Below are 57,671 nucleotides of genomic sequence, written 5' to 3' on the forward strand. Positions count from 1 at the left end.
GCGATTGGGAAACGCCCGGTTACATTCCGAACCCGGAAGCTAAGCCTTTCCGCGCCGATGGTACTGCAGGGGGGACCCTGTGGGAGAGTAGGTCGCCGCCGAACAATTTTTAGCCTCAACCCCCGGCATTCTGTGCCAGGGGTTGAGGCTTTTTTGCGTTGCGGGTTGACTGGGCTGTATGGCTGAAGACTTGGTTGCGCTCCGCTGGGAGGAACCCGCGGAGCCAGGAGACGGACCTGTGCTGGTCCTGTTGGATCAGACCCGATTGCCGGCGGAGGAGGTCGAGCTTCTCTGTACGGATGTGCCGTGCCTTGTCCAAGCCATTCAGACGCTTGCCGTGCGTGGTGCCCCCTTGCTGGGGCTGGCCGGCGCCTACGGGATCGCTCTGGCGGCCGCGCGGGGTTTCGACGTACACGAGGCCGCGCGGGATCTGGCCGGTGCCCGGCCCACCGCCGTGAACCTGGCGTGGGGCGTACAGCGGGCCCTGGAGGCGTTCCGGGACGCCGGGCCGGGGCAGGGGGCCCGGGCCGCCCTGGATGAGGCGCGGAGGCTGCACCAGGAGGATGCGCGGGGGTCCCGGGAGATGGGGCGGCTCGGGGTGGAGCTGCTCGGGAAGCTGGTGCCCGGGGGTGGGTACCGGGTGCTGACGCACTGCAATACCGGGGCGCTCGTGTCCGGGGGCGAGGGGACGGCGTTCGCCGTCGTACGGGCCGCGCACCGGGACGGGGAGCTGCGGCGGCTGTGGGTGGACGAGACGCGGCCGCTGCTCCAGGGGGCGCGGCTGACGGCCTACGAGGCGGCGCGGAGCGGGATGCCGTACACGCTGCTGGCCGACAACGCCGCCGGGTCGCTGTTCGCGGCCGGTGAGGTCGACGCCGTACTCGTCGGGGCGGACCGGATAGCCGCGGACGGGTCGGTGGCGAACAAGGTGGGGTCGTATCCCCTCGCCGTGCTCGCGCGGCATCACGGGGTGCCGTTCGTCGTGGTGGCGCCCGTGTCCACCGTGGACCTGGACACCCCGGACGGGGCGTCCATCGAGATCGAGCAGCGGGCCGGGGACGAGGTCACCGGATCGGCGCCGCCGGGGACGCAGGCGTACAACCCGGCGTTCGACGTCACGCCGCCCGGGCTGGTCACCGCGATCGTCACGGAGCGGGGTGTCGTCTCACCTGTGCGTGGGGACGGACTCGCGCGGATGGCGGGTGGGGATTTTCTGCGTGAAACGGATCACTCCGGCGTGGCCTCCGAGTTTCGCGGGGCGATGGGATGATGTCCGTATGAAGGGACGCGTCCTGGTCGTCGATGACGACACCGCGCTGGCGGAGATGCTGGGCATCGTGCTGCGTGGAGAAGGTTTTGAGCCGTCGTTCGTCGCTGACGGCGACAAGGCGCTGGCCGCATTTCGCGAGGCCAAGCCTGACCTGGTGCTGCTGGATCTGATGCTGCCCGGCAGGGACGGCATCGAGGTGTGCCGGCTGATCCGCGCCGAGTCCGGTGTGCCGATCGTCATGCTCACCGCCAAGAGCGACACCGTCGATGTCGTCGTGGGCCTCGAATCGGGTGCCGACGACTACATCGTCAAGCCGTTCAAGCCCAAGGAGCTCGTCGCCCGGATCCGGGCGCGGCTGCGGCGCTCCGAGGAGCCCGTGCCGGAGCAGCTGGCCATCGGCGATCTGGTGATCGACGTGGCGGGGCACTCCGTGAAGCGGGAGGGGCAGCAGATCGCGCTGACTCCGCTGGAGTTCGATCTGCTGGTGGCGCTGGCCCGCAAGCCGTGGCAGGTGTTCACCCGCGAGGTGCTGCTCGAGCAGGTCTGGGGCTATCGGCACGCCGCCGACACCCGGCTGGTGAACGTGCATGTGCAGCGGCTGCGCTCCAAGGTCGAGAAGGACCCGGAGCGGCCGGAGATCGTCGTCACCGTGCGTGGTGTCGGGTACAAGGCAGGGCCCAGCTAGCGTGTCGCGGCTGCTCCAGCCCGGCGCCGCCGGCGGACCGATGCAGCCCATCCTGCGGATGGTGCTGCGCTGGGTCCGCCGGCCGCTGCAGCCTGCCGTGCTGCTGTGGCGGCGCAACATCCAGCTGCGGGTCGTCGCGACGACCCTGCTGATGTCCATGGGTGTCGTGCTGCTGCTCGGGATCGTCGTGATCGGGCAGGTCCGCAACGGGCTGCTCGAGGGCAAGCTGTCCGTGGCGACGAGCCAGGCGCAGGGCGGTTTCGCCAACGCCGAGGACCGGGCCGAGTCCGAGGGGCGGGCCCAGGCGTCCGGGCGGCAGGCCGCGCCCGAGGACTGGCACCGGCTGCTGGTGGAGTCGCTGAACAGCGGCAGCGGCAGCGGTCAGGGCGTCTTCCAGGTCATCGCGCTGCCGTCGGACGAGGGGCCGGGCGGGCTGGGCGGTGAGCCCGACAACGACGCGACGCCGGTGACGGCGCCCATCGGGATCGGCGTCGGGTCGATCGGGTCGGTCGAGCCGGATACCGTGTCGCCCGAGCTGCAGGCGCGGGTCGACGACGGCGACGGGATGTTCCAGGAGTACACCCGGATCCGGTACAAGGGCGGCGAGTCCGTGCCCGGGATCGTCATCGGGCAGCGGCTGCAGGACGTCAACGGGAATCCGTACCAGCTGTACTACCTCTTCCCGTTCACCGAGGAGGAGAAGACCCTCAGCCTGGTCAAGGGCACGCTCGCCACCGCCGGGGTGTTCGTCGTCGTCCTGCTCGGGGCGATCGCCTGGCTGGTGGTACGGCAGGTCGTGACGCCCGTGCGGATGGCCGCCGGGATCGCGGAGCGGCTGGCCGCGGGCCGGCTGCAGGAGCGGATGAAGGTCACCGGCGAGGACGACATCGCGCGGCTCGGCGAGTCGTTCAACAAGATGGCGCAGAATCTGCAGGGCAAGATCCAGCAGCTGGAGGAGCTGTCGCGGATGCAGCGGCGGTTCGTCTCCGACGTGTCGCACGAGCTGCGGACGCCGCTGACGACCGTACGGATGGCAGCGGACGTCATCCACGAGAGCCGTGCGGACTTCGACCCGGTGACGGGGCGGTCGGCGGAGCTGCTGCTGGGGCAGCTGGACCGGTTCGAGTCGCTGCTGTCGGATCTGCTGGAGATCAGCCGCTTCGACGCGGGCGCGGCGGCGCTGGAGGCCGAGCCGATCGACGTGCGCGAGGTCGTACGGCGGGTCGTGGACGGCGCCGAGCCGCTTGCCGAGCGCAAGGGCAGCCGGATCGTGGTGCGCGGGGCCGAGCAGCCGGTGATCGTCGAGGCCGACTCGCGGCGCGTGGAGCGGGTGCTGCGCAATCTGGTCGTGAACGCCGTGGAGCACGGTGAGGGACGGGACGTCGTGGTGCGGCTGGGTGTCGCGCACGGGGCCGTCGCGGTCGCCGTGCGGGACTACGGCGTGGGGCTGAAGCCCGGGGAGGCGACGCGCGTGTTCAACCGCTTCTGGCGGGCGGACCCGGCGCGGGCGCGGACCACGGGCGGTACGGGGCTGGGGCTGTCGATCGCCGTGGAGGACGCGCGGCTGCACGGCGGCTGGCTGCAGGCCTGGGGCGAGCCGGGCGGCGGGTCGCAGTTCCGGCTGACGCTGCCGCGGACGTCCGGGGAGCCGCTGCGCGGTTCTCCGATACCCCTGGAGCCCGAGGACTCGCGGGCGCAGCAGGCGCTGCGGCGGGAGGCCGCGGCCGCCGACACGGGGCTGCTGGCGTCCGTGCCCGCGCAGGGGCGGGGGCCGGTGACCGTACCGTCGGCGGGGGCCGCCCATCCGACGGCCGATCCGACCGCGCTGCCCGGGACGGGGCGGCGGGTCACGGAGTGGGAGAAGCAGTAGTGAACGGCCGTGGGGTACGCCTGGTCCAGGGGATCGTGCTGGCGAGTGTCGGCGTGGTGCTGGCCGGGTGCGTGGGGATGCCCGACAGCGGGGGCGTGAGCGCCGTCGACAAGGCCGACAAGCCCGGCGACCGGTGGGCGCGCACCGTGCCCGTACCGCCGAAGAAGGGCGACGGGGCGTCGCAGATCGTCGCGGGGTATCTGGAGACCCTGCGCAGCGACGACCTGAACTACACCACGACCCGGCAGTATCTGACGGCCGAGGCCCGCGAGGCGTTCGAACCGCCGACGGAGACCACCGTGCTCACGTCGGCGCCGGATACCCGTGAGGCCGACGACGTGCCGCGCGGGGACCATGCGCCGGAGCCCAAGGACAGCGGGGTGATGAAGTTCCGGCTGTCCGGGCACCAGATCGCCACGCTCGACGCCGAGACCGGCGCGTACCGGCCCGGGGTGCAGGAGTACGAGAGCTTCGTCGAGGTCGTGAAGGAGAAGAGCGGCGAGTGGCGGATCTCCCGGGTGCCGGGCGGCGGGCTGGTGCTGAGCACCAAGGAGTTCAAGCGGACCTATCAGGAGCCGGTCAACACGTACTACTTCACCAAACGGGAGCCCGAGGCGCTGGTCGCCTCGCCCGTGTATGTGCGTGACCAGCAGGTCAATCCGGCGGCCGCCACTACCATGGCCGTCGCCGCGCTGGTGCGCGGTCAGGGCGGAATGATGGCCGAGATCGCTCGGTCGGCGTTCCCCGCGAACACGACTCTGGCCGGGCGCGGGGCGGTCGTGCTGGAGGATCAGAAGCTGACCGTACGGCTCAGGCTGAAGACCCCGCCCGACCGGCTGACGTGCCGGAAGATGGCCGCACAGCTCTGGTACACGGTGCAGAACGGCTTCGCGGCGCGGCTCAGCGAGGTGGCCGTGCGGGCCGGCGGGTCGCAGCTGTGCGTGCTGACGGAGGACGCGGCCGGGCAGTACGCGACGGAGAGGCTGACCAGGGCGGACGAGCACCCGCGCTACTACTACATCGACGACGAGCAGCGGCTGATGCGCGTACCGGCGGGGGACGGTGAGGCGGCGGTGGTGTCCGGGCCGTTCCAGGACGGCAAGGCCAAGATCCAGTCGGTCGCCGTGTCGCGGGACGAGGAGCAGGTCGCGGCGGTGGCGGCGGGCGGGGGCGTGCTGTACTCGACGGGGCTGGGCAGCTCGGCGGTGCTGGGCAAGCCGCTGCTGCGGAGCCAGGCCGCGCCGGGCGGGGATCCGGCGGTCAGCGGGCTGACGGCGCCGAGCTGGGACGGGCACGGGGATCTGTGGGTGGCGGACCGGACGGCGGCGGGGTCGGTGCTGTACTGGTCGGACGGCGGGACGGCGGTGCCGCGGGTCGTCGAGGTGCCGGGGCTGGGCGGCGACAGGATCCAGGCGCTGCGGGTCGCGGCGGAGGGGGCGCGGATCGCGCTGGTCGTCGCCGACGCGGACGGCGGGCGGCGGCTGATGCTGGGCGGGATCACGCGCAGCGGGGACAGGCTGCGGGTGCAACCGCTGACGGAGATCGCGCCGCAGCTGGAGGACGTGCAGGCCGTGTCGTGGGCCGGTGACAGCCGGCTCGCGGTCGTGGGGCGCGTCGGGGACGGCGTGGACCAGGTCATGTTCGTGGAGACGGACGGGCGGCTGCCGGAGGACCGGGCGCGGGAGCTGACGGTGACGGGGGTGTCGGCCGTGGCGGCCTCGGAGGACGTGAGCATGCCGCTGGTCGCGATCTCGGAGCAGGCCGGTGTGGTGCGGCTGCCGGTGGGGTCGGACTGGGAGAAGGTCGCCTCGGGCGGGGTGGCGCCGGTCTATCCGGGGTAGTCCGCCCGTTTGCCCCGGTCCCGTCAGCGGATCTCGAGGATCTTCTCGCGCATCGCGTAGACGACGGCCTCCATCCGGGAGTGCAGCTGGAGCTTCTCCAGGATGTTGCGCACGTGGTTCTTCACGGTGTTCTCGCTGATGAACAACTCCTTGGCGATGTCACGGTTGTTCATGCCCGTCGCCACCAGCTTCAGCACCTCCAGCTCGCGGTCCGTCAGCCGGGGGGCCGGGACCAGGCGGCGCTCGTCGGTGCGCTGGATCATCGACTTGAACTCCGTGAGCAGCTTGGACGCCATCGAGGGGCTGATCTGCGACTGGCCGTCGGCCACCGCCCGGATCGCCGCCGACACCTCGTCCGTGGAGATCTCCTTGAGGAGATAGCCCGTCGCCCCGGCCTTGATCGCGTCGTAGAGGTCGGCCTCCTCGTCGCTGATCGTCAGCATGATGATCTTCGCGCTGGGCACCACCTCCTTGATCGAGGTGCAGGCCTCGATGCCGCCGCGGCGCGGCATCCGTACGTCCATCAGCACGATGTCCGGCAGCAGGTCGGCCGCCTTGTCGACGGCCTCGGCCCCGTCGCCCGCCTCGCCGACGACCTGGATGTCCTCCTCCTGGGCCAGGACGATCTCCAGGCCGCGGCGGAAGAGTTCGTGGTCGTCCACGACGAGGACGCGGATCGGTTCCTTGCGGGAGCCGAGCTCCACCTCGGCCGTGGGCTCCAAGCTGTTCGCCATCTCTCCCCCTGGGCCGCCCGTGAGGCGGCGGCTGCCGACTGGCCGTGCAGCGCCATGATTTCATGCCCGGGCGGCGGGGGATGCGCCCCGCCGCCCAGGATGGCGGAATTTCAGCTTCCAGCGAGCGGATACGGGTCCAGGTGGATCACGCCGTAGTCGTAGGCGTGACGGCGGTAGACCACGCTGGGCTGCTTGGTCTCGGAGTCGACGAACAGATAGAAGTCGTGGCCGACCAACTCCATCTCGTAGAGCGCCTGGTCGAGCGCCATGGGCGCGGCGGCGTGGGTCTTCTCCCGGACCACCAGGGGGCCTTCGCCGTCCACCTCCAGCGGACCGGCCTTGTGCGGCGGCGGGTACTCGGCGGGGGACTCCTCCGACTGGCCTGCGGCGATGGGGAGTTCGCCGGTGTCGGTCAGCTGGGCGGCGTTCGCCACCACGTCGCCGACCTCGGCAGCGGAGACGCGTCCCTTGCCGGGGCGGCGGGAGCTGCGCTTGTCGTGCTGCTTGCGCAGCCGTGCCTCGAGCTTGCTCGTGGCCAGGTCGAGTGCCGCGTAGGGGTCCGCGGCCGAAGCCTCGGCACGGACTACGGGACCCCGGGAGTGGACGGTGATCTCCACGCGGTCGGAGCGGTCCGCCAGCCGCGGATTGTGCTCCTTGGACACCTCTACATCGAGGCTGATCACCTTGCCGTCGTACTTCTGGATCTTGTCCAGCTTCAGTTTCTCGGCCACGTGCCGCCGGAATCGCTCCGGCACCTCGGTCTTGTGGCCCTTGACGACGATGTCCACGCAGAACTCCGTTCCGGGTCGCCTCGCGCTGTGGCGGGGCGTCGCCCTCTGTGCGCTGGGCTCCGGTGTACGTCCGGAGCCTCGGGGTTCTTTCAGCCGTCCGCGCTCGACGGGGTGCGGCCGGCTCTCACCTCCTCCTCCCCAGACATCAAGATCGACATCCCCCCTGTTCCGGGGGACACCTCTCTATGAATCGAACATAGCTCTCTTGCGGAGCTACGGCACCCTCTGTCCTCTACTGACCGTTCTACCAGCCGAAACGTTCGTTACGGCGGAGTTTCTTCCCTTCCCGGAAGGCTCTTTCGGACGTCGCCACGACCGCCGCGTCCAGGGGGCACGCCGTGTGCTCCCGCAGCGCCCGGGCGGCCTCCGCGAGGGTGGCCCCCGTCGTCATCACGTCATCAATGATGACCACGCGGGGGCCCGGCGGGCAGGGCCGGGCGGGCGCTCTCGCGGGGGCCGTGCGGCGCGTGGGACGCGGTGGAACGGGGGCCGGACGGGCGGGCAGAAGGAGCCGGGCGGCGGGCGTGGCCTCCAGGGCGTGCGCCAGATTCGCGCGGCGCCCGGCGGCCGTGAGGCCCGCCTGGTCGGCCACCTCCCGCCGGTGCCGCAGCAGGGGCGCCGCGCGGGCCCGGACGCCGCACCGGCGCAGGGCGCCCGCCGTGGCGCGGGCGAGCCGCCGGGTGTGGTCCTGCCCCCGGGCGGCGCGCCCGGCGGCGGAGGAGGGGACGGGGACGAGAATCACCCCGGCGTCGTCCGCGGGAGCCGGAGCCGGAGCCGGAGCCGGAGCCGGAGCCGGAGCCGGGACCGGTGACGCCAGGACGGCGGCGGCGAGCGCGGCGCCCAGCGGCGCCGCGAGGGGGCGGGCGCCGCGCTCCTTGTGGGCCAGGAGCAGCGCACGGACCGCACCGGCGTAAGCCGTCGCCGCGTGCACCGGCGGCAGGCCCCACGGCACCGGCGTCGGCCGCACCCGGCGCGGCGCGAGCCCGGACAGCCCCGCCGCGCAGCCGGCGCACAGGAGGGCAGCTCCCGACGCCCCCGCCCCCGCGCCCCCGCAGCCCGCGCAGACCACCGGGATCAGCAGCCCCACCAGCTCACCCCACAGCGCCCGGCCCGCCCCGGACCGTGGACCGCCCGGTCCCGTCATTTCGTACAACACGCGCATCGCCCCCCTCACACACCACGATGCCCGCCCCCCAACCCATCCGCGACCCCCTGTGGATAACCTCAGCCCGCGACCGCCGCCTCCATCGCCGGCCGCAGCTCGGCCGGGGTCACCCGCTCCACCCGCACCTCCGACGCCCCCACCCACCCGGCCGCCTCCCGCAGCGCCGCCGCCGTCGGCGCGACCGCCCGCGCCGGCGTCACACCCCCCGGCAGATCCGTGCCCAGCGACACCTGCCGCGCCACCAGCGTCCCGCCCTCGCGCGCCGGGTCCACGCGCGCGACCAGCAGCCCCCCGGCCAGCACCGGCATCGCGAAGTAGCCGTGGATCCGCTTGGGCTTGGGGACGTACGCCTCCAGCCGGTGCGTCATCCCGAAGATCCGCTCTGTCCGCGCCCGGTCCCACACCAGCGAGTCGAACGGCGACAGCAGCGTCGTCCGGTGCCGCCCCCGGGGCGCCTCCGCCAGGGCCTCCGGATCCGCCCACGCCGGCTTCCCCCAGCCCGCGACCTCCACCGGCACCAGCGGGGTGTCCGCCAGCACGGCGTCCACCTGGGCGGCGCGCAGCCGGTGGTAGTCGGCGAGGTCGGCGCGCGTCGCCACGCCCAGTGCCCGGCCGGCCTGGGTGACCAGGCGCCGTATGCACTCCGTGTCGTCCAGGTCGTCGTGGAACAGGTCGCCGGGGACGGCCCGTTCGGCCAGGTCGTACACCCGCTTCCAGCCACGCCGCTCCGTACACACCACCACGCCGGTGTCGAGCCCCCACTCCACGGCGATCTTCGTGTCCGACCAGTCCCACCAGGGGCCGCCGTTCTTCGCCCCGCCGAGGTCGGTGGACGTCTGCGGGCCCTCCGTCTTCAGCCGGTCGAGGACGGCCGCCAGGGAGGCGTCGCGGTCCTTCAGCCGGTGCCAGCGGTGGCCGCGGGACCGGAAAGCGCGGCGGCGGAAGGCGAAGAGGGGCCACTCCTCGATGGGCAGGATGCAGGCGGCGTGGGACCAGTACTCAAAGGAGTTCGCGTGCTTCCAGTACGCGTCCTCCACGGACGTCCGGCCGACGGCGCCGAGGCGGGCGTAGGGCACGAGCTCGTGGGACCGGGCGAGGACGGAGATCGTGTCCAGCTGGACGGCGCCCAGGCTCCGCAGGACGCCCCGGACGCCGGCGCGGCGGTCGGGGGCGCCCAGGAACCCCTGGGCGCGAAGGGCGATACGGCGGGCCTCGGCGGCGGTCAGCTGATCCATGCGTGGAGGGTAGTGCGCCCGGCCGACAACCCGGCGGCGGTTTTCAGCGCCCGTACGGAACGTACTGCCGCCCCGCCACCATCCCCCGGTCCGACGGCAGCAGCGACCCGATCCACGCGTCGCGGCGGGTGTCCCCGCGCGGGATCTGGGCGCGCAGGGTCCCCTCCAGGGTGAATCCGATGCGCAGGGCCACCGCGCGCGACGCCTCGTTGCCGGCCTCCGCCAGCCACTCCAGCCGTTCGACGCCCAGCGTCCGCAGTGCCCACGTGCTCAGCGCGTCGCCGGCCTCCGCCGTGTAGCCGTGGCCGCGCTGCTCCTTCGCCGTCCAGTAGCCGAGCTCCGCCGTCCGTACGGGCTCCGCCAGGCTGAGCCGGACCAGGCCCACGGCACCGACCAGCGCACCGTCGTCACGCCGGGTGACCGCGAGGTTGTACGACGTGTCGGCGCGCCAGCCCGCCGCGCAGATCTCCGTCACGAATATCTGTGCGTGCTCCCGGGTGTACGGCTGGGGAACGGTCGTCCAGCGCGGGATCTCCGGATCCTGGCACGCGACGTACACGGCTTCCGTATCGGCGGCGGTGAAAGGCCGCAGCAGCAGCCGGTCCGTGGTCAGCGTGATGGGCTCCATGCGCGGATTGTCCGTCGCCGCCGTCCGGATCCGGGAGCGTTCGGATGCGTGATGTGCGGCACTTTCCACCGGGTCGCGTCGTTGACACGGCGAGGGGCGCGACCGCGAATGTGCGGCTCGGCCGTGCCCGTACGTGGTCAGCCCTCCCGGTGCGGGCGCTCCCTCGCATACGATGGCCGGTGCGGCCGGGGCGGACGAGTATGTCCGCCTCCCAGAACAGACCGCGCCAGCGCATTCGACCGTGCCAGGCCCGACCGGCAAGGAGCCAGCCCAAGTGTCCGTCTTCGGAAAGATCCTGCGTGCAGGTGAAGGCAAGATCCTGCGCAAACTGCACCGCATCGCGGACCAGGTCAATTCCATCGAAGAGGACTTCGAGAACCTCTCCGATGCCGAGCTCCGCGCGCTGACGGAGGAATACAAGGAGCGTTACGCCGACGGCGAGAGCCTCGACGACCTCCTGCCGGAGGCCTTCGCCACGGTCCGCGAGGCCGCCCGGCGCGTCCTCGGGCAGCGGCACTACGACGTGCAGCTGATGGGCGGCGCCGCGCTGCACCTCGGCTATGTCGCCGAGATGAAGACCGGCGAGGGCAAGACCCTGGTCGGCACCCTCCCCGCGTACCTCAACGCGATCTCCGGCAAGGGCGTCCACCTGATCACGGTGAACGACTACCTGGCCCAGCGCGACTCCGAGTGGATGGGCCGGGTGCATAAGTTCCTCGGTCTGTCCGTGGGCTGCATCCTCGCCAACATGCCGCCGGCCCAGCGCCGCGAAATGTACGGCTGCGACATCACGTACGGGACGAACAACGAGTTCGGCTTCGACTACCTGCGCGACAACATGGCCTGGTCGAAGGACGAGCTCGTCCAGCGCGGCCACAACTTCGCCGTGGTCGACGAGGTCGACTCCATCCTCGTCGACGAGGCCCGTACGCCGCTGATCATCTCGGGCCCGGCCGACCAGGCCACCAAGTGGTACGCGGACTTCGCCAAGCTCGTCCTGCGGCTGAAGAAGGGCGAGCCCGGCGACCCGCGCCTGGGCAAGGCCGAGACCGGCGACTACGCGGTCGACGAGAAGAAGCGCACGGTCGGTATCCACGAGGCGGGCGTCGCCAAGGTGGAGAACTACCTGGGCATCGACAACCTCTACGAGTCGGTGAACACCCCGCTCGTCGGTTATCTGAACAACGCCATCAAGGCCAAGGAGCTGTTCAAGAAGGACAAGGACTACGTCGTCATGGAGGGCGAGGTCCTGATCGTCGACGAGCACACCGGCCGTATCCTCGCCGGCCGCCGCTACAACGAGGGCATGCACCAGGCGATCGAGGCGAAGGAAGGGGTGGACATCAAGGACGAGAACCAGACGCTCGCGACGATCACCCTGCAGAACTTCTTCCGCCTGTACGACAAGCTCTCCGGCATGACCGGTACGGCGATGACCGAGGCCGCCGAGTTCCAGCAGATCTACAAGCTGGGCGTGGTGCCGATCCCGACGCACCGGGGCCTGGCCCGGGTCGACCAGTCCGACCTGATCTACCGCACCGAGCCGGCGAAGTTCGACGCGGTCGTCGACGACATCGTGGAGAAGCACGAGAAGGGCCAGCCGGTCCTGGTCGGCACGACGTCCGTGGAGAAGTCCGAGTACCTCTCGCAGCAGCTCGCGAAGCGCGGCGTGCCGCACGAGGTCCTCAACGCCAAGCAGCACTCCCGTGAGGCCGTGATCGTCGCCCAGGCCGGCCGCCGCGGCGCGGTCACCGTGGCGACGAACATGGCCGGCCGCGGTACGGACATCCAGCTCGGCGGCAACCCCGACGACCTGGCCGAGGCCGATCTGCGCCAGGCCGGCCTCGACCCCGTCGAGAACGCCGAGGAGTGGGCCGCCGCCCTGCCGGCCGCCCTGGAGAAGGCGAAGGCCGCGGTGAAGTCCGAGCACGACGAGGTCACCTCGCTGGGCGGCCTGTACGTGCTGGGCACCGAGCGGCACGAGTCGCGGCGTATCGACAACCAGCTGCGCGGCCGCTCCGGCCGTCAGGGCGACCCGGGCGAGTCCCGCTTCTACCTGTCGCTGGGCGACGACCTGATGCGGCTGTTCAAGGCGCAGATGGTCGAGCGCGTCATGTCGATGGCGAACGTCCCCGACGACGTCCCGATCGAGAACAAGATGGTCACCCGCGCCATCGCCTCCGCCCAGTCGCAGGTCGAGCAGCAGAACTTCGAGACGCGTAAGAACGTCCTGAAGTACGACGAGGTGCTCAACCGCCAGCGCGAGGTCATCTACGGCGAGCGCCGCCGCGTCCTGGAGGGCGAGGACCTGCACGAGCAGGTGCAGCACTTCATGGACGACACCATCGACGCCTACATCGCGGCCGAGACCCAGGAGGGCTTCGCCGAGGAGTGGGACCTGGAGCGGCTGTGGGGCGCGTTCAAGCAGCTATACCCGATCTCCGTGACCGTCGAGGAGGTCGAGGAGGCCGCCGGTGACCGGGCCGGTGTGACCGGCGAGTTCATCGACGAGATGGTCAAGGAGGACATCCACGCGCAGTACGCGGCGCGGGAGAAGCAGCTCGGCTCCGAGATCATGCGGGAGCTGGAGCGGCGGGTCGTCCTGTCGGTGCTCGACCGCAAGTGGCGTGAGCACCTGTACGAGATGGACTACCTCCAGGAGGGCATCGGCCTGCGGGCGATGGCCCAGAAGGACCCCCTGGTCGAGTACCAGCGGGAGGGCTTCGACATGTTCACCGCCATGATGGAGGGCATCAAGGAGGAGTCCGTCGGCTATCTGTTCAACCTGGAGGTCCAGGTCGAGCAGCAGGTCGAGACGGTGGCCGTCGCCGACGCCGCCCCCTCGCTGGAGAAGGCCGAGGACGCCGTCCCGGCCGGGCGGCCCGCCATCAAGGCCAAGGGCCTCGACGCGCCGCAGCGTCCGGACCGGCTGCACTTCTCCGCGCCGACCGCGGAGGGCGGTGTGGAGGAGGGCGAGTTCGAGTCCGCCGGCCCCGTGCGCTCCGAGGCCGACGGCATGACGCGCGCCGAGCGCCGCAAGGCGCAGAAGGGCGGCGGGCGGCGCCGCAAGAAGTAGGCGGGGTTTGATCCACGGGACCGGCCGGCTCCTCCTTCGACGGGGGCGCCGGCCGGTCCCGTTCTGTTAATCCGGCGCCGGACGCGGGCCCACCTCCACGGCGGCGCAGCGCCAGCGGTCGTCCGCACCGCGTTCGAGGCGGAACGCCAGGGCGCGGCGGGCCGGGCCGTACGCGATCACGGCGTGCGCCTCCAGCACGTCCGGGACGGGCTCGCTGCCCCGGCACTCGACGATCCGCGGGCGGACCGGGCCGCGCAGCGGCAGGCCCGGCGCCAGCGCCATCAGCTGGTCGTACGCCGCGCCGACGGTGTGCCCGAGCATCCAGTGCACCGGCTTCTGGCCGCTCAGGGTGAGCAGCAGCCGCAGCGCGAACCAGTCCTGCGGATGCCGCTCGCGGGCCAGGCCCGGGATCCGCCGGTCGCCGGGGCGGCGCGGATCGCGGCGGTCGGGCGGGCTCGTACGGCCGGTCGGTACGGGACGGGTTCGCGCCCGGGTGCCCGTCCCCGGGCGGGATCTGCTCGGGCCGGTGCTGCCGGGGCGGGTCGCCGGTCTTCCCGGCGACGGCCTTCTGGTCTTGTTCACGCTGGTCACCCCCGTGATTGCGTGCCATGACTGCGACACGGCCACTTGTAGCGGCAAGCACTGACAGCGGGCAATCGGGCCGCGGGCGCCGCGTGATTCACCTATCAGGGTGACGGGACCAGGGCAGTTTCGTTTCTGCCGGCCGGCCCGGACGGGGCCCGGCGTCGTACAGGAGGCCGCGGAAACCACTCGGTCGGGGGACCCTTGGTCGGCGGCGGCCTATGCTTCGACCATGCGTGTGTACGTTCCCCTGACGCTTCCCGGACTGGCCGAGGCACACGAGGCCGGCGAGGTGAGCTCCCCGTCCGGCGGTCCCCTGACCGGGTACGCCGTCACTCCCGCGCTGCGCGAGTGGTACGTCTCGGACGACATCGAGGAGCTGGAGTACGCGGCCCTCAACCGGGCCGCCGCCGCCAGCCTGCGGCAGCTCGCCGTCGCCCCGGACGCGCCCCGGCGCCGGGTGGTCCTCGCCGCCGAGCTCCCCGACGGGGCCGCCGTCGCCGACCCCGACCGCGCGCTGGACCCGGCGTCCGTGGGCGAGGTGCGGATCGCCGCCGCCGTCCCGCTGCGGCTCGCGGCCGCCGTGCACGTGGACGCCGCCGACGCCGAGGCCGACGTCGCTGCCGCCGCCTCGGCGCTGGGCGCCGCCGACCAGGGGGACGACGACGCGCGCTTCACCGTGGACGGGGCGGAGGACCACGAGCTCCTCTGGTACGGCGTGCAGGAGCTCCCGAACCTCATCTGACCTGCGGCGTTCTGGTTCCATACCGGGTACCCCGGTCGACCTGCTTGTCCGGCCGGGGGTTCGGGGGTTGTCCCCCGAGACAGTGCAGCCACCGGGTTGGCCGGGTTGTCGGACGCGGCGGGTAACGTTTTCGGCATGGCGCATCTGGTGTGGGACTGGAACGGGACCCTCTACAACGATCTCGATGCGGTGATCGAGGCGACGAACGCCTCGTTCACCGAGCTCGGGCTGCCCGCGATCACGCTGGAGCGGTATCGCGAGCTGTTCTGCGTTCCCGTGCCGAAGTTCTACGAGCGGATCATGGGCCGGATCCCCACCTCCGAGGAGTGGGACGTCATGGACGAGACCTTCCACCGGCACTACTGGCGCAGCTCGCGGTCGTCCGTGCTGGCCGAGGGCGCCGCGGCGCTGCTCGCCGCCTGGCAGGACGAGGGGCGCACCCAGTCGGTGTGCTCGCTGGCGCCGCACGACCGGCTGGTGCCGCTGCTCGGCGAGCACGGCATCGCGGAGCGGTTCGTCCGCGTCGACGGGCTCGTCGGGCGCAACGGCGGCGGGAAGGGGGACCAGATGGTGCGGCATCTCGCCGCCCTCGACGGCATATCCCCGGACCGTACGGTGGTCATCGGTGACGCGGTGGACGACGCCCTGGCGGCGGCGCAGGCGGGTGCGCACGCGGTGCTGTACGCGGGCGGTTCGCACGGCCGGGCGAGTCTGGAGCGGGCGGGTGTGCCGGTGGCGGACAGCCTGACGGAGGCGGTCGCGTTCGCGCGGGAACTGGCGGCGTAGCGGGGACCGGAGGGTCCGATTGCCGGTGCGCACTGTCCGTTCCGGCAAAATTCCGGTCCCAGATTTGTACACATACGGCTCATGACGCATGCCGCCCCCGTGGGGATAGCCTGGGGTCGTGATCAGCGCGATAGCCGGCTGGGGCACCGTCGCTCCAGCCTCCGTCCCGGAGCCCGACCGGCCTCCGGGTGTCGCTGACGCCCAGGACCGGTGCCCCAGAGGCTGTCGCCGAACCCCCGTCGTCCGCGCGGAGCGCGGGCGCAGCGGCGTTCGGTGCGTGCCCTCGGCGTGCGGCGCCACAGGTCATGTGGCGGAGCCACCTGTCCTGTGGCGCCGTGCGGCGAGGGTGCGTGCCGGGCGTCGGGGCGCAGGCGGGGGTTCGGCGACAGCCTCTCGGTCACAGATGGCTGATACGGGCCCGGTCCTCTCTCGTTCCGGCATAGCGTCGATGTGGACCGGCAACACCGGGGCCCGGCGCGAAGCCACCCGTTCCCACTAACGTCACGCAACGGCGCGCGACAGGAGCCAGAGGACATGCAGACCAAGCTGGACGAAGCCAAGGCCGAGCTGCTCGGCCGAGCCGCCAAGGTCGCCGAGAAGGGCGAGGGGGGACTGGCGCCCGACGAGCTCTCCACGTACCTCCAGCGCTACTACCTGCACACCGCCCCCGAGGATCTGGCCGACCGTGACCCGGTCGACGTCCTCGGCGCCGCTCTCTCGCACTACCGGCTGGCCCAGAACCGCCCGCAGGGCACGGCCAACATCAAGGTCCACACCCCGACGGTGGAGGAGAACGGCTGGACGTCCAGCCACTCCGTCGTCGAGGTCGTCACGGACGACATGCCGTTCCTCGTCGACTCGGTGACCAACGAGCTCACCCGCCGCGGCGCCGGCATCCACCTCGTGATCCACCCGCAGCTCACGGTCCGCCGCGACGTCACGGGCAAGCTGCTGGAGATGCTGCCCAAGCCCGGCGGCCAGCTCCCGCACGACGCGCTCACCGAGTCGTGGATCCACGTCGAGATCGACCGCGAGACCGACCGCGCCGACCTCAAGCAGGTCACGGCCGACCTGCAGCGCGTGCTGTCCGACGTACGCGAGTCCGTCGAGGACTGGCAGAAGATGCGCGACGCCGCGCTGCGCCTGTCCGACGACCTCGCCGACGAGCCCGTGCCCGCCGACCTGCCCGAGCGGGAGGTGGAGGAGGCCCGCGAGCTGATGCGCTGGCTGGCCGGCGACCACTTCACCTTCCTGGGCTACCGCGAGTACCAGCTGTCCCCGGAGCGCGCGGACGAGGAGCCCGACGGCGAGCTCACCGCGATTCCCGGCACGGGCCTGGGCATCCTGCGCTCCGACCCCAGCCACAACCACGTCCCCGGCGCCCCCGGCGGCACCAGCGAGTCCTTCCACCGGCTGCCGGCCGAGGCCCGCGCCAAGGCCCGCGAGCACCGGCTGCTCGTCCTGACCAAGGCGAACAGCCGCGCCACCGTCCACCGCCCGGCGTACCTCGACTACGTCGGCGTGAAGAAGTTCGACGCCGACGGCAACGTCGTCGGCGAGCGCCGCTTCCTCGGCCTGTTCTCGTCCGCCGCGTACACCGAGTCCGTGCGCCGCGTCCCGGTGATCCGCCGCAAGGTCGCCGAGGTGCTCAGCCGCGCCGGCTTCACCCCGAACAGCCACGACGGCCGCGACCTGCTGCAGATCCTGGAGACCTACCCGCGCGACGAGCTGTTCCAGACCTCGCCCGCCGAGCTCCAGTCCATCGCCACCCATGTGCTGTATCTGCAGGAGCGCCGCCGGCTGCGGCTGTTCCTGCGCCAGGAGGAGTACGGGCGCTACTACTCGGCCCTGGTCTACCTCCCGCGCGACCGCTACACCACGGGCGTGCGGCTGCGGCTGATCTCCATCCTCAAGGAGGAACTCGGCGGGATCTCCGTCGACTTCACCGCCTGGAACACCGAGTCCGTCCTGTCCCGGCTGCACTTCGTCATCCGTGTCGAGCCCGGCACGCCGCTGCGCGAGCTCACCGACGCCGACGTCAACCGGATCGAGACCCGCCTCGCCGAGGCCTCCCGCTCCTGGACGGACGCCTTCCAGGAGGCGCTGGTGGCCGAGTGCGGCGAGGAGCGCGGCAGCGAGCTCGCCCGCCGCTACGCCGGGGCCTTCCCCGAGGGCTACAAGGCCGACTTCACCCCGCGCACCGCCGTCGCCGACCTGCAGCACTTCGAGCGGCTCACCTCGGCCGGCGGCAAGGAGCGCTTCACCCTCAGCCTGTACGAGCCGGTGGGTGCCGCCCACGACGAGCGGCGGCTGAAGGTGTACGGGGCGGGGGCGCCGTTCTCCCTGACGAAGGTGCTGCCGGTGCTGCAGAATCTCGGCGTGGAGGTCGTCGAGGAGCGCCCGTACCAGCTGCGCTGCACCGACGGCACCACCGCCTGGGTGTCGGACTTCGCGCTGAAGCTCCCCCCGCCGGCGAACGGCGGCGCGCACGAGCTGGGCGACGACGCCCGCGAGCGGTTCCAGGAGACGTTCGCCGCCGTGTGGAACGGGCGCGCGGAGAACGACGCGTTCAACTCCCTCGTGCTGCGCGCCGGGCTGGACTGGCGCCAGGTGATGGTGCTGCGCGCGTACGCCAAGTACATGCGGCAGGCCGGTTCGCCGTTCAGCCAGTCGTACATGGAGGACACCCTCCACAACAACGTGCACACCACCCGGCTGCTCAGCAGCCTCTTCCAGGCGCGCAACTCGCCCGAGCACCAGCGGGCGGGCACCGAGCTCACCGACGGGATCCTGGAGGAGCTGAACGGCGCGCTGGACCAGGTCGCCTCCCTGGACGAGGACCGCATCCTGCGTTCCTTCCTGACGGTGATCAAGGCGACGCTGCGCACCAACTACTTCCAGCACGACAGCGCCGGCGACCCGCACTCGTACGTGTCGTTCAAGCTCGACCCGCAGGCCATCCCGGATCTGCCGGCGCCGCGTCCGGCGTACGAGATCTGGGTGTACTCGCCGCGGGTGGAGGGCGTGCACCTGCGCTTCGGGAAGGTCGCGCGCGGTGGTCTGCGCTGGTCGGACCGGCGCGAGGACTTCCGTACCGAGATCCTGGGCCTGGTCAAGGCGCAGGAGGTGAAGAACACCGTCATCGTGCCCGTCGGCGCCAAGGGCGGCTTCGTCGGCAAGCAGCTGCCCGACCCGGGCACGGACCGCGAGGCGTGGCTGGCGGAGGGCATCGCCTGCTACAAGACGTTCATCTCCGGCATGCTCGACATCACCGACAACCTGGTCGGCGGCGCGGTCGTGCACCCGGAGAACGTGGTGCGCCACGACGAGGACGACACTTATCTGGTCGTCGCCGCCGACAAGGGCACGGCCACCTTCTCCGACATCGCCAACGAGGTCGCCGTCGCGTACGGCTTCTGGCTCGGCGACGCGTTCGCCTCCGGCGGCTCCGCCGGCTACGACCACAAGGGCATGGGGATCACCGCCCGCGGCGCGTGGGAGTCCGTCAAGCGGCACTTCCGCGAGCTGGGGACGGACACCCAGACGGAGGAGTTCACGGCGGTCGGCATCGGCGACATGTCCGGTGACGTCTTCGGCAACGGCATGCTGCTCAGCGAGCACATCCGGCTGGTCGCCGCCTTCGACCACCGGCACATCTTCCTCGACCCCCGGCCCGACGCGGCCACCGGTTACGCGGAGCGGCGCCGGCTGTTCGAGCTGCCGCGGTCGTCGTGGGCGGACTACGACGCCGGGCTGATCTCGGCGGGCGGCGGCGTGTTCCCCCGTACCGCCAAGTCCATTCCCGTGGGCGCCAAGGTGCGCGAGGCGCTGGGCATCGACGGCTCCGTCGCCAAGATGACTCCGGCCGAGCTGATGAAGGCCATCCTGCAGGCGCCGGTCGACCTGCTGTGGAACGGCGGCATCGGTACGTACGTGAAGTCCTCCGCCGAGACCCACGCCGACGTCGGCGACAAGGCCAACGACGCGATCCGGGTCAACGGCGGCGACGTGCGGGCGAAGGTTGTCGGCGAGGGCGGCAATCTGGGCGCCACCCAGCTGGGGCGGATCGAGTTCTCCCGCGAGGGCGGCCCCGACGGGGTCGGCGGGCGGATGAACACCGACGCCATCGACAACAGCGCGGGCGTGGACACCTCGGACCACGAGGTGAACATCAAGATCCTGCTCAACTCGGTGGTCGCCGAGGGCGACATGACGGTCAAGCAGCGCAACAAGCTGCTCGCCGCGATGACCGACGAGGTCGGCGATCTGGTGCTGCGCAACAACTACGCGCAGAACACCTCGCTCGCCAACTCCCTCGCCCAGGCGCCCAGCCTGCTCCACGCCCAGCAGCGGCTCATCCGCAAGCTGGTGCGGGACGGGAAGCTGGACCGGGCGCTGGAGTTCCTGCCGTCCGACAAGCAGATCCGGGACCGGCAGGCCGGCGGGTTCGGGCTCACGCAGCCCGAGCTGGCGGTGCTGCTCGCCTATATGAAGATCACTGTGGCCGAGGATGTCATCGCCACGGAGCTGCCGGACGATCCTTATCTGGAGCGGCTGCTGTTCTCGTACTTCCCCGAGGATGTGCGCGAGCCGTACGCCGAGCAGATCAAGGCGCATCCGCTGCGGCGGGAGATCATCACGACGGTGCTGGTCAACGACACGCTGAACACCGGTGGTACGACCTTCCTGCACCGGCTGCGGGAGGAGACCGGGGCGTCGACCGAGGAGATCGTGCGGGCGCACACCGCCGCGCGGGCCGTCTTCCGGCTGTCCGACTTCTGGGACGCGGTCGAGGCGCTGGACAACAAGGTGCCGGCCGAGGTGCAGACGCGGGTGCGGCTGCATTCGCGGCGGCTGGTCGAGCGGGGGGCGCGGTGGCTGCTCAACAACCGGCCGCAGCCGTTGCAGCTCAGCGAGACCATCGAGTTCTTCTCCGACCGGGTCGCCGAGGTGTGGGCCTCGCTGCCGTCGCCGCTGCGGGGGGCGGATCTGGAGTGGTACGAGAAGGTGCACGACGAGATGGTCGGGTCCGGGGTTCCGGCTGAGCTGGCTGTTCGGGTTGCCGGGTTCTCGTCCGCGTTCCCGATTCTGGACATCGTGGCTGTCGCCGATCGGATGTCGTTGCCTCCCATGGAGGTTTCGGAGGTGTATTACGACCTCGGGGACCGGGTGCGGATCAGTCAGCTGATGGACCGGGTGATCGAGCTGCCCCGGACGGATCGGTGGCAGTCGATGGCCCGGGCCTCGATCCGGGAGGATCTGTATGCGGCGCATCAGCTGCTGACGGCGGATGTGCTCGCCGCGGAGGTTGTGGGGGAGGCCTCTCCGGAGGAGCGGTTCGCGGCGTGGGAGAGGCGGAACGCGGCGATCCTTGGGCGGGCTCGGGCGACGCTGGAGGAGATTCAGAACTCCGATACGTTCGACCTCGCGAACCTGTCGGTGGCCATGCGCACGATGCGGACGTTGCTTCGCAGTAACCGGTAACAGATCGGGGGCTCCGCCCCCGGACCCCCGTTTCGGCGCTGCGCGCCTCGTCCTCAAACGCCGGACGGGCTGTAGGGGGACTTGCGCTCGGTTGTTCGGTGCGGCGGGCTGGTGGATATTTCTCCGCCCGGCCCGCCGCCCTGTCCCGGCTCGTCGCCCAGCCACGCCGCGTCACCCTGCTGTCGGCTGCGGCGCCCCGCCGCAAGCCCATCGCCGGCTGCGGCGCCCCGTCGCAAGCCCATCGCCGGCTACGGCGACCTCGTCACCCGGAAACGGGTGGCCGTGGGTGGGCGATCCGCCCCGCGCCGCAGGCGCGGGGAGCCGGCGGACGGCGCCGCGCAGACCCCGCACGCGTCCCGCCCCCGGACACCGGCATTCGGCCCCGTCTCCGTCCCGGAGGCGGGGTTGCCGCGTTTCTGCTTGATCGGGGCGTAAGAATTCGGGTATTCAGGTCAAATGGTGACCGTGGAGCCTCGAGTCAACCCTGAGAAGTCCGCCGTTGTCGCCGCCTATCGGCGTGCCCTGCCGCTGTCCGTGCGGCGGGCCATCGCCGATCGGTACTCCGTCCAGCGGCGGCGGGACGTCAAGGCGCGGATCGCCCGGGCCGCGCCCGCGCGGCACATGGTGCGGTTGCGGGCCGCCGCACTGGCGCGGCGGTGGCGGGAGCTGGCCGTGGCGCCGGGGCGGGTGGTCGTCGTCGACGGGGGGCAGCCGCGCATCGCGCACGTGCAGCGGGATCTGTCGCCCGTGCACGCGCGGCGGGCCGGGCTCGTCGCCGTGACCCGGGTGTTCAGGACCGCCGGGATCGACTACTTCGTCGTACGGGGCAAACCCCGCGGGCCCAGCGTCGTCGCCGTGACCGAGGGGCAGCGGCGCAAGGTCATCGCCGTACTGACGCGGCTCGCCAAGGCGCAGCCCGCGTACGTGAACCGGCCGGGCAAGCCCATGGCGCCGGGGTTCGAGGCGGCCACCTGGCGGCGGCTGGCGGGGGCCCGGGTCATCCGGCTGACGTGGTTCCGGACGACCGACTTCGGGTCGCCCGTGCTGGGGGAGCGGTTCGGGTGCGACGTCGAGTTCTGGACCGAGGAGGACGGGCGGCTCTACGCCCCGCGCCCCGAGCGCGTCACCGAGGTCGTGGACGCCGACGCCGAGCCCGTACTGCTGCCCGACGCCAGCGGCTGGGGCTGCGGGCGGCTGAAGGTGCGGACCCGGGAGGAGTTCACGCGGCCGCTGCCCGACGACATCCGCTTCCCCGTCGACGCCGTCTACACCTGGGTCGACGGCTCCGACCCGGCCTGGCTGCGCCGCCGCGCCCGGTACGCGGGGACCGCCTACCACGCCGAGGCCGCCAACGCCGCCCGCTACGCCGACCACGACGAACTGCGCTACTCCCTGCGCTCCCTGGCCACCTACGCGCCCTGGATCCGCTCGGTGTACCTCGTCACCGACGACCAGGTGCCCGGCTGGCTGGACACCGCCCATCCACGGCTACGGGTCGTCAGCCACCGCGAGATCTTCCGCGACCCGGACATGCTGCCCACGTTCAACTCGCACGCCATCGAGAGCCAGCTCCACCATGTGGAAGGGCTGAGCGAGCACTTCCTCTACTTCAACGACGACGTCTTCCTCGGCCGCGAGACCCTCCCGCAGGACTTCTTCCTCGCCAACGGAATCGCCAAGTTCTTCCCCTCGCCCGCCCTCGTCCCGCTGGGGGCTCCCGGCGACGAGGACGTACCCGTATCCGTTGCCGCCAAGAACAATCGGGCGCTCATCGAGCGTAAGTTCGGGGCCACCCCCGTACAGAAGATGAAGCACACCCCCCACGCCCTGCGCCGCAGCGTGCTGGAGGAGATCGAGCGGGAGTTCGCCGCCGAGCACGCCGCCACCGCCTCGCACCGCTTCCGCAGCCGCGACGACCTCGCCATCCCCTCCTCCCTGCACCACTACTACGCGTTCTTCACCGGCCGGGCCACCAGCGCCCGCGTGCGCTACGCCTACCTCGACCTGTCGCACCCCAACGCCGCCTCCCGCCTCGACCGGCTGCTGGCACAGCGCAACCGCACGGTGTTCTGCATCAACGACACCCTGTCGCAGGAGGAGGACACCGCCGGCCACACCGCCCTGCTCAAACCGTTCCTGGAGGCCTACTTCCCCGTGCCGAGCCCCTACGAGCTGGGCGGCGACGACTGATGCCGAGCAGGTTCCTCAAGCCCAGGCTCTTCCGGCGCCGGCCCCCCCGCCCCCTCCCGCAGCTCCCCGCCGCCCACCTCTCCCTCCTCGACGGCCGCACCCTCAACATCAGCGTCCGCCTCCCCGACGGCACCCGCCACGCCCGCCTCACCGGCTTCGGCGAGCTCACCCTCGGCGCCGGCACCTTCCCCGCCGCCCACGTCGAGGGCACCGTCCCCCTGCGCATCGAGCTCACCCCCGCCCGCGGCCGCCGCCGCGTCTACGCCGTCACCCCGCCACCCCGCGCCCAGCGCCCCGACGGCCCCACCCGGGCCGAGCCGGGCGAGCCGGTGCGCCTGTGCCCCCGCCCCGACGGCGCGGCGCTCCAGCGGGTGCCGCCGGCCCCCGGCGCCGAGGTGGAGCACGTCGAGGTGGGCTGGACCGCGGTCACCGTACGGGGCCGTCTCATCGCCCAGGAGCCCGCGGGCGCGGTGGCCGAGCTGACCCCCCGCGGGGAGGACACCGGCACCGAGCTGCCGACGGAGTGGGACGGCGACCGTTTCACCGCCCGCCTGGGCCCCGCCGCGCTGACCCACACCAAGGCCGAACGCACGTACGACCTCCGCCTGCGGGTCCCCGGCCGCGACACCCCCCTGCGCATGGGCCGCCTGCGCACCGACGTCACCGCCCCCAAGCGCGTCTTCCGCCTCCCCGACCGGCTCCTCCTGGACCCCTCGGGGATCCGCATCCGCGTCGCCCCGTACTACACCCCGACCGGCCGGCTCGCCCTGACCGCCGAGCGCATCGCGTGAACCGGGAGGAGCCCGTATGAGAATCACCTTCCTCATCACCTGGGTCGACGAGATGGGCGGCACCGAGCTCGCCGTCCTCACCCAGGCCCGGCACCTCGCCGCCACCGGGCACGAGGTCGAGGTGGTCAGCGTGTTCCGTACCCGCGCGGAGTCCTTCTTCCCCGCCGGTGACCGGGTCGCCGTCCGCTATCTCGTGGACCGCACCGGCCCCTGGCCCCGCCCCGTACGGGACCACACGCTCGACGAGGACACCTGCCGCACCCTCGCGGCCCGGCGCAGCACCCTCATCGACCCCCTGTGGGAACCGGCGTTCGACGGCCTCTCGGACACCGAGCTGGACCTGGCCCTGCGCACCCTGGACACCGACGTCGTCGTCACCGCCTCCCCGGCCCTGATGTCCGCCGTCACCGACCTCGCCCCCGCCGGGGTCGTCACCGTCCACCAGGAGCACCGGCCCTCCCAGCACCGCGGCGGCACCGGCGGGCCGCTGCTGGCGCGGGCGCCGGAGGTGGACGCGGTCGTCGTGCTCACCGAGTGGACCAAGGGCTGGTTCGAGGAGTCCCTCGGCGCCGCCGCGCCCCGTCTCGAGGCCATCCCCAACGCCGTCCCCGACGGCTTCCGGCCGCGTTCGGCCCGTACCGGGAAGACCGTCGTCGTCGCCCGCAGGCTCGTCGCCGACAAGCAGGTCGACCACGCCGTCATCGCCTTCGGCAAGGCGCTCGTCGAGCATCCCGGCTGGCGGCTGCGGATCTTCGGCGAGGGGCCGCTGACGGGGTCGCTGCGGCGGCTCGTCGGGGAGCTGGGGCTGCACAACTCCGTGGAGCTGCTGGGGCCGACGCGGCGGATGACGGACGAGTGGGCGAAGGCGTCGTTCACCGTGCTGCCGTCGCAGACCGAGGGCTTCGGGCTGGTGCTGGTCGAGGCGTTCGCGGCGGGCGTGCCGGCCGTGGCGTACGACGTGCCGACGGGGCCCGCGGAGATCGTCCGGCACGGGGTGGACGGGCTGTTGGTCCCGGCCGGCGACACCGAGGCCCTCGCGGCGGCCATGGGGCGGCTGATGGGGGACGAGGAGCTGCTGCACCGGCTCGGCGAGCGGGCGGCACGGGGGGCCGGGCGGTTCGCGGCGGGCGAGGTCAACGCCCGGTGGGAGGCGCTGTTCCAGGAGCTGTACGCCGGCCGGCAAGACCCCGGGCGGCTCGCCCGGCGGGCGGACCGGGCGGCGCGGCGGCGGGCGGTGTCGGCGGGCGGCGGGTTCCAGCCGCAGGCGCCGGCATCGCGGGTGTCGCCGTCGCGGGGGGTGCAGCGGGCGCGGGAGGACGAGCTGGCGGCCACCTCGAGGACGAAGCTGGTGCGCTCCGCCGGGCGCCTCGCCGAGGTGCGCGACGACCTCCTCGCCGGCGACGCCTTCGACGAGAACCTGCGGCTGGCGGCCGGGGCGCTGCGGGCGGCCGGCATCCCGTACGTGCTGCTGCGCGTCGCCACCGGCCACCCCCGCGCGCGGCTCGCCGTGGACGCGGCGCTGCGGGCGGACGTGTACGCCGCGCTGGCGTCCGCCTGCGCCGGTCAGGCGGTGTACGCGGAGCTGCTGGGGCCGGCGGTGGACGCGCCGGGAGCGGTGCTCGCCGAGCGGCTGCCGGAGGTGGGGGAGGTGGCGGGGCTGCGGGTGTACCGGCCGTACGTCACCGGGGGGCGGACGCTGCGGTACGGGGCGACGTACGGGTGCGACGTCGAGTTCTGGCCCGCCGGCGCCCGGGGGCACACCACGCCCACCCGGGCGCACGCGCTGGGGGACACGCTGCCGTGCGTGCGCCCCGACGCGGTGACGCGGGTACGGGGGCGGGTGTACGGGACGCTGAAGGCGTTCACCCAGCACCTGGTCACCGACATCGGCTTCCCCGTGGACGCCGTCTACACCTGGGTCGACGACGCCGACCCCGCCTGGCGCGCCCGCCTCGACGCCCGCCGCGCCGAGCTGGGCCTCGAGCCCGCCCAAAGCGGCACCGCCGGCGACGCCCCGGTCCGTTTCCGCAACCGCGACGAACTCCGCTACAGCCTGCGCTCGCTGGCCATGCACGCCCCCTGGATCCGCCGGATCTTCCTGGTCACCGACGACCAGACGCCGTCCTGGCTGGCCGCCGGCCACCCCGGTCTGCACCTCGTCCCGCACCGCGAGATCTTCGCCGACCCGAGTGCCCTGCCGGTCTTCAACTCCCATGCCATCGAGTCCCAGCTGCACCGCATCGACGGCCTCGCCGAGCACTTCCTCTACCTCAACGACGACGTCTTCCTCGGCCGTACGGTCACCCCCGGCACCTTCTTCCGCGGCCACGGCGGCACCCGGTTCTTCTGGTCCACCACCGCCGTCCCGCCCGGCGAGGCCACCGCGGCCGACGAGCCGGTGTTCGCCGCGGCGAAGAACAACCGGGCGCTGCTGCGCACGCGGTTCGGCGCCGTACCCACCCACTGCTTCCTGCACACCCCCCACGCCCTGCGCCGCAGCGTCCTGACCCGGCTGCACGAGGAGTTCCCCGACGCCCTGGCCCGTACCGCCCGCTCCCCCCTGCGCGACTGGCGCGACGTCTCCCCGCTGTCGTCGCTGGCCCACCACTACGGCTATCTCACCGGCACCGCCGAACCGTCCGCCCTGCGCTACGGCTACGTCGACACGGGCCGCCGCGCCCAGCACCCCGGGCTCAGCCGGCTGCTCGCCGCCCGCTCCAAGGACGCGTTCTGTCTGGGGGAGGGCCCCGACTCCGACGTACCGGCGGACGAACAGGCCGAGGTCATGCGGGCGTTCCTGGAGGCGTACTTCCCGGTGAAGGGCCCGTACGAGCGATAAACGCCCTATTGGGCTGTACGGGTGCGGCTGTCCGGGTGCACGTGACGGCTCCCCGGCGCGGCGCGTTGGCCCCGGTGACCGACGACCGTAACCGGGGAGGCCACCATGACGGTCCTGAGCATCGCCCGCCGGCTGCCCGCCGTGACCCGGCGCGCTCCCGTCCGGCGCCTGGACCTGATGGCGGCGTTCTGGGCGCACGGCCGGGGGCGGGACCGGGTGCTGATGCTCCTCGCGCACAGCTCGCTGCCCGCCGCGGCCCACGCCGGCGTACGCCTGGGCCACGGCGTCCCCGCCGACCTGGTCAGCCTCGCGCCCTCGCCGGGCGGCGCCGCGATCGTCGTACGGGTCCACCCCCGCGACCTTCCCCCGATGTGGCCGGTGAGCCTGCGGGTGGGGGACCGGGAGGCGGTGGTGCCCGCCGGAATGACGCTGCCCCCGCAGACCTTCCGCCGCGGGCTGCGGCGGTATCGGTCCACGGGGGCCGTCGATCCACTGGGCCGGTTCGTCGTCGTGACGGAACGCGGCCGGGGGGCGGCTACTTGACCGCCCCGGCCATCACCCCCGACACGAACTGACGCTGGAACGCGAAGAACACGATCAGCGGGATGACCATCGAGATGAACCCGCCGGGCGCGATCACGTCGAAGTTGGCCCCGTACTGCCGCACCTCCTGCTGCAGCGCCACCGTGATCGGCGGGCTGCCCGGGTCCGCGAAGACCAGGGCGATCAGCATGTCGTTCCACACCCACAGGAACTGGAAGATGCCCAGCGCCGCGATCGCGGCCCCGGCCAGCGGCATCACGACCCGGAAGAACAGCCGGAACTCGCTCGCCCCGTCCAGCCGCGCCGCCTCCAGCAGCTCCCGGGGGATCTCCGCGAAGAAGTTCCGCAGCAGGAACACGGCGAACGGCAGGCCGAACGCCGTATGGAAGAGCACCACACCCGTGATCGTGTGGAAGATCCCCAGATCGCCGAAGAGCCGGGCCAGCGGGATCAGCGCCACCTGGACGGGCACCACCAGCAGACCCACGACGACCAGGAACCACCAGTCGCGGCCGGGGAAGTCCATCCACGCGAACGCGTAGCCCGCGAGCGAGCCGATGAGGACCACCAGCAGCGTGGACGGGACGGTGATGAGGACCGTGGTGAGGAGCGACTTCAGGATCGCGTCGTTCTCCAGCAGCGCCTCGTAGTTGGCGGCGGTCAGCTCCGCGGGCGCGGAGAACACCGTCCACCAGCCGTCCTTCGCGAACTCCGACGGATCGCGGAACGACGACACGAGCAGGCCGATCGTCGGCATCAGCCAGAACAGCGCCACGGCTATCAGCACCAGCTGCATCACACCGCTGCCGGCCTTCGCGGACAGCCGCGCCGCCAGGGGCCGCTTCGCCTTCAGGGCGGGGGCGTCGGCGGTCATCGGCGGGTCTCCTTCCGCAGTCGCCGGATGTTGACGTACATCACCGGGATGACCAGCAGGAGCAGCAGCACCGCGATGGCGCTGCCCACCCCGTGGTCGGGGGAGGCCGTGCCGATGCCGACGTTGTAGAGCAGCACCGCCAGCACCGTCGCCTCGTCGGCGGAGGTGTTGGGGGCGATGACGTACACCAGGTCGAAGATCTTCAGCACGTTGATCATCAGGGTGACGAGCACCACGACGAGCACCGGCGCCAGGACAGGGACCGTGATCCGGCGGAAGACCTGCCATTCGTTGGCGCCGTCCACCCGGGCCGCCTCCAGGAGCTCCCGGGGCACCCCGGCCAGGCCGGCGGCGATGAGGACCATGGCGAACCCGGCCCACATCCAGACGTAGCTGCTCATCACGCCCCAGGTGACGACCGAGGGGCCGAGCCAGTCGACGCCGCCGTACTTCTCGGCGAAGTTCGAGGCGGGCAGCCGCAGCTGCGCCCCGGCGGCCGAGTCGGGCAGGACGAAGGTGCCGTCGGCGCCGGACGTGGTGGAGGCCACCACCTTGCCGTCCTTCACCGCCTCGACCTTGATGCCCGCGAGAGCCTTCTCGCCCTGGTCCACGGCGTTCTGGTTGTTCTTGCCCTGCGCCGGGGTCAGGAAGTCCAGCCAGACGGTCCCGGTGACGCCGTCGGCCGGCCCGGGCGAGGCGGCCTGCGGCTCGGCGGCCATGTCCGCAGGCTTGAGCCCGACGACCGGGAGCAGCACCGGGGTGCCGGGCTGGGCGGCGGCCTTGGTGGTGAAGCTGTCGCCGGCCGACTTCTCCAGCGGGGAGCCGCTGTTCGTCCGGCCGTTGGCGCCCGGCCAGGGGGCGCCGTCGACGAACGTGTCGTGGATTCCCGTCCACATGGCGTTGGCGACGCCCTGCTCCGGGTTGGCCTCGTACACCAGCCGGAAGATGATGCCGGCCGCCAGCATGGAGATCGCCATCGGCATGAAGACGATCAGCTTGAACGCCGTACCCCAGCGGATGCGCTCGGTCAGGACCGCGAAGATCAGACCGAGCACGGTGCACACCAGGGGGGCGACCGCCACCCAGATCAGGTTGTTCTTGATGGCGGTGAAGAACGCGTCGTTGGTGAAGACCTCGGTGTAGTTGTCCAGCCCGATGAACGCGGAGCCGTCCTTGTCGAACAGGCTGCGGTACACCGAGTAGACGATGGGATAGGCGACCAGTGCGCCCAGCAGGACCAGGGCGGGCAGCAGGAACACGCCCGCCACCCAGCCCCGGGTGCCGGTCACCGACTTTCTCGGACGCGGGGGAGTGACGGTGCCGGCGGGCGTCTTCCCGACGCCGCCGGCACCTGCCCCGCTTGTCTCGGCGGTGGCCACGGGTGCGTCCCGTCAGCCCTTGAACGCCGCTGCGGCCTCGGACTCCAGCGCCTTCTGCGCCCCGGCCACGTCGGACGGCTTGGCCAGGAAGTCCTGCAGCGCCTTCCACTCGCCGTCGCCCTTCGTACCGCCGAAGGCCGCCGGGGCCTGGTCGGACATGTCGAAGCGGAAGTCGTCGCCGGAGGCGATCAGCGCCTCGGCGATGGTGCGCTGCACGTCGTTCGGGTACGCGTCCATCGGCACGCTCTTGTTGGGGGAGAGGAACCCGCCCTGGGCCGCCATCAGCGACGCCGCCTCCTTGGAGGCGAACCACGTCAGCAGCGCCTGCGCGCCCTCGCCGTCCTTCAGCGCCACCGCCGCGTCGCCGCCGGTCACCACGGGGGAGGCGTCGCCGACCGCGGGGAACGGGAACACGTTCGCGTCCTTGCCGATCTCCGCCTTGGTCTCCGCGATGGACGCGGAGACAAAGTCACCCTCGTAGACCATGGCGGCCTTCGGGTCGTCCAGGTCCGCGAACGGCTTGGTCGCGGAGGTCGGGAACTCCGTCTTCAGCGAGCCGGCCTTGCCGCCCGCCTGCAGATCGTCGTTGCCCCACAGCGCGGCCAGGGTGGTCAGCGCGTCCTTCACGGACGGGTCAGTCCACTTGATCTCGTGCTTGGCCAGCTTGTCGTACATCTCCGGGCCGGCCTGGGAGAGGTAGACGTTCTCGAACCAGTCGGTGAGCGTCCAGCCGTCCGCGCCGCCGACCGCGACCGGGTCCACGCCCGAGTCGGCGACGGCCTGCGCGACGGTCATGAAGTCGTCCCACGTCTTGGGGACTTCCGCTCCGGCGTCCGTGAAGACGGCGGTGTTGTACCAGATCAGGGACTTGTTGGCGGACTTCCAGTAGACGCCGTACTGCTTGCCGTCGACGTTCCCGAGGTCCTGCCAGCCCTGCGAGTAGTTCTTGGTGAGCTCCGCCTGCGCCCCGGCGCCCAGCGGCTTCGCCCAGCTCTTCCCGGCGAACTCCTGGAGCACGCCCACCTGCGGCACCATCACCACGTCGGGGACCTTGCCGCCGGCGATCTGGGTCCCCACGAAACCGGCCACGTTGTCGCCGGTCGGGACGTACTTCACGGTGGCGCCGGTGCGCTTGGCGAACTCGTCGAGGACCTTCTTGAAGTTGTCCTGCTCGGCGCCCGTCCACACGGCCCCGACCTGGAGCGTCTGCCCGTCCAGCTTCGGCAGCTTGACCCCGCCGCCGTCCTGCGACTCCGTCTTCTTCTCGTCGTCCGCCTTGTCGTCGTCCGAGCCGCACGACGTGACGCCCAGCGTCAGCAGGCTCGCGCCGACCAGTGCTAACGCGGTCCGTCCCGCTCGGTGCGCGCGGTGTCTAGTCGTCTGCGTGGTACGCATTTCAAGCCTCCTGGAGCTGTTCGGTGGCACTGTCCTACGCCTGCCCTATCAGCTCCGCAATACCGTCCTTGCGCGCATGCAAGGCATCGTGACCTTGCTGTAACGGCCTGTTGTCCTTTGGTCCGGACAACTCCCGCGAGCGCGCGGTCAGTTGATGTGGATCACGCGTTGTTCGAGCGTTTTACGCCAGAACCGGTGTCACGTCCGCGCCCGCCGACTGCGCCGCGCGCTGCAGGGCGCTCGCCAGGAGGGCCAGATCCGTCGGCCCGTTGCCCAGCTCCCGCAGCGGCCGGGTGGTGGGCGGGGCGCCCATCCGCTCCCACTCCAGCGGTACGACCGTGGGGCGGGCCGTCGCCGTACGCGGGATGCGGCCGGTGACCCGGCCCGCCTGGAACGGCACCGGGGACTTGCCCGGCCGGTGCAGCTCGCCGCGGCCGGGCGGGACGTCGGGCGCGGCGCCGAGCCGGACGAGGAGCTCCGCCCGGGTGCGGGCCGAGGCGCCCGCGGTCTGCTCGGGGCGGCCCGTGGCGGCGATGAGGTCGACGGCGAGGCGGCCGCCGTCGCGGGCGATGGTGTCCAGGGCGCGGACCACGGAGCCGGCCGCGGGGCGGGCGGGGGAGCCGAGGGCGGGGGCGATCAGGGCGTCGTAGTCGTCGACGATCACCACCAGGCGGGGCTGGGCGGCCAGGAGGCGCTGCGCCATGCGGGCGTCGCGGACGTCACGGGCGTCGGGGGCCGACTGGACGGCCTGCGCCGACTGGGGGCGCAGGCGGAGGGTGTTGCTCGGCGGGGGCTCGAGCTCGCCGCCGCCGCGCTGGCCGGGGACGCCGCGGGAGGCGGCCAGCAGCTCCGTACGGCGCTTCAGCTCGCCGGCGAGGGACTGGGCGAACTCACGCATGCGGAGGGGGTCGTTGGCGGGGAGGTACGTCGAGACGTGCGGCAGGTCCGTACAGACGCGCAGTCCCTCGCCGCGCTCCGAGCCGCCGCCGTCGATCAGCACCAGCTGCAGCCGGTCGGGGCGCTCGGACGCGGCCAGCGACGCGGCGAGGGAGCGCAGCAGCTCCGTCTTCCCCGACCCCGCCGCCCCTTCGACGAACACCGGCTGCGTCCCCTCCGCCGTCAGATCCGCCTCCAGCGGCCCCCGCGGCCCCGCCCCGAACACGGCGAGCGCCCGCGTCCTGTCCGCCCACCGCGCGGTGAGCGCCGTCGGGGTGGCCCGGGCCAGCCCCAGCTCGTCCAGCAGCCGCACCGACGCCGGCAGCTCACCCGGCGCCCGCCCGGCACCCTCGCCGTCCGCGGGCGCGCGCAGCGGCGCCAGCGCCCGCGCCAGGCGCTCGGCCCACGCGGCCGACACGGCGTCCACGACCCCCGGCCGCCCCGGCGTCTCCCGTCCCTCCGCCACGGCCGCCGCGAACCAGTCGCCGCCCGGCGTCGCACGCGGGTCCGACCCCGGCCCGTCCAGCCAGGCCCGCCCCGTCCCGTACGCCGTTCCGGACTCCCCGGTCGCCGGATCGGCCGTCGCCGGCCGCCACAGCACGCGCAGGAACGACGCCACATCACCGCTGAGCAGCGCCACCGCGCCGCACTCCGCGAACCCGGGGGTGTCGGCCACGGCCGTCTCGTAACTCGCCGTCAGCGGGGAGCTCGGCGTCGCCGACGGCGTCTCCGCCAGGCACAGCAGATGGATCCCGGCGGCCGGCCCGCGCAGCCCCAGCCGGGCCACCGCGTCCCGCAGCTCCGCCGGGCCGACGTCGCCGTCGACCACCACGACCGTGTGCGCCGGACCGCCCCCGCCGTCCCCGTCGAGCCGCCGCAGCAGCTCACCGAGGCGCGCGGACGCCTGCTCCCGGTCGTACGCCGTGAGGAGCCGGCAGTCCTGGCCCCGCGCCGGCCGCAGCTGGGGCAGCCAGCCCAGCCAGGACCAGTCCGCGAGCCGGTCGGCGAGCGGCCGCGCCCGGTCGGCGGCCAGCAGCACCAGCTCCAGGTCGTCCGTCGCGTCCAGCGTCGCCAGCTGCGCCAGCACCGACCGCGCCAGCCCCGTCAGCCGCGGCCGCGGCCCGGCCAGCCCCAGCGACCCGGCCTCGCGCAGCGACACGACGAGGGGCTCGGGCGCGCCGTGCGTGTCCGCGGTCCCCAGCCGTACGCTCAGCGCGTCCCGATGCCCCGTGTCCCGCGAGCTGTGCCGGGCCCCGCCCAGCGCCGCGAGCAGCACCTCCGCCGGATCGGGCCAGCGCCCGGCTTCCGCGGGGTCGGCCGGGGGGCGGGACTCGCGGGGAAGCTCCGCGGCCTCGGACGGGGCGGTCCCGAAGCGCCGGGACCAGAACCCGCGCCGGGCCGGCGCCGCGTACGGCTCCGGACCTCCGTCGGCGGGGGGCGCGGAGTCGGGCGTCTGGGCGTGTTCCAACGTATCGGCGCCCTCCAGCCGCAGCACCGACTCCCCGATGCGCAGCAGCGCCCCCGGCCGCAGCGGCACCGGCCGCTCGCCCACGGGCACACCGTCGACCGTCGTCCCGTTCGTCGAGCCGAGGTCCGCCACCGACGCCCGGCCGTCCTCGGCCACCGTCACCGCGCAGTGCAGCCGCGACACGTCGGGGTCGTCCAGGGGCACCTCCGCCTCGCCCGAGCGCCCTATCCGGACCTGGCCCCCGTGCAGCAGATGCACGCCGCCCGCGTCCGGTCCGGCGGCGATCAGCAGGCGCACCGGAGCCTCCGCGTGCTCCCCGGGCACGCCGGGGGCGCCCAGCGACAGCACCGCGCCGTCCGTCAGCGGCGGCTCGCCCAGCACGGTGCGGTCGGGGTCCAGCGCCCGCTCCCCGGCGAAGAGCGGAACCGCCGAGCCGGCCGGGATCCCCGCGCCGGCGCCCCCGGCCGCCGCGGCCACGGCGTCGGCGAGGCCCACCGAGACGGCGGACAGCGGCGTACCGGAAGGCGCGGTGACGAGCACGTCCACGCTCGAACCCCGCGCGCCCCGGGGCACATGGGGCCCCAGGACGGTCATCCGGATCTGCATCGGCGGTCACCGGCCCCTTCTCGCGATCGGTGCGGTGAAGCGCATCTTCCCATCTCTCGCCGACACCCCGCGCCCGGGCCGCAGTTGGCTGGTCACGGCGGCGCCGCTATGTCGTGTACGTGCCTGCTTGAGACCATGATCACCCGTCGCCCGCCCGGTTGTGCGGGGGCAACCATGTGGCCGCGCCGCGCGTCCTTCCCATAACCCCGTCCACACGGAAGCGGACGGGGCGGCGACCCGGGTCGTACATCAGTCCTGAGTGGGAAGGCGCACGGCTAGAGTGGGCGGTCAGCAGTGCATGGACGAGGACAGAAGGCGTCGATCGCCGTCTGTGACACCAGCGAGGAGCGCATGACGTGCGGCCGGTAGGCAGCAAGTACCTGCTCGAGGAGCCGCTCGGACGCGGCGCCACGGGCACCGTCTGGCGTGCCCGCCAGCGGGAGACGGCGGGCGCCGAGGCCGCCGTGCCGGGACAGCCCGGCGAGACCCTGGCGATCAAGGTCCTCAAGGAGGAGCTGGCGAGCGACCCGGACGTGGTGATGCGCTTCCTGCGGGAGCGCTCCGTCCTGCTGCGCCTCACGCACCCCAACATCGTCCGGACCCGCGACCTGGTGGTCGAGGGAGATCTCCTCGCCCTGGTCATGGACCTGGTCGACGGCCCCGACCTGCACCGCTATCTGCGGGAGAACGGCCCGTTCACCCCGATCGCCGCGGCGCTGCTCACCGCGGGCATCGCCGACGCGCTGGCCGCCAGCCACGCCGACGGCATCGTCCACCGCGACCTCAAGCCCGCGAACGTGCTGCTCGCCGGGACCGACGCGGCCGGCGGCAGCCTGCACCCGATGCTCACCGACTTCGGCATCGCCCGCCTCGCCGACTCCCCGGGCCTGACCCGCACCAGCGAGTTCGTCGGCACCCCGGCGTACGTCGCGCCCGAGTCCGCCGAGGGCCGCCCGCAGACCTCCGCCGTCGACATCTACGGCGCCGGCATCCTGCTGTACGAGCTGGTCACCGGTCGCCCGCCGTTCACCGGCGGCACCGCGCTGGAGGTCCTCCACCAGCATCTGCGCGAGGAGCCCGCACGCCCGGGGAACGTCCCGGAGCCCCTGTGGACGGTCATCAAGGCCTGCCTGAACAAGAACCCCGACCAGCGCCCCAGCGCCGAGAGCCTGGCCCGCGGCCTGCGCGCCGTCGCGGGCGGCATCAGCGCCAGCGCCTCGCCCGACCAGATCGCCGCCGCCATGGGCGTCGCCGCCCTGCTGGTCCCGGACACGGCCCCGACCGCCGTCCCCGGCAGCGGCGTCAACCCGCCCGGCGCCGCCGACCCCACGCAGGTGCTGCCCACCCGCGGCAACCCGCCGGCGTACGACCCCAACGCCCGGACCAGCGTGATGCCGGCCGGGGGCGGCGGTGACGACGACCGCACCCGGGTGATGCCCCCCACGCAGCCGCCGGAGCCGGAGGGGCCGCACCCCTGGCAGACGCAGATGAGCGCCCTGCGCGACCGCAACGAGCAGACGCAGCAGGTCGGCTACATCGACCCCGACGACGACCCGCTGCGCCGCCGCCCCCAGCGCCAGGTGCAGCGCGACCACGGCCGGCAGCAGCGCTACGACCAGGGCCCGCCCCCGGCCCCCCAGCAGCCGCAGCGCCGCCCCGAGCCGCAGCGCTACGCCCCGCAGCCCCAGCAGCGCCCGCCGGCCCCGCCGCCGGAGCCGCGCCGCGACCGGGGCTCCAACCCCAACCGGATGCGGATCCCGGGACTGGGCTGCCTCAAGGGGTGCCTGGTCGTCCTGCTGGTGCTGTTCTTCGGCGGCTGGGCCGTGTGGGAGCTGACGCCGCTGCAGGACTGGGTGGCCGACGGCAAGAGCTTCTGGGACCAGATCTCCGACACGTACACCGAGGTCAAGGACTGGATAAGCGAGGTCACGGGCCTCGTCGACGACGCCAACGACGTCAAGGACGGGGTGGACGGCGTGAAGGACGGGGTGGACGGGGTCAAGGACGCCAAGCCCTGATCCGTACGCGACGAAACGGAACCGCCGTGCCCAACCGGGCGCGGCGGTTTTGCCGTTCCGACGGGAACCCGCCAAAGGTGTGCTGACCTTGGCGATTTGTCGACACCCAAAGGGTGTTTTACCGGATACCGGGACACCCAACCCGCCCACGGCCGCGTAACTTTGTCGCCATGGCACGGAGAATCGGCAGCCGGTACACCGCGAACCAGGTGCTCGGCAGAGGCAGCGCGGGCACGGTGTGGCTGGGTGAGGGACCGCGGGGGCCGGTGGCCGTCAAGCTGCTGCGGGAGGATCTCGCGGAGGACCGCGAGCTGGTCGGCCGCTTCGTCCAGGAGCGCTCCGCGCTGCTGTCGCTGAACCACCCGCACGTCGTCGGCGTCCAGGACCTCGTCGTCGACGGCACCGACCTCGCCCTGGTCATGGACCTCGTACGGGGTACGGACCTGCGCACCCGCCTGGACCACGAGCGGCGCCTGACCCCCGAGGCCGCCGTGTCGATCACGGCGGACGTGGCCGACGCCCTGGCCGCCGCGCACTCCGCCGGCGTCGTGCACCGCGACGTGAAGCCGGAGAACGTCCTGCTGGACTCCGCGGCCCCGCCCGGCCCCGGCGGCGCCCCGCCCGCCCTGCTGACGGACTTCGGCATCGCCAAGCTGATCGACGCCCCCAGCCGCGCCCCCCAGCCCGCCGCCGGCTCCGGCGCCCGCGTCCCCTCCCAGCGCCGCGTCATCGGCACGCCCGACTATCTCGCCCCCGAGCTCGTCGAGGGCCTCCCCGCCCGCGCGGCCGTCGACATCTACGCCCTGGCGACGGTCCTGTACGAACTCCTCGCCGGCTTCACCCCCTTCGGCGGCGGCCACCCCGGCGCCGTCCTGCGCCGCCACGTCACGGAGACGGTGGCCCCGCTGCCCGGCATCCCCGACGAGCTCTGGCAGCTCGTCCTGCAGTGTCTGGCCAAGGCCCCCGCGTCCCGGCTGCGCGCCGCCGAGATGGCCACCGCGCTGCGCGAGATCCTCCCGGACCTCAAGGGCATGCCCCGCCTCGACGTCGACGAGCCGCACGAGCCCACCGCCGCGTACGAGCCCGACCCCCTCCCGGAGCCGGCGAAGACCCCCGAGGAGCGCCCCCGGCGCGGCGCCGTCCCCCTGGTCCACGGCTCCGTCCCCGACTCCAACCGCGACACCCACACCAGCATGCGCGTCCCCTCCGCCGACGAGCTGGCAGGCGGCCCCCTGGGCACCGCCCGCGTCCCCCGCGTCCACGGCGCCCCCCGCCCCGGCTCCGCCCGCGCCCGCACCGCGGCCCGCGTCCGCCGCCTCCGCCTGGCCGTCGTGGTGGCCGCCGTCGTGGTGGTGACGGCGGCCGTGGTCGGCTGGCTCGCCCTCTAGGGAGCCACCGGACCGGGGACGTCGTATGCCCCGCGCAGCCAGTACCCTGTCAGCGTGGCTGTACCTGACTTCGCTGAAGCGCTCAAAGACCTCCGGACGACGATGGAGTCGATCGTCGCCGTCCTCGACCTCGACAAGCTGCGGGGCGACGCCGCCGCGCTCGAGGAGCGTGCCGCGGACCCCGGCCTGTGGGACGACCCGGACAACGCCCAGAAGGTGACCAGCCAGCTCTCGGCGGTCCAGGGTCAGATCCGCAAGGTCGAGGAGCTGGGCAGCCGCATCGACGACGTCGAGGTGCTGCACGAGCTGGCCGAGGCCGAGGGCGACGCCGACTCCCTCGCGGAGGCGGAGAGCGAGCTGATGTCCGCCCGCAAGGACGTCGACGAGCTCGAGGTCCGCACCCTGCTGTCCGGCGAGTACGACCCGCGTGAGGCCATGGTCACGATCCGTGCCGAGGCCGGCGGCGTCGACGCCTCCGACTTCGCGGAGCAGCTGCAGCGCATGTATCTGCGCTGGGCCGAGCGCAAGGGCTACCCCACCGAGGTGCTGGACACCTCGTACGCGGAGGAGGCCGGCATCAAGTCGACGACCTTCGCCGTGAAGGTCCCGTACGCCTACGGCACCCTCTCCGTCGAGCAGGGCACGCACCGCATGGTCCGCATCTCCCCCTTCGACAACCAGGGCCGCCGCCAGACGTCCTTCGCCGGCGTCGAGGTGCTGCCCGTCGTGGAGCAGACCGACCACGTCGACATCCCGGAGAACGAGATGCGCATCGACGTCTTCCGCTCCTCGGGCCCCGGCGGCCAGTCCGTCAACACCACGGACTCCGCGGTCCGCATCACGCACCTGCCGACCGGCATCGTGGTCTCCTGCCAGAACGAGAAGTCCCAGATCCAGAACCGCGCCGCCGCCATGCGCGTCCTGCAGGCCCGCCTGCTGGCCCGCCGCAAGGAGGAGGAGCAGGCGAAGATGAACGCCCTCAAGGGCGACACCGCCGGCTCCTGGGGCAACCAGATGCGGTCGTACGTGCTGCAGCCCTACCAGATGGTCAAGGACCTGCGCACGGAGCACGAGGTCGGCAACCCGCAGGCCGTCCTGGACGGCGAGCTGGACGGCTTCCTCGAGGCGGGCATCCGCTGGCGCAAGCAGCAGGAGAAGGCCGCGTAGGGCCGTACGACCCCGCATACGGCGAAGGGCCCGGAGCGAGCTGCTCCGGGCCCTTCGTGCGCCTCTCAGGCCGTCTGGTGCTCCAGGAAGAGCACGGCGGCGACGGCCGCCAGCAGTGCGAGGAGCCACAGCACCATCGCCGGGGTCACGGCGAAGCCGTACTCCCGCTGGAGCCGCTCCCTGCTCGCCCGGCAGACGGCGCACCGGCCCTCGCTCACGGGCCCCGCGCAGTTGGCGCACACCAGCCAGTCGCTTGTCATGCGCTCTCCTCCTCCCTGCAGGCCTTTCCCCTACCACTGTGCCAGTTCTCCGGCGAATCGGCGCGCGGCCCAGCCGGTCCCGGTCCCTCCGGCGTACGGGACGGCCGGAAACCGTACGCCCGATGCCGGAATTGCTCCGAGGTCAAACGTGACGAAACGCACTTACCGCACACGGTGACTGCGCGCCGCCCCCGGGTTCGCGTATGGTCGGCCGCGACCGACAGGGAGCCGCGCCGTGATCCGATTCGACAACGTCACGAAGATCTATCCCAAGCAGAACCGTCCCGCCCTGCGGGATGTCTCTCTCGACATCGAGAGAGGTGAGTTCGTGTTCCTGGTGGGTTCGTCCGGCTCCGGCAAGTCCACCTTCCTGCGCCTGATGCTCCGCGAGGAGCGCGCCACCCACGGGCAGGTGCACGTCCTGGGCAAGGACCTGAACCGGCTCTCCAACTGGAAGGTGCCGCAGATGCGCCGCCAGCTGGGCACCGTCTTCCAGGACTTCCGGCTGCTGCCCAACAAGACCGTCGGCGAGAACGTCGCCTTCGCGCTCGAGGTGATCGGCAAGCCGCGCGGCCAGATCCGCAAGACCGTCCCCGAGGTCCTCGACCTCGTCGGCCTGGCCGGCAAGCAGGACCGGATGCCCGGCGAGCTCTCCGGCGGTGAGCAGCAGCGCGTGGCGGTGGCCCGGGCCTTCGTCAACCGCCCCATGCTGCTGATCGCGGACGAGCCGACGGGCAACCTCGACCCCCAGACCTCGGTCGGGATCATGAAGCTGCTGGACCGGATCAACCGGACCGGCACCACCGTGATCATGGCCACCCACGACCAGCAGATCGTCGACCAGATGCGCCGGCGCGTCATCGAACTCGAGAAGGGCCTCCTGGTACGCGACCAGTCGCGCGGTGTCTACGGATACCAGCACTGAGTCCCCCGGCAGCCCCAAGCTCGACAGTCTGAAAGGACGGGCATGCGCGCCCAGTTCATCTTCTCGGAGATCGGCGTCGGTCTCCGGCGCAATCTCACGATGACCTTCGCGGTCGTCGTCTCCGTCGCCCTGTCCCTCGCCCTCTTCGGCTCGGCGCTGCTGCTCAACAAGCAGGTCGACGTGATGAAGGGGTACTGGTACGACAAGGTCAACGTCTCGATCTTCTTCTGCAACAAGGCGGACCAGGAGACCTCCAAGAACTGCGGGAAGGGGGCGGTCACCAAGCAGCAGAAGGACGTCATCAAGGCGGATCTGGACAAGATGCCGCTGGTCGAGACGGTGACGTACGAGTCCTCGCAGGAGGCGTACAAGCACTACAAGGAGCAGTTCGGCGACTCCCTGCTGGCCAGCTCCCTCACCCCCGACCAGATGCAGGAGTCGTACCGGATCAAGCTGACGGACCCCACCAAGTACGAGGTGGTCGCCAGCGCGTTCGCGGACCGGCCCGGGGTGCAGGAGGTGCAGGACCAGCGGAACCTGCTGAAGAACCTCTTCGAACTCCTGCGGAACCTGAACTTCGCCGCGGTCTTCATCATGGCGCTGATGCTGGTCGTCGCGCTGATGCTGATCGTCAACACGGTCCGGGTGTCCGCGTTCAGCCGGCGGCGCGAGACCGGGATCATGCGGCTGGTGGGCGCATCGAGCCTCTATATCCAGGTGCCGTTCATCATGGAGGCCGCCGTCGCGGGGCTGTTGGGCGCTGGCCTGGCCTGCGTGCTGCTCGTCGCCGGGCGTTACTTCATGATCGACAACGGGATGAACCTGGCGGAGAAGCTGCCGCTGATCAACTTCATCGGGTGGGACCAGGTGATAAGAGTGCTGCCGCTGGTGCTCGCGGTGGGGCTGTTGATGCCGGCCGTGGCAGCGTTCGTCGCGCTGCGCAAGTACCTGAAGGTGTGAGATAAGGGACAGCCCATGCGGGTGCGGCCGGGGTCAACTGCCCCTTCCGCGCCCGCTTCTGTCCTAGACTCGGCGACATGTCGGGACCGTATACCCGCGTCCGGAGCGCACCGAGCCAGGAGGGGCGGAGAAGGATTCACCCACCCCGGGCCGTGCGCCGCGGGGCGGCCCTCACCCTCCTGTTCGCCAGTGTCCTCGCCGCCGGCGCGGCCACCGGCTCCTGGGCCGAGGACGGCCGCCGGGCGACGGGAACGCTGTGGGACGGTCCGGAGCCCGCGCGCGACGCCCTGGTGCCCGCCCCTTCCGCCGACGTCCCCGCGCCGGCCGCCCGTGAGCTCGTCAGCCGCAGCGGCGACCGCTGGTCGGCGGCGTACAGCGCGGGGGAGTACGAGGGGGTCCGGCAGGGCCTGGACGGCCGGTACACCGGTGTCGGGCTGTGGATCGTACGGGGCAGGGGCGGCCGGATAGCGGTCTCCCGCGTGCTGCCCCACAGCCCAGCCGACCGCGCCGGGATCCGCGCCGGGGACCGGCTGCTGCGCATCGACGGCGCCCGGGTCACCGGCGAGCCCGTCACGGACGTCGTCGCCCGGCTGCGCTCCGAGGCCGGGGTCGCCCCCGCCGCCGTCGGCAGCGCCGTCAGCCTGGACCTCGTACGCCGCGGCACGGGCCGCTGGCGGGAGGTCCTGATCCGGGAGCGGCTCACGGTGGACCCGGTCACGCTGGCGTACGACTCCGGGCCGGCCGTGATCCGCGTCGAGTCCTTCACGCGCGGGAGCGGGGCGCGGGTGCGCGAGGCGGTGCGCTCCGCCGCCGGTACGGGCATCGTGCTCGACCTGCGCGGGAATCCCGGGGGCCTGGTCGCCGAGGCCGTGGGCGCCGCGTCCGCGTTCCTGGACGACGGGGTGGTGGCCACGTACGACCTGCGCGGACGCCAGCACGCCCTGTACGCCCGCCCCGGCGGTGACACGACGACCCCGCTGGTCGTGCTGGTCGACGGCGGCACGATGAGCGCCGCGGAGCTGCTGGCCGGGGCGCTGCAGGACCGCGGGCGGGCGGTCGTCGTGGGCGGCCGGACGTTCGGGAAGGGCACCGTACAGCTGCCGCGGCCGATGCCCGACGGGTCGGTGGCGGAGCTGACCGTGGGCCAGTACCGCACGCCGTCCGGGCGGAGCCCGGAGGGCCGGGGTGTCGAGCCGGACCTGCAGGTGACGCGGCCCGGGGAGGCGATGGGCGAGGCGCGCACGGTATTGAGTGGCCTCGGGGCCGGGGTCTAGTGCGAGAATGACGGGGCTATGGCGAAAATCAAGGACCCGGACCGCAAGCTGATCGCGCAGAACAAGCGCGCGCGCTACGACTACCACATCCTCGACACCTACGAGTGCGGGCTGGTGCTCACCGGCACCGAGGTGAAGTCGCTGCGCCTGGGACGCGCGTCGCTCGCCGACGGCTTCGTGCAGATCGACGGCGGCGAGGCGTGGCTGCACAACGTGCACATCCCGGAGTACGCCCAGGGCACGTGGACCAACCACGCCGCCCGGCGCCGGCGCAAGCTGCTGCTGCACCGCTCGGAGATCGACAAGCTCGAGGCCAAGTCGCAGGAGACGGCGCACACGATCGTGCCGCTCGCCCTGTACTTCAGGAAGGGCCGCGCGAAGATCGAGATCGCGCTGGCCAAGGGCAAGAAGGAGTACGACAAGCGGCAGACCCTGCGCGAGCAGCAGGACCGCCGCGAGACGGACAAGGCGATCTCCGCCGCCCGCCGCCGCCAGCGGGCGTAGCCCGCTCCCGGGTGTCGGTGACCTGCGGGGAATGTAGTGGCCCCGGGCGGTGTTGATCCCGTACGATGGCAGTGCACCCGATGGGTGCGCACCTTGAAAAAAACACATGGGGATGATCGGTTTCGACAGCGGCTGTCGAAGCAGGGGAAGCGTGTCGAGGAAGCGGCCATGATCTCGTAAACCACAGGCCGAAACCAATAATCGCCAATTCCAAGCGCGATTCCTTCGCCCTCGCTGCCTAAGTAGCGACTTGCGAAGTGTCAGCCCGGGGGTGTTCCCGACCCGGATCCTGGCATCATCAAGGGAACTAAACCGTTAGGCCCGGTCACGGGGTGTAGCGGGAAACCAAACAGTGGCTGAGCCCGTCGGAGACTTGTCCGCGTGATCTCCGGGGCCGAGAAACTCACAGCGGACTGCACACGGAGAAGCCCTGATTCCGCACCGTTGGACGCGGGTTCGATTCCCGCCATCTCCACGAGAGCGAGGGCGAAGTGTGCCTGCGGACAGCGCAGGCCGCTTCGCCCTCGTTGTGTTTTGCGCGGCTTCGCCGCGCGCTGTGGGGGGCTCCGCCCACCCACACCCCCTGGGGGACGGGGTGGGCGGATGGTGTCGAGTGCCGTTCCGATTCGTCCCCTCAGTCGTTCCCGCGAGGGGTCACTCCTTGGGTGAGCGGCGGTCGATCGCCGTGCTCGCGGAGGACGGAGTCGTGTTCACCGTGCCCCAGCGGGGGACGTTCGTGGCGGAGAAGGCGTAGGTCAGCCCTTCGTGAACGTCAGCGGCTTGCGGGAGCCGTCCGTCCACTCGCGGCGCAGCGTTGTGGCGTCGATCAGGGTGAGCGTCGTGGCCGGTTCCGCGGTGCAGGCCGAAGTGGGCTGGGAGTGGGTGAGTGTGGTGGGGCTGAGGCGTAAGGGGGTGCCGGGGGCCGTGGGTTCGGTGAGGGTTGCCGTCCAGGTGCAGGTGTAGCGGGCGCCCAGGGCGCTCTTGCCGGTGCCCGTGAGGGTGATGACCCGGGTGCCGATACGGCCCTGGGTGATCGTCAGTTCGCGGTGGTGGGAGGCCAGGGCCAGGGTGTAGTCCGTCGTCCAGGTGCCCAGGAACGACGGGGGGACGTCGCCCGCCGGCGCCGGCGTGCTCGTACCGCTCGGTGACGCGCCGCCGCCGTCCGTAGCGGCGTCCGACGGCGTGGCCGCGGACCCGCCGGCCGACGGCGTCCCGCTCGCCTTCCCCGAGCGCTTCGCCGCCGGGGACACCCCCGGCGTCGACCCCGTCCCCGGGCGCCGGGTCGTCGCCGTGCCGCCCGCCGCGGCGCTGTCGTGGGCGGACGGGGTCTGGGCGTACCCCTCCTCCCCGGGGGAGTCCGAGCCGGCCAGGAGCAGCGCCGTCAGGCCCGCGAGCGTCGTGACCAGCGCCACCGCCGCGGTCATCAGCACCCCCCGCAGGCGCCGGGGGCGGCGGGCCGCCCGGTGACCCTCCTGGCGCACCACGGCGCGGGCGTCCCCGTCCTCCTCCTCCTCCACCTCCAGCAGCCGCACCGCGTGCCGTCCCAGCCGCGCCAGCACCCCGCCCGGCAGCCACGGCTCCCCGCCCGACCCCACGCGCGGGGCGTGCGCCAGCCGCACGACCTCCTCCGGCGTGGGCCGCGCCGCCGGGTCCTTCGCCAGGCACCGGCCGACCAGCGGCCACAGACCCTCCGGTACGCCCGTCAGGTCCGGCTCCTCGTGCGTGATCCGGAACATCAGCCCCATCACGCCGCCCTCCGGCGACCCGAACGGCATCCGCCCCGACGCCGCGTACACCAGCACCGACCCCAGGCTGAAGACGTCCCCCGCCGGCGTCAGCCGCTCCCCCCGCACCTGCTCCGGCGCCATGAACGCCGGCGACCCGACGGCCGTCCCCGCGTGTGTCACGGACTCCTCGCCGGAGGCGTGCAGCGCCCGCGCGATGCCGAAGTCGATGACCCGCGGACCGTCCAGCGTCAGCAGCACGTTCGACGGCTTGAGGTCCCGGTGGACGATTCCGGCAGCGTGGACGGCCTCCAGCGCGCGCCCGAGGCCGGCGGCCAGCACCCGTACCGACGCCTCGGGCAGCCGCCCGTAGTCCCGCGCGACGATGTCCTCCAGCGACGGCCCCGCGATGTATCCGGTGGCCACCCACGGCACCTCGGCCTCGGTGTCGGCGTCCAGCACCGGCGCCGTCCACTCCCCGCCGACGCGCCGGGCGGCCGTCACCTCCTGCCGGAAGCGGGTGCGGAACAGGGGCTCCTGGGCGAGCCGTTCGTGGATCAGCTTGACGGCGACCGTACGGCCCCGGTCCGAGCGGGCGAGAAAGACGCGGCCCATCCCGCCCGCGCCCAGCCGGCCGATGAGCCGGTACGCGCCGATCGACCGGGGATCCCCCGGCTCCAGCCTCTCCATGGCACGCCTACCGCCTTCCCCGTGACGACCTCTCCGCAAAGAGGCGGCCCGTGGGCAGGAGCGGGGCCGGAATGTCCACTGTGCAGACGGATGAGGGGTTACGCAAACACCAGTGAGGCGTACGGCTGTTCTGTTGTAGAGTGCCCGCCCCTCACACCCTCCGCGACGCCACCAGCGCCACCGCCGCCGCCCCCACCGGCAGCCAGTAGCCCGTCACCGGCTCCCCCGCGTGCTCCACGGCCCAGCCCCCGAGCGCCGAACCGGCCGCGATGCCGCCGAGGATCGCCGTGACGGCGACCGTCATCCCCTCGTTGAGGCGCTCCGGCGGCGTGCGGCGCTGGACGAGATGCATCGCGGTGACCATGGTCGGCGCCGTCGCCATCCCCGCGACGAGCAGCGCCGGGGCCAGGGCCGGGAGGCCGCCGGCCCGGGCGGCGAGCAGCGGCGCCGTCATCAGCCCCGCCATCGCCGCGAGGCACACCCGCAGCCGCCGCGCGTCCACCCCGCCCGGGACGGCCCCGTACACCAGCCCCGCCACGCACGATCCCGCCGCCTGCAGCGCCAGCACGCCTCCCGCCACCGACCGGTGCCCCTGACCGTCGGCGAACGCGATCGTCACCACCTCCAGCGACCCGAACACCACCCCCGTCGCCGCGAACACCGCCAGCAGCGGCACGGCGCCCCCCACCCGCAGCGGCACCGCCGCGCCCCCGCCGGCCGGCGGCTCCGTCCCCCGCTGCGCGGCGAACAGCACCACCCCCGTCACCATCAGCACCGCCCCCACCAGCGTCCCCGCCTCCGGGAACAGCGCCGTGCACAGGAACGCCCCCAGCACCGGGCCCAGCAGGTAGCAGACCTCGTCCGCCGCCTGCTCGAAGGAGTTGGCGGTGTGCAGCGCTTTCGCGTCGTCCCGGAAGAGGTGCGCCCACCGTGCGCGTGACATCCCGCCGGTGTTCGGGGTGGCCGCCATCAGGACGTACGCGGTGAACAGCGTCCAGGCGGGGGCGTGCAGATGGGCGCACGCCGCGAGTCCGAGCGCCCCGCAGCCGGCCACCGCCGTGGCGGGGACGGCGGTGCGGGACTGGCCGTGGCGGTCCACGGCGCGGGCGACGAGGGGGCCGACGACCGCGTTGGCGGCGAGGCCGGTGGCGGTGACGGCGCCGGCCAGGGCGTACGAGCCGTAGCCCGCGGCGATCATCATGACCGCGCTGATGCCGAACATGCCCATGGGGAGCCGGGCGACGAGGTTCCAGACGGTGAACGCGCGGGTGCCGGGGACGGCGAAGAGGCGGGCGTAGGTGCGGATGATCGGCATGCGGTGAGTCTGGGGGGCGGGCGCGCCCGTGGTCCAACACCTGTTCGAGCGTCATTCACGCATCCGTGATGTGAATGGCGGCAGGCCCACGATGTGTTTAATGACGCCCATGGCACCAGATCCCCGGCTGCTGCGCGCCTTCGCCGCCGTCGCCGAAGAACTCCACTTCACCCGCGCCGCCGCCCGGCTCTACGTCGCCCAGCAGGCGCTCTCCCGCGATATCCGCAGACTCGAGGAGGAGTTGGGCGCGGAGCTCTTCGAGCGTACGACGCGGCAGGTCCAACTCACCCCTGAGGGTGAAAGGCTGCTGCCGTACATCAGCCGGGTGCTGGCCGCGTACGACGAACTCGCCGCCGCCTGCACGGTGTCGGACACCCCGCTGCTGGTGGACGTCGGCGCGCGGGCGTCCACCGCGTACCAGGTGCTGCGGGCCGCGCGGCGGCGGACGCCCGGCGTGGAGTTCGCGGCGCGCTTCCACAGCGGGCTGGCGGGTGCGGCGGCGGAGATCCTCGCCGGGCGGCTGGACGTGTCGTTCGGCCGGGTGACGGGGCTGCCGGCGGAGGTGCGGTCGCGGCTCGACCACCGGCTCGTACGGTACGAGCGGATGGCCGTCCTGCTGCCCGAGACCCACCCCCTCGCCGATCTGAAGGAGGTCCCGGCGGGGAAGCTGCGCGGCGAGATCCTGTACGCGGCTGCCGGGAACCCGGCCACGACCGAATGGACGTCCCTGGCGACGGAGTTCTTCGCCCGGCACGGGATCAGGATGGCGGAGCCCTTCCCGGAGATCGCGGGGGAGGAGGAGTTCACCCGGATCGTCCGCGAGCGGGGCTGGTCGGTGCTGGCGTCGATGCAGTTCATCGGGATGCCCGGCATGGTCCTGCGCCCGATCTGCGACCCGGTCCCGATCTCCCCCGTCTCCCTGGTCTGGCGCCGTGGCCTGCGCCACGACGGCCTCACGGCCCTGCAGACCACCGCCGACAAACTCGCGGACGAGGGCGACTGGCTCCAGTTCCCCCCGGGCTCCTGGCTCTCACCGAACGACTGAGGCCAGCCACTCCCCGACCACCACGAAGTCCCGCTCCCGCAGCCCGTCCTCCGTCTCCGGCGGGAACTCCGGGTAGCCGCCGGGCGCCCCGAAGGGGATGAGTGGGCCGTCGACGTCGAGGAAGAGCAGCGGGCGCATACATCCATCGTCCCTCACCGGTGATCCCCGGCCGGGGTGAGCGCACGGTTCCCCGGCTGTCACGCCGCGCCACCCGACGGGTAACGCGGCGTTCCTACCGTCGGCGTACCAGCCCGGCACGAGCAGGAGGCACGCCATGACGTCGCGTACAGGGTCACGTACAGGCAAGCGGTGGATCGAGCACTGGGACCCGGAGGACGCGGGGTTCTGGGCGGGAGGCGGGGAGAAGATCGCCCGGCGGAACCTCCTCTACTCCGTGGTCGCCGAGCACATCGGCTTCTCCGTGTGGACGATGTTCTCCGTCCTCATCCTCTTCATGGGCCCCGAGTACGGCCTCACCCCCGCCGACAAGTTCTTCCTCGTCGCCATGGCCACCCTCGTCGGCTCCGTCGTCCGCGTCCCGTACACCTTCGCCGTCGCCCGCTTCGGCGGCCGCAACTGGACGGTGATCAGCGCCTCCCTCCTCCTCGTCCCCACCGTCGCCCTCCTGGTGGTGATGGAGCCCGGCACCTCGTACGGCACGTTCCTCGCGGTCTCCGCCCTGGTGGGCGTCGGCGGCGGCAACTTCGCCTCCTCCATGACCAACATCAACGCCTTCTTCCCCCTGCGCGAGAAGGGCTGGGCCCTCGGCCTCAACGCCGGCGGCGGCAACATCGGCGTCCCCGTCGTCCAGCTCGTCGGCCTGCTGGTCATCGGCACCGCGGGCGCCGGCCGGCCGCGCGTCCTGCTGGCCGTATACATTCCGCTCATCGTGATCGCCGCCGCCCTCGCGGCCCGCCGGATGGACAACCTCGCGCCTGTACGCAACGACACCGGAGCCGCCCTCGAGGCCGCCCGCGACCGCCACACGTGGATCATGTCGTTCCTCTACGTCGGCACGTTCGGCTCGTTCATCGGCTACAGCTTCGCCTTCGGCCTCGTCCTGCAGAGCCAGTTCGGCCGTACGCCCCTGCAGGCCGCCTCCCTCACCTTCGTCGGCCCGCTGCTGGGCTCCCTGATCCGCCCGGTCGGCGGCAGGCTCGCGGACCGGTTCGGCGGGGCGCGCATCACCCTGTGGAACTTCCTCGGCATGGCCGCCTTCACCGGGCTCGTCGTCATGGCGTCCGTGCGGGAGTCGCTGCCGCTGTATCTCGCCGGGTTCATCCCGCTGTTCGCCCTCAGCGGCCTCGGCAACGGCTCGACGTACAAGATGATCCCCGGCATCTACCTGGCCAAGGCATTCGCCTCGGGCCTCACCGGCGAGGAGGCGCAGGCGTACGGGCGGCGGCTGTCCGGCGCGTCCATGGGGCTGATCGGCGCGGTCGGCGCGCTCGGCGGGCTCGGCGTCAACCTCGCCTTCCGCCAGTCCTTCCTCAGCGGCGGCGACGGCACCGTCGCGTGCGCGTCCTTCCTCGCCTTCTACGCCGTCTGCTTCGCCCTGACCTGGGCCGTCTACCTGCGCCGCCCCCTGCCCACCGGCGCTCCCGCGGCCGCGCCGGGGCAGCCCGCCTACGCTCACGTGTGACGTAACAGCGAGGAAATCGCCTTGATCCGCGTACGTCACCCGCCCCGGGGACGATGGTCGCCAGCCGGCCGTCGCGGGCGACGTTGGCACCGAGCCGGGGACGAGAGACCTATGGACGAAATGATCAAACCCCTCGCCGGGTTCACCGTGGGCGTGACCGCCGCCCGGCGGGCCGACGAGCTCGGCGCCCTCCTCCAGCGGCGCGGCGCCGCCGTCCAGCACGCGCCGGCGCTGCGGATCGTGCCGCTGCCGGACGACACGGAGCTGCTGGCGAGAACCAAGCAGATCGTCGACGACGCCCCGCACATCGTGGTCGCGACGACCGCGATCGGCTTCCGCGGCTGGGTCGAGGCGGCGGCGGGCTGGGGGCTGGGCGAGCGGCTGCTGGAGCGGCTGTCGACGGTACGGCTTCTCGCGCGCGGCCCCAAGGTGCGCGGCGCGATCCGGGCGGCGGGGCTGACGGAGGAGTGGTCGCCGGCGTCGGAGTCCATGGCGGAGGTGCTGGACCGGCTCCTGACGGAGGGCGTCGAGGGGCGGCGGATCGCGCTGCAGCTGCACGGCGAGCCGCTGCCCGGGTTCACGGAGGCGCTGCGGGCGGCGGGGGCGGAGGTGGTGGCGGTGCCGGTGTACCGGTGGATGCCGCCGGAGGACCTCGGCCCCGTCGACCGGCTGCTGGACGCGGTGGTGGCGCGGACGGTGGACGCGGTCACGTTCACGTCGGCCCCGGCGGGGGCGAGCTTCCTGGAGCGGGCGCGGGAGCGGGGCGTGCGGGAGGAGGTGCTGGGGGCGCTGCGGACGGACGTGCTGGCGGCGTGCGTGGGGCCGGTGACGGCGCTGCCGCTGGAGCGGCACGACGTGCCGACGGCGCAGCCCGCGCGCTTCCGTCTGGGCCCGCTGGTCCAGCTCCTCGCGGTGGAGCTCCCCGGCCGGGTGCGCCCGCTGCCGGTCGCCGGCCACCGGCTCGAGATCCGCGGCCGGGCGGCGCTGGTGGACGGCGCGCTGCGGCCGGTCCCCCCGGCGGGGATGGTCCTGCTGCGCACGCTGGCCCGGCGCCCGGGGTGGGTGGTGTCCCGCGCGGACCTGCTGCGCGCGCTGCCGGGCGCGGGGCGGGACGAGCACGCGGTGGAGACGGCGATGGCCCGGCTCCGGACGGCGCTGGGGACGCCGAAGCTGATCCAGACGGTGGTGAAGCGGGGGTACCGGCTGGCGCACGATCCGTCGGCGGAGACGAAGTACGGGGACGGCTGACCGGGGTTGAGCCGCACGGCCGTCGGATGCGTACCGATGACCGGAAGGTCTCGACCCAGAGGTGAGCCGTGCGCAACGATGCCCTGATGACGGACGACCGCCCGTACGGACGGGCCCGTGAGGCCGAGCGGGAGAGGCTGCCCGACGAGGAGTTGATGCGGGCGCTGTACGCCGAGCACGCCGGGCCGTTGTTCGCGTTCGTGCTGCGGCTCGTCGCCGGGGACCGGCACCGGGCCGAGGACGTCGTGCAGGAGACCCTGCTGCGGGCCTGGAAGAACGCGGAGCGGCTGCGGCGGGCCACCGGGTCCGTGCGGCCCTGGCTCGTCACCGTCGCGCGGCGCATCGTCATCGACGGGCACCGCAGCCGGCAGGCGCGGCCGCAGGAGGTGGACGCCGGGCCGCTGGAGTCGGTGCCGGCCGCCGACGACATCGACCGGGCGCTGCACCGGATGACGATCGCCGACGCGCTCGGGGACCTCAGCGAGGCGCACCGGCAGGCGCTGGTCGAGACGTACTTCCGGGGACGTACCGTGGCGGAGGCGGCCGAGGCGCTGCGGGTGCCGCCGGGCACGGTGCGGTCGCGGGTGTTCTACGCCCTGCGGTCGCTGCGGCTGTCGCTGGAGGAGAGAGGGGCCGGGGAATGAGCTCTGTCCCGCACACGGACGTCGGCGCGTACGCCCTCGGGCTCCTGACCGGCGAGGACGCGACGCGGTTCGAGGAGCATCTGGCCGGCTGCGACCGGTGCGCCGCCGAGCTGGAGTCCCTCCTCGGCGTCACGGAGCTGCTGGCCGACCTCGGCCCCGGCGCCCCGGAGGCCGAACCCCCGCCGGACGGGCTGCTGGACCGTACGCTCGCCGCCGCCGCGGCCCGGCAGCGGACGGTACGGCGGCGACGGCGCCGGCTCACCGCCGTGGCGGCCGTGCTGATCGTCGGGGGGCCGGTGGTCACGGGCCTGGTGGTCGCCGGCAAGGAGCGGACCGCAGTGGTGGCCCAGAACCCCGCCCGTGACCTCTTCGAACGCGGCGGGCTGCACAAGGCCGGCGCCACCGACCCCGGCAGCCATGTGACGGCCGTCGTCGCCACCCAGGCCATGGCCTGGGGGACGCACGCGGTGCTGGAGCTGACGGGGGTGACCGGGCCGCGCAGCTGCTCGCTGGTCGCGGTGGGGCGGGACGGGGCGGAGGAGACGCTGTCCACCTGGTCCGTTCCGGCCGGGGGCTACAACTTCGGCAGCGGTCAGCAGCCCCTCTACATCGACGGTGCCTCGGGGATGCCGCCTGACCGTATCGCCCGATTCGTGGTACGTACCAAAGACGGCGAAGTCCTGGTCACAGTTGCGTCTGACACGTGACCTACCGGACGTTGGCTGACAGGTCCCCCATCGCGTACGGTAGACGGCTGCCTAACCTGCACGAAGGGGGACGCGTTGGCCGCGTACGGTGCCACGTTCGACTCGGGCGCCGCCGAGTCCGCCCGCGACCGGGAGATCACGTCCGAACAGGTCCATCTGGACCGGGTGTACGTCCGGCTCGAGGAGAAGATCCACGAGGCGGAGTTCCTGATGGACGACGCCGCCAAACGGGTCCATGTCGGCACACCCGGCGCGCTCGCCGAGCGCGACGCCCAGGTGTTCCGGGCCGGCGTCCATCTGAACCGGCTGAACAGCGAGTTCGAGGACTTCCTCTTCGGCCGCATCGACCTGCTCCCCGGCAAGGACGGCGTCCGCGGCCCCGACGGCGCGATGACCTCCGTCGACCCCGCCGACGACGCCGTCCACGACGGCCGCGCGGAGATCGCCGAGACCCTGCACATCGGCCGCCTCGGCGTCCTGGACGCCGAGTACTCGCCCCTGGTCATCGACTGGCGCGCGCCCGCCGCCGCCCCGTTCTACCGCGCCACGCCCGTCGCCCCCGGCCGGGTCGTGCGGCGCCGGGTGATCCGCTCCAAGGGCCGCCGGGTGCTGGGCGTCGAGGACGACCTCCTGCGCCCCGAGCTGACCGTCACCCTGGACGGCGAGGAGCTGGCCGTCATCGGTGACGGCGCCCTGATGGCGGCGCTGGGCCGGGCCCGTACGCACACGATGCGCGACATCGTCTCGTCCATCCAGGCCGAGCAGGACCTCGTCATCCGCGCTCCCGCCGCCTCCGTCACGGAGGTCGAGGGCGGACCCGGTACGGGCAAGACCGCCGTCGCGCTGCACCGCGCCGCGTATCTGCTGTACCAGGACCGGCGGCGTTACGCCGGGGGCATCCTCATCGTCAGCCCGACGCCGCTGCTCGTCGCGTACACCGAGGGCGTCCTGCCGTCGCTGGGCGAGGAGGGGCAGGTGGCGATCCGGGCGATCGGGTCGCTGGTCGACGGGGCCGAGGCCACCGCGTACGACCCGCCGGCCGTGGCCCGGATCAAGGGCTCCGCGCGGATGACCCGGGTGCTGCGGCGTGCCGCGCGCGGCGTGATCGAGGGCGCCCGGCCGGCGGGGCGGGCGGGGCTGCGCGTCGTCGCGTTCGGGGCCCGGATCGAGCTGGACGAGGACGAGCTGCGGCGCGTCAAGCAGACCGTCCTCGGCGGGACCGCGCCCATCAACCTGCTGCGGCCCCGGGCCCGGCGGCTGCTGCTGGACGCGCTGTGGACGAAGTCCGGCGGCCCGCGCCGGCATCTGGACCCGCAGCTGGCCCAGGAGGCGCGGCAGGCGTTCGACGAGGACGTCGCGGACGAGGACGCCTTCACCGGGTTCCTCGAGACCTGGTGGCCCGAGCTCACCCCGCGTGAGGTGCTGACGGCCATGGCGGACGAGCGGTCGCTGCACCGCTGGTCGCGGCGGGTGCTGCGGCCGGAGGAGATCCGCCGGCTGCGCCGGTCGCTCACCCGGGCGGCGGGGGACGCGCCGGTGTACTCCGTGCACGACGTCGCCCTGCTCGACGAGCTGCAGGCGGTCCTCGGCACCCCCGCCCGGCCCCGCGGGCCCCGCGTCGCCGACCCGCTGGACCAGCTCACGGGGCTGGAGGAGCTGATGCCCGGGCAGGCGGCGGAGTCCCGCCGGGAGCGGGCCGAGCGGCTCGCCGAGGAGCGCCGGGAGTACGCGCACGTCATCGTCGACGAGGCGCAGGACCTCACGCCCATGCAGTGGCGCATGGTCGGCCGCCGCGGCCGGCACGCCACCTGGACGGTCGTCGGGGACGCCGCGCAGTCGTCGTGGTCGGACCCCGAGGAGGCCGCCGAGGCCCGTACGGAGGCCCTGGGCAGCCGCCCGCGCCGCCGCTTCGAGCTGACGGTGAACTACCGCAACCCCGCCGAGGTCGCCGACATCGCCTCGCGCGTGCTGGCCCTGGCGATGCCGGGGAAGACCCCGCCGACGGCGGTGCGCTCCACGGGGCTGGCGCCGCGGTTCACCGTCGCCGGTGACTCCCTCGCGGACACGGTGCGGGCGGAGGCCGGGCGGCTGCTGGCGGAGGTCGACGGGACGGTGGGCGTGGTCGTGGCCATGGCCCGCCGGGAGGAGGCCGCGGGCTGGCTGGCGGGGCTGGGGGAGCGCGTGGTGGCGCTGGGCTCGCTGGAGGCCAAGGGTCTGGAGTACGACGCCACGCTGGTCGTGTCCCCCGCGGAGATCGCCGACGAGTCCCCGGCGGGCCTGCGCGTGCTGTACGTGGCCCTGACCCGGGCCACCCAGCGGCTGACGGTGGTGTCCCGCGCGGACCTGGACGTCCCGGACGGGGACGGGGTGGCGGACCTGCTGCGGCCGTAGGGCCCTGCCGGCGCCGTACGCACGACGAAGGGCGCCCTCCGGGGAGGGCGCCCTTCGCACTGCCAAGCCAAGACACCGACCCGCCAGCTCGCCTCGCGGCAAAAGGCCGCTCGTAGCGGCAAAGGTTGGGCCCGGGGGCATGGATCGAGCCGGTGTCTCAATCAGGGTAACAAACCCATCCCGCCAGGCCATTCCCGTCCCACGGCAACTTTTCGGCACCGCCGGGAGCCCGCGCCCGCGGCCTCGGGGAATGCCGGACCGAGATGTCACGTTACGGAAAAGTCTTTCCGCCCTCCGACCCTGGTTACCGGATACCCACCGGTAGGTGCGACGATCGGTTGGCACAACCGAAGCAAACGCAGAAGCGAAGAGGTATCACGCAATGGCAACGGCGCCGAGCGTCTCGTACTCGATCACGGTCCGTCTCGAGGTCCCCGCCGGGGGCAGCGCGGTGAGCCAGCTCACCTCGGCCGTCGAGTCCTCCGGCGGCCATGTCACGGGCCTGGACGTCACCGCGTCCGGACACGAGAAGCTCCGCATCGACGTCACGATCGCGGCCACCAGCACCGAGCACGCCCACCAGATCGTGGACAAGCTGAGCGCGGTGGAGGGCGTGCAGATCGGCAAGGTCTCCGACCGGACCTTCCTGATGCACCTCGGCGGCAAGATCGAAATGCAGTCGAAACACCCCATCCGCAACCGTGACGACCTGTCGATGATCTACACCCCGGGTGTGGCCCGCGTCTGCATGCAGATCGCCGAGAACCCCGAGGACGCCCGCCGGCTGACGATCAAGCGCAACAGCGTCGCCGTGGTCACCGACGGCTCCGCCGTGCTGGGCCTGGGCAACATCGGCCCCAAGGCCGCGCTGCCCGTGATGGAGGGCAAGGCGGCCCTGTTCAAGCGCTTCGCCGGCATCGACGCCTGGCCGCTGTGCCTGGACACGCAGGACACCGACGAGATCGTTGCCATCGTGAAGGCCATCGCCCCCGGCTTTGCCGGTATCAACCTCGAGGACATCTCCGCCCCGCGCTGCTTCGAGATCGAGGCGCGGCTGCGCGAGGCCCTGGACATCCCCGTCTTCCACGACGACCAGCACGGTACGGCGATCGTGGTGCTGGCCGCGCTGACGAACGCGCTGCGGGTCGTCGGCAAGGAGATCTCCTCCGTCAAGGTCGTCATGTCCGGCGCCGGCGCCGCGGGCACCGCGATCCTCAAGCTGCTGACCGCCGCCGGCGTCAAGCACGCGGTGGTCGCCGACATCCACGGCGTGGTGCACGCCGGCCGCGCCGACCTGGTGGACGCCGACGAGTCCTCCGCGCTGCGCTGGATCGCCGACAACACCAACCCGGAGGGCGCGACGGGCACCCTGAAGGAGGCCGTGCGCGGCGCGGACGTCTTCATCGGCGTCTCCGCCCCCAACGTCCTGACCGGCGAGGACGTCGCCACGATGGCCGACGGCGCGATCGTGTTCGCCCTCGCCAACCCCGACCCGGAGGTCGACCCCTCGGAGGCCCGCAAGACGGCCGCCGTCGTGGCCACCGGGCGCAGCGACTTCCCGAACCAGATCAACAACGTGCTGGTCTTCCCGGGCGTGTTCCGCGGTCTGCTGGACGCGCACTCGCGAACGGTCAACGCCGACATGATGATCGCCGCGGCCCGCGCCATCGCCGACGTGGTGGCGGACGACGAGCTCAACGCGAACTACATCATCCCCAGCGTCTTCAACGACAAGGTGGCCCCCGCCGTGGCGGACGCCGTGCGCGACGCGGCGAAGGCCGCCGGGGTCACCGAACAGCCCACGATTCCGGCCTGACGCCCTTTCAGGGACCTCCGAGGGGGCCCGTTGGGGCCCCGGGAGTGCGCCCCCGGCGCGTCGCCTGGCGCGGCGGGCACGGACGCGCCATAGGGTGTCCGGCGTACGTACGTGGGGTGCCGGATTGGCTTTCCTCCGCAGGTGGGTGCAGGATGCGTCTCGGGCGCGCGGGTCTCGGACCACGGCCGATGTCCGACGGTCGGGTCCGACCCGGTCGGGGGACTGTCAGAGGGCCCTGGCAGCATCGGCTACGCGTGCCCGTATGCGGCGCTGCCGCGTGGCACGCCTCATTGGCAAGAAGAACACGGGAGTTAGATATGAACCGCAGTGAGCTGGTGGCCGCTCTGTCCGAGCGCGCCGGGGTGACCCGCAAGGACGCCGATGCCGTGCTGTCCGCCCTCGCCGAGACTGCCGGAGAGGTCGTCGCCAAGGGCGACGAGAAGATCACCATCCCCGGCTTCCTGACCTTCGAGCGCACCCACCGTGCCGCTCGCACCGCGCGTAACCCGCAGACGGGTGAGCCGATCGACATTCCGGCCGGCTTCAGCGTCAAGGTCTCGGCCGGCTCCAAGCTCAAGGAAGCCGCCAAGGGCAAGTAACCCGCCCCGCAGCACCCCACGGGGGCGCACCCGAACCGCCGGCGCGCGGTCCGGATGCGCCCCCGTGGGCATGTCGGGCCGGGCGTACGGGAAAGGCCCGCCCCGTCCCGTAACGGGGCGGAACGGGCCTGTGGATGAGTCCCGGGGAGCTCAGCCCGCCGACGGCAGTGACACGTTCGCGCCGAGCTTCGCCAGCTTGTCCATGAAGTTCTCGTAACCCCGGTTGATCAGCTCGATCCCGTGCACCCGGGACGTGCCCTGCGCCGCGAGGGCGGCGATCAGATACGAGAAGCCGCCGCGCAGGTCCGGGATGATCAGGTCCGCGCCCTGCAGCTTCGTCGGCCCCGACACGACCGCGGAGTGCAGGAAGTTGCGCTGGCCGAAGCGGCACGGCGTACCGCCCAGGCACTCGCGGTAGAGCTGGATGTGCGCGCCCATCTGGTTCAGCGCGGACGTGAAGCCCAGGCGCGACTCGTACACCGTCTCGTGCACGATCGACAGCCCCGACGCCTGCGTCAGCGCCACGACGAGCGGCTGCTGCCAGTCCGTCTGGAAGCCGGGGTGCACGTCCGTCTCCAGCGCGATGGCGTTCAGCGCGCTGCCTGGGTGCCAGAAGCGGATGCCCTCGTCGTCGATCTCGAAGGCGCCGCCGACCTTGCGGTACGTGTTGAGGAACGTCATCATCGACCGCTGCTGCGCGCCGCGGACGTAGATGTCGCCCTCGGTGGCCAGCGCCGCCGACGCCCAGGACGCCGCCTCGAGGCGGTCGGGGAGGGCCTTGTGGTTGTAGCCGCCGAGCTTGTCGACACCGGTGATCCGGATGGTCCGGTCGGTGTCCATCGCGATGATCGCGCCCATCTTCTGCAGGACGCAGATGAGGTCCTCGATCTCCGGCTCCACGGCCGCGTTGGACAGCTCCGTCACGCCCTCGGCGAGGACGGCCGTCAGCAGCACCTGCTCGGTCGCGCCCACCGACGGGTACGGCAGCTTGATCTTGCAGCCGCGCAGCCGCTGCGGGGCCTCCAGGACCTGCCCGTCGGCGCGCTTCTCGATCCGGGCGCCGAACTTGCGCAGCACGTCGAAGTGGAAGTCGATCGGCCGGCCGCCGATGTCGCAGCCGCCGAGCCCGGGGATGAACGCGTGGCCCAGCCGGTGCAGCAGCGGGCCGCAGAACAGGATCGGGATCCGCGAGGAGCCGGCGTGCGCGTCGATGTCGGCGACGTTGGCGCTCTCCACGTGCGACGGGTCCATCACCAGCTCGCCCGGCTCCTCACCGGGGCGCACCGTGACGCCGTGCAGCTGCAGCAGGCCGCGGACGACCCGGACGTCTCTGATGTCCGGCACGTTGCGCAGCCGGCTCGGGCCACTGCCGAGCAGCGCGGCGACCATCGCCTTGGGCACGAGGTTCTTCGCGCCGCGGACGTGGATCTCGCCCTCCAGC

At 72.7% G+C, this 57,671-nt stretch carries 42 protein-coding genes, 1 rRNA gene and 1 other RNA gene (1 of these 44 running past the window's edge); 29 read left to right on the forward strand and 15 right to left on the reverse strand.

The genetic code is table 11. From position 1 onward, the window contains the following. The 5 genes from rrf to SRB5_RS37620 form a co-directional block, all read left to right on the forward strand. Positions 1–104 (forward strand): 5S ribosomal RNA (gene rrf, locus SRB5_RS29570); the annotation flags it as partial. A gap of 74 nt (positions 105–178) precedes the next feature. Continuing rightward, positions 179–1,270, forward strand: a complete 1,092-nt coding sequence (gene mtnA, locus SRB5_RS29575; protein WP_153456529.1) for an S-methyl-5-thioribose-1-phosphate isomerase — start codon at positions 179–181, stop codon at positions 1,268–1,270. Positions 1,271–1,277: 7 nt separating this feature from the next. Next, positions 1,278–1,955 carry a two-component system response regulator MtrA gene (gene mtrA, locus SRB5_RS29580; protein ID WP_153456530.1) on the forward strand — a complete coding sequence of 226 codons (678 nt, stop codon included), beginning with the start codon at positions 1,278–1,280 and terminating at the stop codon, positions 1,953–1,955. Between the two features lie 40 nt (positions 1,956–1,995). Beyond that, complete coding sequence (gene mtrB, locus SRB5_RS29585; RefSeq protein ID WP_153456572.1) at positions 1,996–3,825, forward strand: MtrAB system histidine kinase MtrB; 1,830 nt, start codon at positions 1,996–1,998, stop codon at positions 3,823–3,825. Beyond that, positions 3,825–5,666: an LpqB family beta-propeller domain-containing protein gene (locus tag SRB5_RS37620; protein ID WP_153456531.1), complete on the forward strand. Its 1,842-nt coding sequence runs from the start codon at positions 3,825–3,827 to the stop codon at positions 5,664–5,666. The genes mtrB and SRB5_RS37620 overlap by 1 nt, the downstream gene beginning before the upstream one ends. Positions 5,667–5,689: 23 nt before the next feature. Here SRB5_RS37620 and SRB5_RS29595 read toward each other — a convergent pair whose 3' ends face one another. From SRB5_RS29595 to SRB5_RS29615, 5 genes are all read right to left on the reverse strand, one after another. Next, on the reverse strand, positions 5,690–6,400 hold the full coding sequence (locus tag SRB5_RS29595; protein ID WP_153456532.1) for a response regulator: 711 nt from the start codon (positions 6,398–6,400) through the stop codon (positions 5,690–5,692). A gap of 110 nt (positions 6,401–6,510) precedes the next feature. Next, the gene (gene hpf, locus SRB5_RS29600; protein WP_323378704.1) at positions 6,511–7,188 is read right to left on the reverse strand and encodes a ribosome hibernation-promoting factor, HPF/YfiA family; all 678 of its coding nucleotides are present in this window, start codon (positions 7,186–7,188) and stop codon (positions 6,511–6,513) included. 247 nt (positions 7,189–7,435) lie between these two features. Further along, the gene (locus SRB5_RS29605; protein WP_228390547.1) at positions 7,436–8,353 is read right to left on the reverse strand and encodes a ComF family protein; all 918 of its coding nucleotides are present in this window, start codon (positions 8,351–8,353) and stop codon (positions 7,436–7,438) included. A 62-nt stretch (positions 8,354–8,415) separates the two neighbouring features. Continuing rightward, entirely contained in the window at positions 8,416–9,591 is a 1,176-nt protein-coding gene (locus SRB5_RS29610; RefSeq protein WP_153456534.1) for a winged helix-turn-helix domain-containing protein, read from the reverse strand. A 43-nt stretch (positions 9,592–9,634) separates the two neighbouring features. Beyond that, the gene (locus SRB5_RS29615) at positions 9,635–10,219 is read right to left on the reverse strand and encodes a GNAT family N-acetyltransferase (RefSeq protein ID WP_153456535.1); all 585 of its coding nucleotides are present in this window, start codon (positions 10,217–10,219) and stop codon (positions 9,635–9,637) included. Positions 10,220–10,493: 274 nt separating this feature from the next. Between SRB5_RS29615 and secA the strand changes: the two genes are divergently transcribed. After that, entirely contained in the window at positions 10,494–13,295 is a 2,802-nt protein-coding gene (gene secA / locus SRB5_RS29620; protein WP_323378705.1) for a preprotein translocase subunit SecA, read from the forward strand. A 66-nt stretch (positions 13,296–13,361) separates the two neighbouring features. On the opposite strand, the gene SRB5_RS29625 is transcribed toward secA, so the two are convergent. Further along, positions 13,362–13,877 (reverse strand): Rv3235 family protein, encoded by a 516-nt coding sequence (locus tag SRB5_RS29625; RefSeq protein ID WP_323378706.1) that lies wholly within the window; start codon positions 13,875–13,877, stop codon positions 13,362–13,364. A gap of 232 nt (positions 13,878–14,109) precedes the next feature. Between SRB5_RS29625 and SRB5_RS29630 the strand changes: the two genes are divergently transcribed. The 7 genes from SRB5_RS29630 (at position 14,110) to SRB5_RS29660 (ending at position 27,255) form a co-directional block, all read left to right on the forward strand. Beyond that, the gene (locus SRB5_RS29630) at positions 14,110–14,622 is read left to right on the forward strand and encodes a DUF6912 family protein (protein ID WP_153456538.1); all 513 of its coding nucleotides are present in this window, start codon (positions 14,110–14,112) and stop codon (positions 14,620–14,622) included. 135 nt (positions 14,623–14,757) lie between these two features. Further along, positions 14,758–15,408, forward strand: coding sequence for an HAD family hydrolase (locus SRB5_RS29635; RefSeq protein WP_153456539.1), 651 nt, complete (start codon positions 14,758–14,760; stop codon positions 15,406–15,408). Between the two features lie 534 nt (positions 15,409–15,942). Further along, positions 15,943–20,892: an NAD-glutamate dehydrogenase gene (locus SRB5_RS29640; RefSeq protein ID WP_153456540.1), complete on the forward strand. Its 4,950-nt coding sequence runs from the start codon at positions 15,943–15,945 to the stop codon at positions 20,890–20,892. Between the two features lie 465 nt (positions 20,893–21,357). Further along, a complete protein-coding gene (locus tag SRB5_RS29645; RefSeq protein WP_323378707.1) occupies positions 21,358–23,082 on the forward strand; it encodes a stealth family protein in 1,725 nt (574 codons plus the stop codon). Continuing rightward, the gene (locus SRB5_RS29650; RefSeq protein ID WP_153456542.1) at positions 23,082–23,873 is read left to right on the forward strand and encodes a hypothetical protein; all 792 of its coding nucleotides are present in this window, start codon (positions 23,082–23,084) and stop codon (positions 23,871–23,873) included. Before SRB5_RS29645 ends, SRB5_RS29650 begins: the two co-directional genes overlap by 1 nt. A 16-nt stretch (positions 23,874–23,889) precedes the next feature. Next, complete coding sequence (locus SRB5_RS29655; protein ID WP_153456543.1) at positions 23,890–26,712, forward strand: stealth conserved region 3 domain-containing protein; 2,823 nt, start codon at positions 23,890–23,892, stop codon at positions 26,710–26,712. Between the two features lie 105 nt (positions 26,713–26,817). Then, entirely contained in the window at positions 26,818–27,255 is a 438-nt protein-coding gene (locus SRB5_RS29660) for a hypothetical protein (RefSeq protein ID WP_153456544.1), read from the forward strand. Here SRB5_RS29660 and SRB5_RS29665 read toward each other — a convergent pair. From SRB5_RS29665 to SRB5_RS29680, 4 genes are all read right to left on the reverse strand, one after another. Then, on the reverse strand, positions 27,248–28,129 hold the full coding sequence (locus tag SRB5_RS29665) for a carbohydrate ABC transporter permease (protein ID WP_153456545.1): 882 nt from the start codon (positions 28,127–28,129) through the stop codon (positions 27,248–27,250). The two genes, SRB5_RS29660 and SRB5_RS29665, sit on opposite strands and share 8 nt — an antisense overlap. Continuing rightward, the gene (locus SRB5_RS29670; protein ID WP_407703999.1) at positions 28,126–29,508 is read right to left on the reverse strand and encodes a carbohydrate ABC transporter permease; all 1,383 of its coding nucleotides are present in this window, start codon (positions 29,506–29,508) and stop codon (positions 28,126–28,128) included. Before SRB5_RS29670 ends, SRB5_RS29665 begins: the two co-directional genes overlap by 4 nt. A 12-nt stretch (positions 29,509–29,520) precedes the next feature. After that, a complete protein-coding gene (locus tag SRB5_RS29675; RefSeq protein WP_153456546.1) occupies positions 29,521–30,903 on the reverse strand; it encodes an ABC transporter substrate-binding protein in 1,383 nt (460 codons plus the stop codon). Between the two features lie 181 nt (positions 30,904–31,084). Continuing rightward, positions 31,085–33,913 (reverse strand): FtsK/SpoIIIE domain-containing protein, encoded by a 2,829-nt coding sequence (locus tag SRB5_RS29680; RefSeq protein ID WP_153456547.1) that lies wholly within the window; start codon positions 33,911–33,913, stop codon positions 31,085–31,087. 356 nt (positions 33,914–34,269) lie between these two features. Between SRB5_RS29680 and SRB5_RS29685 the strand changes: the two genes are divergently transcribed. The 3 genes from SRB5_RS29685 to prfB all read left to right on the forward strand — a co-directional run bounded on the left by SRB5_RS29685 (position 34,270) and on the right by prfB (position 38,486). Further along, the gene (locus tag SRB5_RS29685; protein ID WP_323378709.1) at positions 34,270–35,931 is read left to right on the forward strand and encodes a serine/threonine-protein kinase; all 1,662 of its coding nucleotides are present in this window, start codon (positions 34,270–34,272) and stop codon (positions 35,929–35,931) included. A gap of 170 nt (positions 35,932–36,101) precedes the next feature. Further along, complete coding sequence (locus SRB5_RS29690) at positions 36,102–37,319, forward strand: serine/threonine-protein kinase (RefSeq protein ID WP_153456548.1); 1,218 nt, start codon at positions 36,102–36,104, stop codon at positions 37,317–37,319. Positions 37,320–37,373: 54 nt separating this feature from the next. Continuing rightward, a complete protein-coding gene (gene prfB, locus SRB5_RS29695; protein WP_323378711.1) occupies positions 37,374–38,486 on the forward strand; it encodes a peptide chain release factor 2 in 1,113 nt (370 codons plus the stop codon). 65 nt (positions 38,487–38,551) lie between these two features. On the opposite strand, the gene SRB5_RS29700 is transcribed toward prfB, so the two are convergent. Further along, positions 38,552–38,746, reverse strand: coding sequence for a hypothetical protein (locus SRB5_RS29700; RefSeq protein WP_153456549.1), 195 nt, complete (start codon positions 38,744–38,746; stop codon positions 38,552–38,554). A 235-nt stretch (positions 38,747–38,981) separates the two neighbouring features. Between SRB5_RS29700 and ftsE the strand changes: the two genes are divergently transcribed. The 5 genes from ftsE to ssrA all read left to right on the forward strand — a co-directional run bounded on the left by ftsE (position 38,982) and on the right by ssrA (position 42,887). Continuing rightward, on the forward strand, positions 38,982–39,671 hold the full coding sequence (ftsE, locus tag SRB5_RS29705) for a cell division ATP-binding protein FtsE (RefSeq protein ID WP_323378712.1): 690 nt from the start codon (positions 38,982–38,984) through the stop codon (positions 39,669–39,671). A 42-nt stretch (positions 39,672–39,713) separates the two neighbouring features. Beyond that, positions 39,714–40,631 carry a permease-like cell division protein FtsX gene (gene ftsX, locus SRB5_RS29710; RefSeq protein ID WP_153456551.1) on the forward strand — a complete coding sequence of 306 codons (918 nt, stop codon included), beginning with the start codon at positions 39,714–39,716 and terminating at the stop codon, positions 40,629–40,631. 77 nt (positions 40,632–40,708) lie between these two features. After that, on the forward strand, positions 40,709–41,905 hold the full coding sequence (locus SRB5_RS29715) for a S41 family peptidase (protein WP_153456552.1): 1,197 nt from the start codon (positions 40,709–40,711) through the stop codon (positions 41,903–41,905). A gap of 18 nt (positions 41,906–41,923) precedes the next feature. After that, the gene (smpB, locus tag SRB5_RS29720) at positions 41,924–42,409 is read left to right on the forward strand and encodes an SsrA-binding protein SmpB (protein WP_153456553.1); all 486 of its coding nucleotides are present in this window, start codon (positions 41,924–41,926) and stop codon (positions 42,407–42,409) included. Positions 42,410–42,517: 108 nt separating this feature from the next. Continuing rightward, positions 42,518–42,887: a transfer-messenger RNA gene (gene ssrA, locus SRB5_RS29725) on the forward strand. Between the two features lie 277 nt (positions 42,888–43,164). On the opposite strand, the gene SRB5_RS29730 is transcribed toward ssrA, so the two are convergent. Beyond that, positions 43,165–44,823: a serine/threonine-protein kinase gene (locus SRB5_RS29730; protein ID WP_153456554.1), complete on the reverse strand. Its 1,659-nt coding sequence runs from the start codon at positions 44,821–44,823 to the stop codon at positions 43,165–43,167. Between the two features lie 151 nt (positions 44,824–44,974). Next, positions 44,975–46,138, reverse strand: coding sequence for an MFS transporter (locus SRB5_RS29735; RefSeq protein WP_153456555.1), 1,164 nt, complete (start codon positions 46,136–46,138; stop codon positions 44,975–44,977). A gap of 100 nt (positions 46,139–46,238) precedes the next feature. On the opposite strand from SRB5_RS29735, the gene SRB5_RS29740 reads away from it, so the two are divergent. After that, positions 46,239–47,183: a LysR family transcriptional regulator gene (locus tag SRB5_RS29740; RefSeq protein ID WP_407704000.1), complete on the forward strand. Its 945-nt coding sequence runs from the start codon at positions 46,239–46,241 to the stop codon at positions 47,181–47,183. On the opposite strand, the gene SRB5_RS29745 is transcribed toward SRB5_RS29740, so the two are convergent. Further along, positions 47,169–47,321 carry a hypothetical protein gene (locus SRB5_RS29745; protein ID WP_153456557.1) on the reverse strand — a complete coding sequence of 51 codons (153 nt, stop codon included), beginning with the start codon at positions 47,319–47,321 and terminating at the stop codon, positions 47,169–47,171. The genes SRB5_RS29740 and SRB5_RS29745 overlap by 15 nt on opposite strands. Before the next feature lie 136 nt (positions 47,322–47,457). On the opposite strand from SRB5_RS29745, the gene SRB5_RS29750 reads away from it, so the two are divergent. The 7 genes from SRB5_RS29750 (at position 47,458) to SRB5_RS29780 (ending at position 56,230) form a co-directional block, all read left to right on the forward strand. Then, on the forward strand, positions 47,458–48,825 hold the full coding sequence (locus SRB5_RS29750; protein WP_153456558.1) for an MFS transporter: 1,368 nt from the start codon (positions 47,458–47,460) through the stop codon (positions 48,823–48,825). A gap of 111 nt (positions 48,826–48,936) precedes the next feature. Beyond that, positions 48,937–50,073: a uroporphyrinogen-III synthase gene (locus SRB5_RS29755; RefSeq protein WP_153456559.1), complete on the forward strand. Its 1,137-nt coding sequence runs from the start codon at positions 48,937–48,939 to the stop codon at positions 50,071–50,073. 86 nt (positions 50,074–50,159) lie between these two features. Further along, positions 50,160–50,717, forward strand: coding sequence for a sigma-70 family RNA polymerase sigma factor (locus SRB5_RS29760; RefSeq protein WP_153456560.1), 558 nt, complete (start codon positions 50,160–50,162; stop codon positions 50,715–50,717). Continuing rightward, positions 50,714–51,424 (forward strand): anti-sigma factor family protein, encoded by a 711-nt coding sequence (locus tag SRB5_RS29765; protein WP_153456561.1) that lies wholly within the window; start codon positions 50,714–50,716, stop codon positions 51,422–51,424. Before SRB5_RS29760 ends, SRB5_RS29765 begins: the two co-directional genes overlap by 4 nt. Positions 51,425–51,499: 75 nt before the next feature. Further along, entirely contained in the window at positions 51,500–53,815 is a 2,316-nt protein-coding gene (locus tag SRB5_RS29770; RefSeq protein WP_153456562.1) for a HelD family protein, read from the forward strand. A 382-nt stretch (positions 53,816–54,197) separates the two neighbouring features. Further along, complete coding sequence (locus tag SRB5_RS29775) at positions 54,198–55,631, forward strand: NAD-dependent malic enzyme (protein ID WP_153456563.1); 1,434 nt, start codon at positions 54,198–54,200, stop codon at positions 55,629–55,631. Between the two features lie 317 nt (positions 55,632–55,948). Further along, positions 55,949–56,230: an HU family DNA-binding protein gene (locus tag SRB5_RS29780; RefSeq protein WP_153456564.1), complete on the forward strand. Its 282-nt coding sequence runs from the start codon at positions 55,949–55,951 to the stop codon at positions 56,228–56,230. Between the two features lie 150 nt (positions 56,231–56,380). On the opposite strand, the gene murA is transcribed toward SRB5_RS29780, so the two are convergent. Next, on the reverse strand, positions 56,381–57,671 hold the 3' portion of the coding sequence (gene murA, locus SRB5_RS29785; protein WP_153456565.1) for a UDP-N-acetylglucosamine 1-carboxyvinyltransferase. 47 nt of this gene lie beyond the right edge of the window; 1,291 of the gene's 1,338 nt are visible here — the last part of the coding sequence; the start codon falls outside the window, past its right edge; its stop codon occupies positions 56,381–56,383.

The organism is Streptomyces smaragdinus (assembly GCF_009604385.1).
Taxonomy (GTDB): domain Bacteria; phylum Actinomycetota; class Actinomycetes; order Streptomycetales; family Streptomycetaceae; genus Streptomyces; species Streptomyces smaragdinus.

Bases quoted from the DNA above. Each gene is read 5' to 3' on its own strand.
- mtnA (WP_153456529.1), top strand. From the start codon at position 179: ATGGCTGAAGACTTGGTTGCGCTCCGCTGGGAGGAACCCGCGGAGCCA.
- mtrA (WP_153456530.1), top strand. From the start codon at position 1,278: ATGAAGGGACGCGTCCTGGTCGTCGATGACGACACCGCGCTGGCGGAG.
- mtrB (WP_153456572.1), top strand. From the start codon at position 1,996: ATGCAGCCCATCCTGCGGATGGTGCTGCGCTGGGTCCGCCGGCCGCTG.
- SRB5_RS29595 (WP_153456532.1), bottom strand. From the start codon at position 6,400: ATGGCGAACAGCTTGGAGCCCACGGCCGAGGTGGAGCTCGGCTCCCGC.
- SRB5_RS29605 (WP_228390547.1), bottom strand. From the start codon at position 8,353: ATGCGCGTGTTGTACGAAATGACGGGACCGGGCGGTCCACGGTCCGGG.
- SRB5_RS29610 (WP_153456534.1), bottom strand. From the start codon at position 9,591: ATGGATCAGCTGACCGCCGCCGAGGCCCGCCGTATCGCCCTTCGCGCC.
- SRB5_RS29615 (WP_153456535.1), bottom strand. From the start codon at position 10,219: ATGGAGCCCATCACGCTGACCACGGACCGGCTGCTGCTGCGGCCTTTC.
- SRB5_RS29630 (WP_153456538.1), top strand. From the start codon at position 14,110: ATGCGTGTGTACGTTCCCCTGACGCTTCCCGGACTGGCCGAGGCACAC.
- SRB5_RS29635 (WP_153456539.1), top strand. From the start codon at position 14,758: ATGGCGCATCTGGTGTGGGACTGGAACGGGACCCTCTACAACGATCTC.
- SRB5_RS29640 (WP_153456540.1), top strand. From the start codon at position 15,943: ATGCAGACCAAGCTGGACGAAGCCAAGGCCGAGCTGCTCGGCCGAGCC.
- SRB5_RS29650 (WP_153456542.1), top strand. From the start codon at position 23,082: ATGCCGAGCAGGTTCCTCAAGCCCAGGCTCTTCCGGCGCCGGCCCCCC.
- SRB5_RS29655 (WP_153456543.1), top strand. From the start codon at position 23,890: ATGAGAATCACCTTCCTCATCACCTGGGTCGACGAGATGGGCGGCACC.
- SRB5_RS29660 (WP_153456544.1), top strand. From the start codon at position 26,818: ATGACGGTCCTGAGCATCGCCCGCCGGCTGCCCGCCGTGACCCGGCGC.
- SRB5_RS29665 (WP_153456545.1), bottom strand. From the start codon at position 28,129: ATGACCGCCGACGCCCCCGCCCTGAAGGCGAAGCGGCCCCTGGCGGCG.
- SRB5_RS29675 (WP_153456546.1), bottom strand. From the start codon at position 30,903: ATGCGTACCACGCAGACGACTAGACACCGCGCGCACCGAGCGGGACGG.
- SRB5_RS29680 (WP_153456547.1), bottom strand. From the start codon at position 33,913: ATGCAGATCCGGATGACCGTCCTGGGGCCCCATGTGCCCCGGGGCGCG.
- SRB5_RS29690 (WP_153456548.1), top strand. From the start codon at position 36,102: ATGGCACGGAGAATCGGCAGCCGGTACACCGCGAACCAGGTGCTCGGC.
- SRB5_RS29700 (WP_153456549.1), bottom strand. From the start codon at position 38,746: ATGACAAGCGACTGGCTGGTGTGCGCCAACTGCGCGGGGCCCGTGAGC.
- ftsX (WP_153456551.1), top strand. From the start codon at position 39,714: ATGCGCGCCCAGTTCATCTTCTCGGAGATCGGCGTCGGTCTCCGGCGC.
- SRB5_RS29715 (WP_153456552.1), top strand. From the start codon at position 40,709: ATGTCGGGACCGTATACCCGCGTCCGGAGCGCACCGAGCCAGGAGGGG.
- smpB (WP_153456553.1), top strand. From the start codon at position 41,924: ATGGCGAAAATCAAGGACCCGGACCGCAAGCTGATCGCGCAGAACAAG.
- SRB5_RS29730 (WP_153456554.1), bottom strand. From the start codon at position 44,823: ATGGAGAGGCTGGAGCCGGGGGATCCCCGGTCGATCGGCGCGTACCGG.
- SRB5_RS29735 (WP_153456555.1), bottom strand. From the start codon at position 46,138: ATGCCGATCATCCGCACCTACGCCCGCCTCTTCGCCGTCCCCGGCACC.
- SRB5_RS29740 (WP_407704000.1), top strand. From the start codon at position 46,239: ATGACGCCCATGGCACCAGATCCCCGGCTGCTGCGCGCCTTCGCCGCC.
- SRB5_RS29745 (WP_153456557.1), bottom strand. From the start codon at position 47,321: ATGCGCCCGCTGCTCTTCCTCGACGTCGACGGCCCACTCATCCCCTTC.
- SRB5_RS29750 (WP_153456558.1), top strand. From the start codon at position 47,458: ATGACGTCGCGTACAGGGTCACGTACAGGCAAGCGGTGGATCGAGCAC.
- SRB5_RS29755 (WP_153456559.1), top strand. From the start codon at position 48,937: ATGGACGAAATGATCAAACCCCTCGCCGGGTTCACCGTGGGCGTGACC.
- SRB5_RS29760 (WP_153456560.1), top strand. From the start codon at position 50,160: ATGACGGACGACCGCCCGTACGGACGGGCCCGTGAGGCCGAGCGGGAG.
- SRB5_RS29765 (WP_153456561.1), top strand. From the start codon at position 50,714: ATGAGCTCTGTCCCGCACACGGACGTCGGCGCGTACGCCCTCGGGCTC.
- SRB5_RS29775 (WP_153456563.1), top strand. From the start codon at position 54,198: ATGGCAACGGCGCCGAGCGTCTCGTACTCGATCACGGTCCGTCTCGAG.
- SRB5_RS29780 (WP_153456564.1), top strand. From the start codon at position 55,949: ATGAACCGCAGTGAGCTGGTGGCCGCTCTGTCCGAGCGCGCCGGGGTG.